The following is a 52,403-nucleotide window of genomic DNA, read 5'->3' as shown; positions in this document are numbered from 1 at the left end:
GGGTGCGCCGCGCCGCCTCGGTGGACCCCGCCCGGATCTGCGCGCCGAGCAGCCGCACCAACAGCCCGGTCGCGGAATCGGGTCGGGCGTCGCTCCGGCCCACCCCCTCCGGCCCCCGACGACGGCGCCCCGTCCGGAAAGTCACGCCCCCATGTTCCGCTTTCTTGTCCGTCGAGTCCTCGGCGCGATGGTCATCCTGCTGATCATCAGTGCCGTCACCTTCTGGCTGTTCTACGCCGTGCCGCGTGACCCCGCCATGATGTCCTGCGGCAAGAACTGCACGCCGGACATGCTCCAGCAGATCCGGCACAACCTGGGCATCGACCACCCCATCCCGGTGCAGTACTGGTACTGGCTCAAGGGCATCTTCGTCGGGCGCGAGTACACCGGCTTCGGGCACTGCAACGCCCCCTGCCTCGGCTACTCCTTCGCCAACAACGAGCCGATCCTCGGCACCATCCTGGACCGGCTGCCGCTGACCCTCTCCCTCGCCTTCGGCTCGGCCGTCGTCTTCCTGGTCTTCGGCATCGGCGCCGGCATGATCGCCGCCGTCAAGCAGGGCAAGTGGCAGGACAAGGTGGCGAGTTCGACCTCGCTGGTCGCCTCCTCGCTGCAGATCTACTTCATCGGCTACATCGCGATGTACTTCCTCGTCTCCAAGCTCGGCTGGCTCGACAACCCCTCGTACACGCCCATCACGCAGGACCCGGCGTCGTGGGCCTCCGGACTGCTGCTGCCGTGGCTGGTGCTGGCCCTGATCTGGACGGCCAACTACACCCGTATGACGCGCTCCCAGCTGGTCGAGACGCTCAGCGAGGACTACGTGCGCACCGCCAAGGCCAAGGGCATGTCGGCCCGCAACGTCTTCTTCCGCTTCGCCTGGCGCGGCGCGATGGGTCCGATCGTCACCATCTTCGGCATCGACCTGGCCACCCTCATCGGCGGCGCGATGATCACCGAGTACACCTTCAGCCTCCAGGGCGTCGGCCGGCTCGCGGTGGACTCCGTGGCCAAGAGCGATCTGCCTATGCTGCTGGGTGTGACCCTGCTGGCGGCCGGCGCGATCGTGTTCTTCAACATCATCGTCGACGCCGTCTACGCCCTCATCGACCCGCGGATCCGGCTCGCCTGACCTCCGCCCGCAGCCCCTACCCCCCGCATCACCCCCCAGGAGCGTCCCCGTGACGAGCACCGATCAGCAGCCCTTCCTCTCCGTCCGGGATCTGAAGGTCCATTTCTCCACCGAGGACGGCATCGTCAAGGCCGTCGACGGGCTCTCGTTCGACGTCATCAAGGGCCAGACGCTCGGCATCGTGGGTGAGTCGGGTTCCGGCAAGTCCGTCACCAACCTGACGATCCTCGGGCTGCACGACCGCGCCCGTACCGCGATCGAGGGCGAGATCCTGCTCGACGGCAAGGAGCTGCTCAGCGCCTCCGAGAAGGAGCTGGAGCGGCTCCGCGGCAACAAGATGTCGATGATCTTCCAGGACGCGCTGGCCTCGCTGTCGCCGTACCACACCATCGGCACGCAGATCGGCGAGGTCTACCGCAAGCACACCGGCGCCTCCAAGAAGGAGGCCCGGGCGCGGGCGATCGAGATGCTCAAGCGGGTCGGCATCCCGCAGCCGGAGGTCCGGGTGGACGACTACCCGCACCTGTTCTCCGGCGGTATGCGCCAGCGCGCGATGATCGCGATGGCGCTGGTCTGCGACCCCGAGCTGCTGATCGCCGACGAGCCGACCACCGCGCTCGACGTGACGGTCCAGGCACAGATCATGGACCTGCTCAAGGACCTCCAGCAGGAGTTCGGCACCGCCATCGTCTTCATCACCCACGACCTCGGTGTCATCGCCGACATCGCGGACGACGTACTGGTCATGTACGGCGGCCGGTGCGTGGAGCGCGGCACCAAGCAGGAGGTGCTGCGGGCGCCGCAGCACCCGTACACGGTGGGCCTGCTCAGCTCCATGCCGAGCCTCGACGGCCCGGTGGACGTGCCGTTGCTGCCGATCCCGGGTACGCCGCCCTCGCTGCTCAACCCGCCGACCGGCTGCCGCTTCCACCCGCGGTGCCTCTTCGCCGACAAGGTCCCGAACGGACTGTGCGCCACCGAGCAGCCCGCGCTCCAGGTGGTGGACGGCCGGGGATCCGCCTGCCACCTCACCGACGGACAGCGCCGGGAGTACTTCGCCGACCTCACCGCAGTCCGGCACAACTGACGTACGAGAAACGGGACTTCACCATCATGAGCAACACCAACCCCCTCCTGGACGTCAGCGGGCTGACCAAACACTTCCCGATCAAGGGCGGCTTCCCGATCCGCCGCACGGTCGGTGCCGTGCAGGCGGTCGACGGTCTCGACTTCCAGGTCGCCGAGGGCGAGAGCCTCGGTCTGGTCGGCGAGTCCGGCTGCGGCAAGTCGACGACCGGCCGGCTGATCACCCGGCTCCTGGAGCCGACCGGCGGCAAGGTGACCTACCGCGGCCAGGACATCACCCACGCCGGCCGCAGGGAACTGGCGCCGATCCGGTCCGAGATCCAGATGATCTTCCAGGACCCGTACGCGTCGCTGAACCCGCGGCAGACGGTCGGCAAGATCGTGGCCGGCCCGATGGAGATCAACGACATCAACCCGGCCGGCGGCCGGGAGGGACGGGTCCGCGAACTCCTGGAGATCGTGGGCCTCAACCCCGAGCACTACAACCGCTTCCCGCACGAGTTCTCCGGCGGCCAGCGTCAACGTATCGGCGTGGCACGGGCGTTGGCCCTGGAGCCGAAGCTCATCGTCGCGGACGAACCGGTCTCGGCCCTCGACGTCTCCATCCAGGCGCAGGTGGTCAACCTGCTCCAGAAGGTGCAGCGGGAACTCGGCATCGCCTTCGTCTTCATCGCCCACGACCTGGCGATCGTGCGCCACTTCTCGCAGCGGGTCGCGGTCATGTACCTCGGCAAGATCGTCGAGATCGCCGACCGCGACGATCTCTACGGCAACCCGCGCCACCCGTACACCCGGGCCCTGCTCTCCGCGGTGCCCGAGGCCACGGTGGACGAGACCCCCGCCCGTGACCGCATCCGGCTCGTGGGCGATGTGCCCTCGCCGATCAACCCGCCCTCCGGCTGCCGCTTCCGCACCCGCTGCTGGAAGGCGACGGAGAAGTGCGCCACGGAGGCCCCGCCGCTGGTCGAGGCCGCGGGCAACAAGCCGGGCCACCTGACCGCGTGCCACTACCCCGAGACGGTGGAGAGCCTGCCGGCTCCCCGGCTCGCCAAGGACCCCGAGGCGGCGGCCTGACACACCCCTTTTCGTCAGCCGCCCCCTTGCGGAACGGACTTTCGCCGGCCCATTGACCCGAGCCCATGAACGTCCGCTCCAGGGGACGAAGGCCCGCGCCCTCCCAGGCGCGGGCCTTCGCCGTATGCCGGCGGGCCGGGGTCAGCCCGCCTCCCCGCGCTCCACGCAGAACTCGTTCCCCTCGGGATCCGCCAGGACGACCCAGCCGCCGCCGTCCGGCCGGGTGTGGTCGGCCACCGGGCGGGCGCCCAGGGAGAGGGCGCGCTCGACCTCCTGGGCGCGGGTGCGGCCCTGCGGCCGGAGGTCGAAGTGGATACGGTTCTTCGCCGACTTGGGCTCGGGTACGCGGACGAAGAGCAGGGTGGGTCCGCCGGCCGGGTCGGCGATGACCGCCTCCGGGTCGCCGGGCTTGTCGTCGTCGGCCAGCGGCCTGCCGAGCAACTCGCTCCAGAACAGGCCGAGATCGTAGGGGTCGCCGGTGCAGTCGAAGGTCAGGGTGCGCAGGGTGAGCGTGCTCAAGGGGCCTCTTTCGCCACGGGGTCGGGAGTCTCGCCAGCAGCCTTGCGAAGCGCGGTGGGCTTGTCGAACGGTTATGGAGTGCGGAGTGGGGAGTACGTAGTTCGGAGTACGGCAAGAACCGTGCTGGTCCGCCGGGCCGGTCCGACCCGGTGTGTCAGACTGCCGCGGTGGTAGACCGTTCGTTCGCGGATCCCTCGCTCGCCGCGCTGTACGACACCCTCAACCCGTGGGGACCGGGGGACGACTTCTGTCTGGGCCTCGTCAGGTCGGCCGGGGCGGTGCTCGACATCGGCTGCGGAACCGGGCAGTTGCTCGGGCGGGCCCGACGGGACGGGCACCGGGGCCGGCTGATGGGGCTCGACCCGGCCGCCGCGATGCTGGTGGTGGCGCGCCGGCGGGAGCCCGGCGTCGAGTGGGTGCTCGGCGATCTGCGGACCAGGGTCTGGCAGGGCGAGTTCGACCTCGCCGTGATGACCGGGCACGCCTTCCAGGTCCTGCTCGACGACGAGGAGGTGCGCGTCGCGCTCCGGGCCGTACGGGACGCGCTCGCACCCGGCGGGCGGTTCGTCTTCGAGACACGGAACCCCGCGGCACGGCCCTGGGAGAGCTGGACGCCGGACCGGGTGCGGGAGATCCCCGACGGCCACGGCGGGACCGTCCGCGTATGGCACCAGGTCGAGTCGGCGCCCGCCTCCGGGGACCGGGTGACGTTCACCGAGACCTTCGAGGGGCCGCGCTGGGAACGGCCGCGGGTCGACCGGACCACCCTGCGCTTCCTCGACGCCGACACGCTGGCCCGCTTCCTCACCGAAGCCGGATTCGTCGTCGCGGAGCAGTACGGCGACTGGGGGCGGGGGCCGCTCACCCCCGCCGCCCCGGAGATCATCACCGTGGCCCGCCCGGTCTAGGGGCGCCCTACTCCTTGTCGCCCGGCTCCTTCTCCAGCGCCAGCAGCGCGGGGTCCAGCACGATGTCCGCGTCCCGGGCCGCGATCGTCGCCTCCTCCGGGAAGTGACAGGCGGTCAGGTGGCCGTCGTGGTTGCCGGAGATCTGGACCAGCGGCGGCTCCTCGGCCGCGCACTTGTCCTGCGCCTTCCAGCAGCGGGTGCGGAAGCGGCAGCCGGAAGGCGGGGAGATCGGGGAGGGGACGTCACCGGCGAGCCGGATGCGCTGGCGGCCGACCGCGTTCTCGTCGCCGAGGTTCACCTCGGGCACCGCGGAGAGCAGGGCATGGGTGTACGGGTGCCGGGGGCGGGTGTAGATGGAGTCCCGGTCGCCCACCTCGATGATCTTGCCGAGGTACATGACGGCCACGCGGTGCGAGAAGTGCCGTACGACGGCGAGGTCGTGGGCGATGAACAGGAACGCGATGCCGAGTTCCTTCTGCACCTTCTGGAGCAGGTTGACCACCTGCGCCTGGATGGAGACGTCGAGGGCCGAGACCGGTTCGTCCGCGACGATGAGCTTCGGCTCCAGGGCCAACGCCCTTGCCACGCCGATACGTTGACGCTGGCCGCCGGAGAACTCGTGCGGGAAGCGGTTGTAGTGCTCGGGGTTGAGGCCCACGATCTCCAGGAGTTCGCGGACCCGTCCCTCCCGGCCGCCGGCCGGGTTGATGCCGTTGATCTCCATCGGCCCCGAGATGATCTTGCCGACCGTCTGGCGGGGATTGAGCGAGGAGTAGGGGTCCTGGAAGATCATCTGGATCTCGGACCGGATCGGCGCCAGTTCCCTGCGGCCGGCGTGGGTGATGTCCTTGCCGCGGTAGGAGATCGTGCCCGCCGTCGGCTCCATCAGCCGGGTGATCAGCCGGCCGGTCGTCGACTTGCCGCAGCCGGACTCGCCGACCAGGCCGAAGCTCTCGCCGACGCGCACGGTCAGGTCGATGCCGTCGACGGCCTGGACCGCGCCGACCGTCCGGCGGATCGGGAAGCCGCCCTTGACCGGGAAGTGCTTGGTGAGTCCCTCGACGACGAGCAGCGGCTCCCCGGAGGGTCCGGAGGGTTCGGCGGCCGCGTCACGCGGTGCCGGGAGGACGAGGTCCTCTGTCATGACGTCTCCTCCAAGGGAGTGTCGGGCGGACAAGCCCTAGCCGAGGCGGGGTTTGATCTCTTCCAGGAAGATGGTCTGTTTCTGCTCCGCCGTCAGGTGGCAGGCGGCTGCCCGATCGGGGGCCAGCGGGGGCCGTTCGGTGACGCAGCGGGTGCCGGCGACCCGGTCCTGGAAGGTGCAGCGGGGGTGGAAGCGGCATCCCGACGGCGGGGTGAGCAGCGACGGCGGGGCGCCCGGGATGGGGGCCAGCGGGGCGTCCAGGTCGGAGTCGAGGCGCGGCATCGAGTTCAACAGGCCCCAGGTGTAAGGGTGCTGGGGCCGGCGCAGCACGTCGTTCGTCGTGCCGCGCTCCACCGCGCCGCCCGCGTACATCACCATGATGTCGTCGGCCATGTCCGCGATCACGCCCAGGTCGTGCGTGATGAAGACGATGCCGGAGCCGAACTCCTGCTGGAGGTCCTTGAGCAGGTCGAGGATCTGCGCCTGGACGGTGACGTCGAGCGCGGTGGTCGGCTCGTCGGCGATCAGCAGGTCGGGATCGCAGACCAGCGCCATGGCGATCATCGCGCGCTGGCGCATACCGCCGGAGAACTGGTGCGGGTAGTCCTTGGCCCGCTCCTTGGGGTGGGGGATGCCGACCTTGCCCAGCATCTCCACCGCGCGGTCCCAGGCGGCCTTCTTCGAGGCACCCGTGTGCTTCATGAACGGCTCGGCGATCTGCCGGCCCACCGTGTAGTACGGGGAGAGCGCGGTCAGCGGGTCCTGGAAGATCATGGCGACCTTGTTGCCGCGCAGCTTCTCCAGCTCGGACTCGCGGGCCGTGGTCAACTCCTGCCCGTCGAGCAGGATCTCGCCCTCCACGGTGGCGAACATCGGGTTGTGCAGCCCGAGGATCGTCAGGTTGGTGACGGACTTCCCGGAGCCCGACTCCCCTACGATGCCCAGCGTCTTGCCGCGCTCGACGTCGAAGGAGAGTCCGTCGACGGCCCGGACGATGCCGTCCTCGGTCTTGAAGCTGACGTGGAGGTCCCGCACCGAGAGCAGGGCGCCCGCACCGGCCGGCGAGGGGGCCCCGGCTTCCGTGGTCAGAGTGGTCACGAGTGCTCCTAGGCCAGCCGTACGCGCGGATCGATGAAGGCGTAGCAGGCGTCGACGACGATGTTGAACAGCAGGATCATGGTGGCGGAGAAGAGCATCACGCCCAGCAGCAGCGGCAGGTCGCTGAAGAAGACGGACTGTACGGCGAGTTGGCCGAGGCCCGGCAGGCCGAACGTGTACTCGGTGATGATCGCGCCGCCGAGCAGCGACCCGAGGTCGATGCCGAAGATGGTGACGATGGGGATGAGCGATCCGCGCCAGGCGTAGCGGAAGAAGACGTACTTGCGGGACATGCCCTTGGCGCGGGCGGTCCTGACGTGTTCCTCCTGGAGCTGTTCGATCATCGCGGAGCGCGCCATACGCGTGTACTGCGCGGCGAAGATCGTGGACAGCACCACCCAGGGGATGATCAGCCCGGTGAACCAACTGACCGGGTTGGACGTGAAGTTGTTGTAGGCGGGCTTGTCGAAGAGATGGGTCTGGTAGACGAGCAGCGCCAGCGCGAGCGGGCCCAGGAAGTAGATCTGCATCGAACCGAGCACCATCGCCCCGGCCGTCGCCGTCTTGTCGATCAGCGTGCCGCGCTTCCAGGCGGCGATGAGACCCGTGCCGAGGCCGATCAGCAGGAAGAAGAACGCGCCGCCGAGGGTGAGCGAGATGGTGGTGGGCAGCCGGTCCGTCAGGGTCGACCAGACGAGGTCGTTGGTGTGGTACGAGTAGCCGAAGCACGGTGCGGGGCACGGCCCTTGGGCGAATCCGTTGCTGCCCATCACAAGGTTCTTCAGGAAGATCCCGTACTGGGTGCTGATCGGCTTGTCGAGGCCGAGCACGTGGTGGATGTTGGCGAGGGCGCCCGGGTTGCACGCCTTGCCGCACATCAACAGCCCGGGGTCACGCGGCATCCCGAAGAACAGCAGGAACGTGACGATGCTCAGCAGGAAGAGAATGACGATCGCGCCAAGAGTCCGGCGGACGAGGAAGCGCAGCATGGCAGGGGCAGCTCTCTGACGTCAGCGGGCCGGGCGGTACCCGGTGCGCCGCCGAGGGTGGGGCGGGCGCACCGGGTACCGGACCGACGACGGTTACTTGATGAACAGGCGACGCGGGTCGACGCCGCCGATCACGTCGTCGTAGACGAGGCCGCCGACCTTGGAGCCGGCGATCTGGACCTGCTTGTAGTACGCGGTCGGGACGACGTTGACGACGTCCTTCACCAGGTACTCGTCGAGCTTCTCCCAGGCGGCCGAGGCCTTGACCGGGTCGGTGATCTTGTTGATGCGGTCGATCTCGCTGTTGACGTGCGCGTCGTTGACCTGCGAGTAGTTCTGCGCACCGTCGGCGATGGCGCGTCCGTCGTACAGCGGCGGGAGCACCGTCGAGGCGGACGGCCAGTCGGCACCCCACGCGGTGTGGAAGATGTCGTAGTTGTTGTTCAGCTTGCCGACCTGGTCGTAGTACGTCTCGGCCGGGATCTCCTGGCGCTGGACGTTGAAGCCGGCCTTCTTCAGGCCGGCCGCCATGGCGGTGGAGTACTGCTGTCCTTCGGGGGTGTTGATGTAGCCGAAGGTCAGCTTCATGTTGAGCTTGCCGGCCTTCTTCAGCAGCGCCTTGGCCTTGGCCGGGTCACCTGCGGAGTTCTTCTTCTTGCCCCACGGGTCGAACGCGGCGTCGTAGCCGGAGACGGTCGGGCTGATCAGTCCGCCGGCGGCCTCCATCGCGTCGGTTCCGCCGTAGGCGCGGATGAACGGCGTGATCGGCAGGGCGTAGGCGATGGCCTCGCGGACCGTCTTGTCCTTGAGCGCGGGGTGGCTCATGTTGATGTTCATCTGTCCCACGTACGGCTGGTAGCCGGAGATCGTGCGGGACTTCAGCTTCGGGTCCTTGAGGACGCTGGACAGGTTGCCCGCGTCGACCTGGTTGTTGAAGCTGATGCCGGTCTGGTCCGCGCCGCTGTCCGCGAGGAGGGCCTTGGTGGACGCCTCGTACTGCTGGTTGAACGTGAAGTTGAACTGGTTCACGTACTGGTGGCGGATCGGGTCCGTCTTCGCGTCCCAGTTGGTGTTCTTGACCAGCACCATCGACTTGCCGGACTTGAACGACTGGATCTTGTACGGGCCGGTCGTCACCGGGCTCTTGTCGTACTTCTCCTTGGTGTCGCCCTTGGCGGAGACCACCGCGTAGCCCGCCATGGCCAGCGCGTACGGCAGGTCGGGGTGGGCCGTCTTGAAGTGGAAGACGATGGTCTTGTCGTCAGGCGTGTCGAGGATGCTGCTCGGCAGGTGCTTGCCCTTGTAGGGGCCGTCCGGCAGCAGCTTGCGGTATTCGGCACCGGGAGCGTCGGCGAGCCACTGCTGGATGTACGGCGGGCCCTGGTTGATGAACGACGCGAACTGCCGCTCGAAGGTCTGGCGGAAGTCCTTGGACGTGATCGCCGTACCGTCCGCGAACTTGATGCCGTCCTTGAGGGTGTACTTCCAGGTCTTGCCGCCGTCCGTGGTGGTACCGGAGTCGGTGGCGAGGTCACCGACGACCTCGTGGCCCTGGCCCGTGTCGGTGGTCGCCTTGTAGCCGGTCAGGCCTCTGAAGAGCAGGTTCGCGAGCGAGCCCTCGTCGGACACGTAGATCTGCGCCGGGTCGAGGTGGGCGTAGCTGTCCCGCTGGAGCACCTCCATGGTGCCGCCGTCCTTGGCGCCCGGTACGGCCGCGGCCGGTCCGGTGGAGTCCGCGACGTTGCCGAATTTGATCGACTTCTGCTGGCGTGCCGCGTTCTCCTTGTCCTGCTTGTTGTTGTCTTTCGCGTCGCTGCCGCCCTTGCTGCAACCGGTGAGCACGAGAGCTCCGGCCGCGAGCACTGACAGTGCGGCGTATGCGTGACGTCCGCCCCTACTCATCACTGAAGTTTCCACCCATCTGTGTGCCACCAGTGCATAAAGGAAGTGCTGAGGTATCCGGGCGAGGACGCCCACAACCCGTCGGTCAGCGAGCCGTCTTGGGATCGAAGGCGTCCCTGACCGAGTCCCCCAGGAGGTTGAATGCCACGATGAAGACGATCATCGAGACGCCCGGGAAGAACATGTAGGTGATGTCGTTCGACATCACGAGTTCCGTGGACGCCTTGGAGAACATCTGTCCCCAGTCCGGCGTCGGTTCGACGATGCCCACGCCCAGGTAGGACAGACCGGCCTCGGCGGTCACGAACCCGGGGAGCATGTACGTCGACTGCACGAGGATCGGGGTGACCACGTTGGGCAGGATCTCCTTGCGGATGATCCGCCAGGGCGTGGCGCCGCTGACCCGGGCCGCTTCGATGAACTCCCGTTCGCGCAGGGCGAGTGAGGTGCCGCGCAGGATCCGGGCCAGGCTCATCCAGCCCAGCACCCACTGGACCGCGATGAGAGCCACCACCCGTACGTAGGTGGGGGTTTCGTCGCGCGGGCTCACGAAGAGGGAGACCACGACCGGCATGCTCGCGATGAAGAAGAGCTGGGCGGGGAAGGCGAGCAGGAAGTCGATGACGCGGCTGATGAAGTAGTCCGGCTTGCCGCCGAGGTAGCCGGCCGCGACACCGAGCAGGATGCCGGTGAGCACGGTGGCCAGGGTGACGGCGACGGAGATCATCAGCGAGGTGCGGATGCCGTAGAGCAGTTTGGTGAACACGTCGTAGCCGTTGCCCGGTTCGAGGCCGAACCAGAAGTCGCCGCTGATCCCGCCGTTGGGCTGGAGCGGCACGCCGGCGCTGTCGAAGAGGTCGGGCCGTTCGTCCGCGTAGACCGTGAACGGGTCCTTGCCGTACAGCTTGGAGATCAGCGGCGCGCAGAGTCCGACCAGGAAGAAGAAGCCCACGACGTAGGCCGAGATCACGCCGGTGCGGTCCCGCTTGAAGCGGATCCACATCAGCTGGCCGGGGGACCGGCCCACCAGTTTCTGGACCTCGGGTTGCGTCTGCGGCCCTGGTTCGCCGTCGACGACGACCGATGTCCCGCCGTCCTCAATGTCGATAGGACTTGTCACTGTTCGCCCATTTCACAGATGTGGGTGTGCCGAACGGGCGATCAGCGCGGGGTGTGCGCGATCACCGATCGGAGCTAGGAGATTCGCCTGTGCGTCCGGGACCGAGGGAAAACCCTGCACTCGGACGCGCGTAGCCGTACGGCGGCACTGAGCCGCCGGCCGGCTTCTTCAGAGCCAACTTCCGTATGGGCGGGCGAGGTTGCGACTGGACGGCGTGTCCCATCTGGCGTTCGTGACACCACGCATGGGGCTCCTCCTCATGACTCCACGTGTTCACCAACAGGAGGGGGCTCATGTCCTTCCTTCGCCACCCCTGACGAAGGGTCGGACACCCCCTGGTGCTCGTGAGTCGGCGCTGTCCCCACAGCGAGACCCATTGACCCGAGCGCTACGCGGCTAACTATCTGCCATGAGTCAGAGACCGACCACTGTCTTTAAATCTCAATTCAGTCACAGCTGACGCGTACATCTTCCAAAATCTGGACAAACTGTTCGCCCCGAGAAGGCCACGAAACGGACGTGTTACATAGCTATCGGGCGAGGAGCTCCGCATTACGGACGCGGCGCCCCGGGAGCGGGACGAAAACCGGTTGCAAAGAGCCCGGGCACCCCCAAGATGGGGATGCCCGGGCTCAGTTGGCCGGAGTCGGCGCCTCGGGGCGTCCGGGTCAGCCGTGCTTGGCGCGGCTCGCGCTGCGACCGCGCTCCTTCTGGTCGAGGACGACCTTGCGGATGCGAACGGCCTCCGGGGTCACCTCGACACACTCGTCGTCGCGGCAGAACTCCAGGGACTGCTCCAGGGAGAGCTTGCGCGGCGGGACGATCGCCTCGAACGAGTCGGCGGCGGCCGACCGCATGTTGGTGAGCTTCTTCTCCTTGGTGATGTTCACGTCCATGTCGTCGGCGCGCGAGTTCTCGCCGACGATCATGCCCTCGTACACCTCGGTGCCGGGGTCGGTGAAGAGCACACCGCGCTCCTGGAGATTCGTCATCGCGAACGCGGTGACGGAGCCCGCGCGGTCGGCGACGAGTGAACCGTTGTTACGGGTCGTCAGGTTGCCGAACCACGGCTCGTGGCCCTCGTGGATGGAGTGGGCGATGCCCGTGCCGCGCGTACCGGTCAGGAACTCGGTCCGGAAGCCGATGAGCCCGCGGGAGGGGACGACGAACTCCAGCCGCACCCAGCCCGAGCCGTGGTTGGACATGTTGTCCATCCGGCCCTTGCGGACGCCCATGAGCTGCGTGACGGCGCCCATGTGCTCCTCGGGCACGTCGATCGTCATCCGCTCGACCGGCTCGTGCACCTTGCCGTCGATGACCTGGGTGACCACCTGGGGCTTGCCGATGGTCAGCTCGAAGCCCTCGCGGCGCATCTGCTCCACCAGGATGGCCAGCGCCAGCTCACCGCGGCCCTGCACCTCCCAGGCGTCCGGGCGCTCGGTGTCGAGCACGCGGAGCGAGACGTTGCCGACCAGTTCGCGGTCGAGGCGGTCCTTGACCTGACGGGCGGTGACCTTGCGGTCCTTGACGGCCGCCTTGTTCTCCGCGCCCTTGCCGGTGCCGCCCCGGCCGACCAGCGGCGAGGTGTTGGTACCGATGGTCATGGAGATCGCCGGCTCGTCGACCGTGATGAGCGGCAGCGCGATCGGGTTCTCCGGGTCGGCGAGGGTCTCGCCGATCATGATCTCCGGGATACCGGCGACGGCGCAGATGTCACCCGGGCCCGCCTTCTCGGCCGGCTTGCGGGTGAGCGCCTCGGTCATCAGCAGCTCGGTGATGCGCACGTTGGACATCGTGCCGTCGCGCTTGATCCAGGTGACGGTCTGCCCCTTGCGCAGCTCGCCCTGCTCGACCCGGAGCAGCGCGATACGGCCGAGGAAGTTGTCGGCGTCCAGGTTGGTGACGTGCGCCTGGAGCGGAGCGGCCTCGTCGTACTCCGGAGCCGGGACGTGCGACAGGATCGTGGTGAAGAACGGCTCCAGGCTGTCGCTGTCCTGCGGGACGGTGCCGTCCTCGGGCTTGGTCAGCGAGGCCACGCCGTCCCGCGCGCACGCGTAGACGATCGGGAACTCGATCTGCTCCTCGTCCGCGTCCAGGTCCAGGAAGAGGTCGTAGGTCTCGTTGACGACCTCGTCGATCCGGGAGTCGGGGCGGTCGGTCTTGTTGATGCAGAGGATGACCGGCAGACGCTGCTGGAGCGCCTTGCGGAGCACGAAGCGGGTCTGCGGCAGCGGGCCCTCGGAGGCGTCCACGAGGAGCACCACCGCGTCGACCATCGACAGACCGCGCTCGACCTCACCGCCGAAGTCGGCGTGGCCGGGGGTGTCGATGATGTTGATGGTGATGACGTCGCCGCCATCCTTGGGGTGGTACTTCACCGCCGTGTTCTTGGCCAGGATCGTGATGCCCTTCTCACGCTCCAGGTCGTTCGAGTCCATCATGCGGTCGTCGAGCGACTCGGCGGCATGCGCGGCGAAGGCCCCGGCCTGCTTGAGCATGGCGTCGACCAGGGTGGTCTTGCCATGGTCGACGTGGGCGACGATGGCGACGTTGCGGATGTCGTGGCGCGTGGCCATATTGCGGCGTACTCCCGGAGTGTGAGGAAGGTCTGCGCGGACTGCTGAGTTACGCGGACCCTGCCGGGCTGGACACGCCACGGCCTCACCCCATCGTACGTGCCGCGAGCCGAAGGGGCTTCCGCAGGGCCCGCCGGGCGCCCGAACAGGGCGGGAACCCCCTTACGGCGCCGCCGCCCCGCGCGAACGCGGAGCGGCGGCCGAGGTCGTCCCGCCGTGCGGGGCAGGGGGGTCGGGGTTCAGCTTCCGGACGGGCCGGCCGCGGGGTGGGCGCCCTTCTTCAGGAAGCCCATGTCCTCGTAGACGGGGGTCTGGAAACCGAAGGCGCCGGCGTTGGCGAGGTTCCTGCGCGCGGCGGTGAGCTGGGGGCGCTGGTAGAGGGGGATCGAGCCGGCCGCGGCCCAGATGCGGGCGTCGGCCTTGCGGACCAGTTCGCGGGAGTCGGCCTCGTCGAGGGTGGCGGCGGCCTGGTCGAAGAGCTGGTCGACCTGGTCGGTGCCGACGCGGGTGTAGTTCTGCTCGACGTTCAGGGAGCCGTCGGCGGCCGGGACCGGTTTGGCGAAGATGGGCCGGGCGTCGGTGGCCGGGAAGGCGGTGGCGGGCCAGGAGTAGAGGGCGAGGTCGTACTGGCCGGACGCGATGTGGTCCTTGAAGTAGCTGTCGTCCGGGACCCTGGTGATCTCCGTGCGGATGCCGACCTTCGCCAGCATCTCCGAGATCCGGTCGGCGACCGAGCGCAGCGGCTCCGAGCCGGCCCCCGAGGGGAGCACGAAACGCAGGGCGAGCGCCTTGCCGTCCTTGGCGAGCGCGGCCGTCTCGGCACCGGCGGGGGCGGCGGTCCCCTTGGGCGCGTAGGCGCCGGGCGCCCCGCCCCGCTTGGCGTGGCGACCGTCGTACTGCCTGCCGTCCGCGAGGTGCTGCGGCCCGTCGTCGTGCTTCTTCTGGTGGTCCCCCGACTCCTTGTTGTCCTCGCCGACGATGTACGTCCCCTCGTCACCACCGTCGGAGTCGTCGGATTTCTTGCGCTGCCCGCGGCCCTCGGACCCGGCCGTCTTCTCCTCTTTCTCTCCCTTCTCGCCCTTCTTCTGCTCCTTGACCGGGCCGCCCCGCACCCAGCCCGCGTCGGCGAGCAACGCCTGCGCCTCCGCGGTGTCCTGGCCGCCGAGCGCGCCGCTGTTGTCGGCGTAGGCGGCCTGCCCGGAGAGCGCGAGGTGGCTGCCGACCGGCACGGCGGGCAGCCCCAGCGGCTTCAGTACGAGCTGGGCGAGCCGGCCGCGGTCGAGGGCGCGGGCCACGGCGCGGCGGACCCGTTCGTCGGCGAGGGGTCCCTGGGAGCCGTTGAGCGCGAGCTGGGTGTACGCGGGCTCGAGGGACTTGCGGACGTCGAAGTCGCGCAGCGCGTCCTGCCGGCGCCGGTACCGGGCGAGCGCCTCGCGCCGCTTCTTGGTGAGGTGCCTGCGCTCGTTCTTGCCCTCGCCGGTGGCCGACGCGCCCTGGAGCGGTGTGCCGGTGCCCTTCGCGCGCCCGGCGAGGTCGATGCGGCCGGCGTCGGCGGGGTCGACCTCGGCGAGGTCCACCGTGCCGTCGGCGAGCGCGGCGGCCCGCTTGCCGAGGGGGACGGCGGGCAGCTCGATCCGGGAGAGCTTGGCGGGGTGGCCCCACCAGTGGGCGCTGCGGGCGAGGACGACGTCCTTGTTCCTGCGGTCGACCTTCTGCACGGTGAAGGGTCCGGCGGTGACCTTGAGCCGGCCGCGCGCGCCGTCGTTGAAGGAGTCGGGGGTGCCCATGACGTCCTTCGGGTACAGCGGCGAGAACAGGGACCGCCAGTCCGCGTAGGGCCTGCTGAAGGTGACCTTGACCTGGAGGTTGTTGGCGCCCCGCTCGATCTTCTCGATCCGGTCGTAGCCGGCGTTGCGCGCGGTCCAGTACGAGGAGTCCTTGCCGGACAGGGCGCGCCACTGGGCGGCGAAGTCGGCGGCGCCGATCTCGCGGCCGTCGCTCCACACGGCCTGCTGGTTGAGCCGGTAGAGGACGACCTGTTTGGGCTGGGTCTCGACGACCTTCGCGGACTCCAGGTAGTCGGCGTCGCGCTGCGGCCGGCCCTCCCGGTCGAGCCGGAACATGGCGGGCAGCACGGCCTGGGCGACCCGGGTGGTGGCCGCGTCGGCGTCCGCCTGGAAGGTGTTGAGGGTCTCGGGCACGTCGTCGACCGCCCAGCGCAGGGTGCCGCCGTCGGCGATCAGGTCGCGGCCGGCCGGCGCGATGTCCTGCCCGGCCAGCGGCCGGCCCGCCGAGTCCTCGGAACTGCAGGCGGCGAGGGCGGGCACCGCGAGCGCGCCCGCGGTCAGGAAGGCGACCGAGCGCATCACCGCGCGCAGTCTGACGCCGTCGTGGGACATCACTGCTACCTCCGGAAAGCCGCGGGCTTCTGATCACGTTTGGCGGTATAAGGAGCTGATCAGATCTTTTGCGGCCACTGAAAGGGAAAGCGCCCGGCCGGCGCGGGCGACACGGCGGGGGGCCGGCCAAGCCCACCCGTGCGGCGCAACGGTCGGACCCGCACCCGCGCGCACCGACGCACCCCGGCCAATCCGTGCACGCCGCTTCCCACCGGCGGTGTGACGCGCGACACTCGCAGGCGCATGAACGTCGCCATCCAGGGCCCACGGCCCGCGGAAGTGAGGTCACGTCATGTCCGTGCACGACGAACTGACGTCAGCGCAGCGCTGTCTCGACGACCTGTCCAGGTCGGTGGGCCGGCTGGAACAGCAGCTCGGCGGCGGCGGCCTGGAGATGCGCCGGGTCAAGGCCGACGCCGCCCACCTGCGCGAGAGCCTGGCGCTGCTGCGTGACGCCGCCCCGGCGACCGACCGCCCCCGGCGGCCCGATCTGGTCTCCATCCCCGACACCCCGTACGACAACACCCTGTGGACGGACTCGGACGACGAGGGTCTCGGCGCCCGCCACCGCCCCGCACCCTGAACCGACCGGAGTCCTGAGTTGGCCACTGGTACGGAACCCCAGCCCGGCCGCGGCGGCGTACACACCGGTACGCGCGCCGCGATCGACGCCCCCCACCTGCGGACCGACCGCTGGTGGCTGGCCCCGGCCGCCACCGCCGTCGGGCTGCTCGCCTTCGTCGTCTACTCGACGTGGCGGGCGTTCGCCGACACCGACTACTACGCGGCGCCCTATGTCTCGCCGTTCTACTCGCCCTGTCTGGCCGAGCGGTGCCGGAGCATGCACGCCGGCCCCAACGCGGACCTCCTCGGCAGCTGGTGGGGGATCTCCCCCGCCATCATCATCCTGGTCTTCCCGCTCGGCTTCCGGCTGACCTGCTACTACTACCGCAAGGCCTACTACCGGGGCTTCTGGGCCTCCCCGCCGGCCTGCGCGGTCGCCGAGCCGCACAAGAAGTACACCGGCGAGACCCGCTTCCCGCTGATCCTGCAGAACCTGCACCGGTACTTCTTCTACGCGGCGCTGCTGGTCGCGTGCACCCTGACGTACGACACCGCGCTGACCTTCCGCGACGGGCGCCACCACTGGGGCCACATGGGTCTGGGCACGCTGGTCTTCCTGGTCAACATCGCGCTGATCTGGGCGTACACGCTCTCCTGCCACTCCTGTCGGCACATCGTCGGCGGCAAGCTCAGACACTTCTCCCGGCACCCCGTGCGCTACCGGGCCTGGCGGTTGGTCGGCCATCTGAACGCCCGTCACATGCTGCTCGCCTGGGCGTCGTTGGTCAGCGTGGCGGTCGCCGACTTCTACGTGTACCTGGTCGCCTCCGGCGCCTTCGACGATCCGAGGTTCTTCTGATGTCCGTGGTCGACCGGCAGGAGTGGGACGTCGTGGTGGTCGGGGCCGGCGGCGCCGGACTGCGGGCCGCCATCGAGGCGCGCGAGCGGGGCGCCCGTACGGCCGTGATCTGCAAGTCGCTGTTCGGCAAGGCGCACACGGTGATGGCCGAGGGCGGCATCGCGGCGGCGATGGGCAACGTCAACTCCGGCGACAGCTGGGAGGTGCACTTCCGCGACACCCTGCGCGGCGGCAAGTTCCTCAACCAGTGGCGGATGGCCGAACTGCACGCGAAGGAAGCCCCGGACCGCGTATGGGAGTTGGAGACCTGGGGCGCCCTCTTCGACCGCACCGGGGACGGCCGGATCTCGCAGCGCAACTTCGGCGGCCACGAGTACCCGCGCCTCGCCCATGTCGGCGACCGCACCGGCCTGGAGCTGATCCGCACCCTCCAGCAGAAGATCGTCTCCCTGCAGCAGCAGGACAGGAAGGAGACCGGCGACTACGAGTCGCGCCTGAAGGTCTACCAGGAGTGCACCGTCACCCAGGTGTTGAAGGACGGGGCACGGGTGTCGGGGGTCTTCGCCTACGAGCGGGAGACCGGCCGTTTCTTCGTCCTGGAAGCACCCTCCGTGGTGATCGCGACGGGCGGGATCGGCAAGTCCTTCAAGGTGACGTCCAACTCGTGGGAGTACACCGGTGACGGGCACGCGCTGGCGCTGCTCGCCGGGGCGCCGCTGCTCAACATGGAGTTCGTGCAGTTCCATCCGACGGGGATGGTCTGGCCGCCGTCGGTGAAGGGCATCCTCGTCACCGAGTCGGTGCGCGGCGACGGCGGGGTGCTGCGCAACTCCGACGGCGAGCGGTTCATGTTCGACTACGTCCCCGACGTCTTCAAGGAGAAGTACGCCGAGTCGGAGGCGGAGGGCGACCGCTGGTACGAGGACCCCGACCACAACCGCCGCCCCCCTGAACTGCTCCCGCGCGACGAGGTCGCCCGGGCCATCAACTCCGAGGTGAAGGCGGGCCGCGGCTCGCCGCACGGCGGGGTCTTCCTCGACGTGTCGACCCGGATGCCGGCGGACGTCGTCCGGCGCCGACTCCCCTCCATGTACCACCAGTTCAAGGAGCTGGCCGACGTCGACATCACGGCGGAGGCGATGGAGGTCGGGCCGACCTGCCACTACGTGATGGGCGGCGTCGCGGTCGACTCGGAGACGGCGGCGGCGCGCGGGGTGCCGGGGCTGTTCGCGGCCGGTGAGGTGGCCGGCGGGATGCACGGCTCCAACCGGCTCGGCGGCAACTCCCTCTCCGACCTGCTGGTCTTCGGCCGGCGGGCAGGCCGGCACGCGGCGGAGTACGCGGCCGGACTCACGCAGCGCCGCCCCCCGGTGGACGACACCGAGGTGGACCTTGCGGCGGCGGAGGCGCTGCGCCCCTTCTCGGCGGAGGGGCCCGAGCCGGGCGAGCACACGGGCGGGCACCCGCCGGAGAACCCGTACACCCTCCACCAGGAACTCCAGCAGACGATGAACGACCTCGTCGGCATCATCCGCCGCGAGGGCGAGATGGCACAGGCGCTGGAGAAGCTGGCGGAGCTGCGCGGCCGGGCCCGGCGGGCCGGGGTGGAGGGGCACCGGCAGTTCAATCCCGGCTGGCACCTCGCCCTGGATCTGCGGAACATGCTGCTGGTCAGCGAGTGTGTCGCGCGGGCCGCCCTGGAGCGCACCGAGTCGCGGGGCGGCCACACCCGCGAGGACCATCCGGGCATGGACCGGGCGTGGCGCCGGCTGAACCTGCTGTGCCGGCTGGCCGGTCCGGCGGACGGCCCGGCGGGCACCGACGCGGTGCGCGGCCGGATCGCCCTGGTCCGGGAGACCACCGAACCCATCCGCCCCGACCTGCTCGCCCTCTTCGAGAAGGAGGAGCTGGTCAAGTACCTCGCCGAAGAGGAGCTGTACGAGTGAGCAGCTATCAGGCCCGCTTCAAGGTCTGGCGGGGCGACGCGAAGGGCGGCGGCCTCCAGGACTTCGAGGTCGAGGTGAACGACGGCGAGGTGGTGCTGGACATCATCCACCGCCTCCAGTCCACCCGGACGCCGGACCTCGCCGTGCGCTGGAACTGCAAGGCGGGCAAGTGCGGTTCGTGCTCGGCGGAGATCAACGGGCGCCCCCGGCTGATGTGCATGACCCGCATGTCGGTCTTCACCCGGGAGGAGACGATCACCGTCACTCCGCTGCGCGCCTTCCCCGTCGTCCGTGACCTCGTCACCGACGTCGGCTTCAACTACCGCAAGGCGAGGGAGGTTCCGGCGTTCGTGCCGCCGGAGGGGGTGGGTCCGGGCGAGTACCGCATGATGCAGGAGGACGTGGACCGGCCGCAGGAGTTCCGCAAGTGCATCGAGTGCTTCCTCTGCCAGGACACCTGTCATGTGGTGCGCGACCACGAGGAGAACAAGCCGGCGTTCGCGGGCCCGCGCTTCCTGATGCGGGTCGCCGAGCTGGACATGCACCCCCTGGACGCGGCGGCCGACACCGGCCTCGACCGCAAACGCGCCGCCCAGGAGGAACACGGCCTCGGCTACTGCAACATCACCAAGTGCTGCACGGAGGTCTGCCCCGAGCACATCAGGATCACGGACAACGCGCTGATTCCCCTGAAAGAACGGGTGGTTGACCGCAAGTACGACCCGCTGGTGTGGCTCGGCTCGAAGATCAGGAGGCGCCCTTCGTAGGCGTCCAGCCGTTCCGGTACGCCGTCCAGTCGGACTCCGTGGCGGCGAAGTCGACGTAGAGCGCGACCCCGAAACGGGCCCGGTCCGCGTCCGTGCGGGACAGGCCGAGGCGGACACCCCGGACGGCGGCGGGGACCGTCTCGGCCGAGGCGCGGTGACCGAAGCGGTCCTCGTGGAAGAAGGGCAGGCCCATCAGGAGGTCGGTCGACTCCGGTGTGACCTCCAGGGCGAGCGAGGTCTGCTGGCCGACGTAGCCGCCGTAGAGGCTCGGCAGGGGCTGCATCGTGTCGTACGACATGACGGCGATCTGGTCGACGCGGCGGGCCACCTGGCCGAAGTACGCCTGTGACCACCATTTGGGGTGGCCGGTGACGGTGCCCCAGAAGGAGTGGAAGGCGGGCAGCGGGTCGATCTGGTGGGCGGCGACCGAGAGGAGGGCATGCCGGGCGCGGGTGACCTCACGCAGCCGGTCCAGCAGGGCGAGGTAGTCGCGGTCGCCGGAGTGGAGGGGTTCCAGGTCGAAGTGGACGCCCTCGTAACCGGCGGCGAGGACCCGGCGGGCGGAGTCGACCACGGCGGTACGGGTCGCGGCGCGCTCCAGGCGCATGCCGTCGGGGCCCTCCGAAGCCAGCTCGTCGCCGAGCCACGCCTGGACCCGCACGCCGGGCAGCTCCCGGTGCACCGCCCCGATCAGCCACTGCGCCTTCGGATGGTCCGACGCGGGCAGCGTGCCGTCGTGCTCCAGCGGGCCCGAGTGGACGTACAGGTCGCGGATGCCGGTGCCCTTGAGGCGCTCGGCGAGCGCGGTCACGTCCGCGTCGGTCTTCCGGCCGTCGACCCAGGCGTGGCCGAGCCAGATCGCGTCCCGGTTCCTGGTGTGCGTGCCGTCGGCCGGGTCGCCGGCGTAGTTCACCCGGAGGGCGGTCTCGGCGGCCAGGACCGGCAGGAGCAGGCCGAGGACGAGGGCGAGCGCCGTGCGCCGGAGCCGGACCGGGCGTCTCCTCGCCGCCGCACGCCCGGGTGACCCCCCTGCCTCGGGGGCGGCGGCACCGTCCACCTCCGCGACCCCCTGTGCCGGCCCCTCTGCCTCGGGGACGGCCGTGCCGTCCGCGTCCCCGGCCTCCGGTGTCGGCCGCCCACCGGTCTCCGGTCGTGTGTCCATGCCGGTTTCTTCCCTCCCGTGTCGCCGCACCCCACGTGTCCCACCCCCGGTCGCGCTACCGCTTTCCTGCTCATACGCTCCGAAATGTGACGTCACTCATCCGGGGCCGGCCACGGCGCGCCACCTCCCGCATCACCGTGCGGGTGGCGCATGCCGTGCTGGGCGGCGCGGCCGGCGTGGTGTGGCTGGTGCTTCCCGTGACGACGATCGGCACGGACGTTCCGGTTGCGGTCGCGCGGGCCGGACCGGGAACGCCGGTGGCCGTCCCGGCGGACGACGGCGCGTCCGCCGCCGACCGCGCGGACGGTGCCACCGGTGCCGCCGGTGCCGATCTGGTGCTGCCGCTCGTCGTGGTGGGCGCGGCGGGTGTGCTCGCGGGGTACGGGTACGTACGGCGCACCCGGCGGGCCCGCACCCGCACGACGCCGGGGGTGGTGTCGGCCGCGCCGCCGGTGCCCGAACTCGCGGTGCTGGAGCGGCAGTCGGCCGCCGCGCTGGTGCAGGCCGACGACTGTGTGCGCACCAGCCGGGAGGAACTCCAATTCGCCGAGGCCGGGTTGGGGGCGTCGGCCGTCGAGCCGTTCAGCCGGGCGGTACGGGAGGCGGCGGGCGAACTGTCGGCCGCGTTCGCGATCCGCCGGCAGTACGCGCGGGGCATACCGGAGGAGGACGCGGCCCGGCGGCACGCGCTGGCGGGGATCGTGGGGCGGTGCGCGGAGACCGGGCGGCGGCTGGACGCGGAGGCGGTGCCCTTCGACCAACTGCGGGGGCTGGGTGGGGTGTCGGGGGGTGCGGAGGCGGTGGAGCCGGACCGGCCGTGGGGGCTGGGGCGGGCCCTGGAGGTCGCGGAGGCGCGCTTCCGGGAGCTGGCCGGGCGGGTGGGGCCGGCCGAGGCGGTCCTGACGGACCTGGGCGCGCGGTGCCCGCCCCGCGCGACCGCCTCGGTCACCGGTTACGTCGAACAGGCCACCGACCGGCTCGTGTTCACGACGGCACATCTCAACTCAGCTCGCCAGGCCGCCGACTTGGGCGAGTCGGTGCGGGCGGCCCGGGATCTGCGTGCCGCCGAGGGCGCCGTCGCCCAGGCCGACGTGTTCCTCACCTCCGTCGACCGGCTGGCCGCCGCGGTGACGGCGGCCACGGGACTGCTGCCGGCCGCGCTGACCGGCGCCGAGGCCGAACTGGCGCACGTACGGCGGGCATTGGACCGCGTGACGCCGGGTGACCCGGCCGCGCCCGCCGCCGACGCCACCGGGGCCCCGCCCCTGCGGCTGCCGGCCCGCGAACTCCACACCCGCCTCGCCCACGCGGACACGGTGCTGGCCGCCGTACGGGAAGAGCGGACCGGCGGGCCGTACGACCCTCTCGACGCCCTGCGCCGGGTCGTCGGGGCGGTCGCGCCGCTGGGGGTGGCCGGGGCCGGGGTGCTCGGCGCCGCCGCGCGGCTGGTCGCCGACGCCGTCACCGAGGCGGCCGACGGTTTCGTCACGACCCACCGGGGCGCGGTGGGCGCCGAGGCCCGCACCCGACTCGCGGCGGCACGGCACCTGCTCGCCAGCGATCCCCTCACGGCCGACGCCCTGGCCCGGGACGCCCGTGCCCAGGCCGAACGGGACGCGCGCACCCACGGCAACCCGCACGCCGACAGCGCCGGACTGCCGCCCGGAACCGGTGGGGCGGTCCTCGGCGGCATCCTGCTGGCCGACGACCCGGACGCGGGCCCCCCGGCGAGCTACGGCGGCCCCCGCACCCGGACCCGGCGGGGGCTGCCGCCGCGGTAGCGCCCGCGCGGTGGCCGCCGGTCGCGGTCAGAAGAGGCTCAGCAGCGCCTCGGCCGGGTCCGCCAGGGTGTTCTCCCCGTCGGGCAGCGGGAGTTCGAACCACACCGTCTTGCCGCGCGGGGTGCGCCGGGAGCCCCAGGCCGCCGAGAGGAGGCCGACCAGTTGCAGGCCCCGGCCGCCCTCGTCGGTGTCCCGGGCCCGGCGGCGGCGCGGCTGGACCAGTCCGGCGTCCCAGACCTCGCAGACCAGGGTGCGGTCCAGGAGCAGCCGGAGTCTGATGTCGCCCTCGCCGTAGCGCAGCGCGTTGGTGACGAGTTCGCTGACGAGCAACTCGGCGGTGTCGACGAGGGGTTCGAGGTCCCAGGTCAGCAGCTGTCCGCGCGCGTGCTCACGGGCGCGGCCCACGCTGCGCGGTTCGCGCGGCAGCGTCCAGTCGCCCACGGAGTCGGCGGGCAGCCCCTGGACACGTGCCATCAGCAGCGCGATGTCGTCCTCGCCGTGGTGGGTGTCGAGGGTGCTGAGGACGTGGTCGCAGACGTCCTCCAGGTCGCGATGGCTGTCGGTGCGCGGTCCGCTCGCGGCAGGGTGGCCGGGCGAGGGCCGGAAGGGGTCCGTCAACGCCCCCACCAGGGCCTGGAGGCCCTCGTCCAGGGGGTGGTCGCGTGATTCGACCAGTCCGTCCGTGTAGAGCGCCAGCAGGGCGCCTTCGGGCAGTTCGACCTCCACCTCCTCGAAGGGCTCGCCGCCGACGCCGAGCGGCATGCCCGGCGGCACGTCGAGCATGAGGGCCGGCTCGCCCGGCTCCACCAGGACCGGGGGCAGGTGGCCGGCGTTGGCGAAGGTGCAGCGCCTGGTCACCGAGTCGTAGACGGCGTAGACGCAGGTCGCCAGGTACACCTCGGAGAGGTCGGCCTCGCGGGGGCGGCGGGCGGCCCGGGTGGCCTGCTGGACGCCGCCGGGGGTGCCGAGGCCGCGCGCGATCTCGTCCAACGCCGAGAGGACTTCGGCCGGTTCGACGTCGAGGAGGGCCAGCGTGCGGACCGCGGTGCGCAGTTCACCCATCGCCACGGCCGCGCGCAGTCCGCGTCCCATCACGTCGCCGACGACCAACGCCGTGCGGTGGCCGGGCAGTTCGATGACGTCGAACCAGTCGCCGCCGACCTCGGTCGCCGCGTTGCCGGGCAGGTAGCGGCAGGCGATGTCCAGCCCGGACGCCTCCGGGTCGCCGGGCGGCAGCAGCGACCGTTGCAGGATGAGCGCCCGTTCGTGTTCCCGCCGGTAGAGCCGCGCGTTGTCGATACAGACCGCGGCCCGCGCCGCGAGCTCCACCGCGAGACTCCGGTCCCGGTCCTCGAACGGCTCGCTGCCCTTGGTCCGCGCGAACTGCGCCAGTCCTACGACGGTGTCGTGGGCGACCATCGGAACGGCCAGCGTGGACTGGACGAGGCCGCCCTCCTCGCCGGGGATGTGCTGCGGGCGGGCGGTGCGCAGGGCGTCCGCGCAGGGCGAGTTGAAGGGGTAGTGGTGGACCGCGCCGAGCTCGACCGGGTCACCGGAACCGCTGAAGGGGCCGTCGGAGACGGCGCTGGCGAAGGCCACCCGGCGCAGTTGCGCGCTGCCGTCGGCGAGCCCCGGCGGCCTCTCGTCGCCGGCCAGGAGGCCCTGGTAGAGGTCGACGGTGGCGAGGTCGCAGAAGCCGGGGACGACGACGTCGAGGAGTTCGCGGGCGGTGGTCTCCAAATCCAGGGAGTTGCCGATGCGGGCGCCGGCCTCGTTGAGGAGGGCCAGGTTGCGCCGGGCGGCGGCCGCCTCGCGGGCGGCGGCGCGGCGGGAGGTGATGTCGGTTCCGAGCCAGGCGACGCCGATGGGGCGGCCGGTGCCGCTGTGCACGCGGTAGAGGTTGATGGACCAGTGTCGGCGCTCCTTCGCGCCGGGTACGAACCCGGTGACGTGCATGTCCGTGATCGAGTCGCCGGTCTCCAGGACGCGGCGCAGGGTCGCGCAGACCCGGTCGGCCTCGGAGCGCGGCAGGTAGTCGTGGACGCCCTTGCCGCGGTGGTCGTCGGGGGTGCCGCCGAAGACGGAGGCGAACCGCTGGTTGGCGCGCCGTACCCGCAGATCCATGTCGATCAGCAGGAAGCCGAACGGAGATTGGCCGAAAATGGACTGCGACGCGGCGAGATCGGTCTCGATGCTGCGCAGGGTACGGACGTCGACGACGATACAGACGGCCGCCGACTCCCCCTCCTCGGTCCGCGTGGGCATCACGTAGACCTCGGCGAGCCCCTCCTCGGCCTGCCCCCGGCCCGAGCCGCCGGGCATCCGGAAGGGCACGACCCCGGTCCACTCGCGCCCGTCGAGGATCTCGGCCATCTTCCGCTGGCCCTGCTCGCGCTGGTCGGAATCGATGAACGCCTCGATGGGATCCATGCCGACGGCACGGTCGGCGGAGATGCCGAACAGCTGCTCCGCGCGCAGGCTCCACTGGTCGACGAGCCCGTCGGGGCCGATGGAGAAGGAGGCGACCTTGATGTAGTCGTAGATCGAGCCGGGTGGGCTGCTCTGCCAGATGCCGTCGCCCGAGGGCACGTCGGGGCGACCCGCGGCCTCAGCCCTCGCGCCGCCCGACGGGTCCTCGGACTCCGTGGCCTTCGCTGGTATCTCGCTCACGCGAACCGTCCCCTCCAGCTCACCGCGTCCGGCACCGGTCACCGGGGGCGGCTGCCCGCAGTATCCAGCACTACGGCGCCCCACAACACGGTGTTCACGATCACAGGACGATCCCGATGCTTTTTGGACCGTCCCGCCACAACACTTCCACTCTTCTAACCAGGGGACACGCGGTCGAACCACACTCGCCGACAACCGCCAACGACCGCCCTGTCCGGATGGACACCGCCACCCCCTCCGTACAGCCCTCCGGCGGTCAGGGCACGGCGAGTTCGAACCACACCGTCTTGCCCGTCCCGCCGGGCCGGGTACCCCAGCGGCGCGAGGAGTCGGCGACCAGCCGCAGGCCCCGGCCGCTCTCGTCCTCCGGGTGCGCGACGCGTGCGCGGGGCGGGTCGGGGAGCGGGTCGGAGACCTCCACCAGCAGGACCCGCTCCGGGACCGCCGTCCGCACCAGCCGGACCCCGATGGGGCCCGTGGCGTGCCGCAGCGCGTTGGTGACCAACTCGCTGACGAGCAGCGCCGCGATGTCGGCGACGCTGTCGAGGCCCCAGCCGCGCAGCTGGCCGCGGACGGCCGAGCGCGCGGTGCGCACGGCTCCGGGGTCCGCGGGGAAGGTCCACTCGGCGCGGTCGCCCTCGGCGTCGATCAACCCGATCACATCCCAGGCAGCGAGCCCACCCATGTCCGCTTTCATGGGATTAATGGGCACATACCCGATATCCGGGGCGCGCTACCGCCTCCGCGGTGGCACGGTGGCACGGACGGCGTACGAGGTTCTCAGCGCGCTCCGGCGTCCAGGCGGGCGAGCGTCTCCCGCACCGCGGGCACGTCCTGGTCCAGCCACTCCACGTCCCAGATCTCACCGGGGGCGAGCCAGCGCAGCGCGTCGTGGTCCTGGAGCGGCCGGGGGGCGGCGGAGCCGGTCAGGAGGCGGGCGGTCCACACCCGCAGGACGTACGGCGGCTTCAAAGGCCATTCGCCGGGGACGCGCGCCAGCGTCTCGGCGTCCACGCCGAGTTCCTCGCGCAGTTCGCGTACCAGGGCGGCCTCGGGGCGCTCGCCCGGTTCGACCTTGCCGCCGGGCAGTTCCCAGCGTCCGGCGAGTTCGGGGGGTGCGCTGCGGCGGGCCGCGAGCACGCGGTCGCCGTCGAGCAGGGCGGCTCCCACCACCACGATGCGTTCCGTCATGCGCCGGAGCCTACGGGAGTGCGGCGGCGCGTTCCGGGGCGTCGAAACCGCCGCGGGGCGCGGTCAGTTGCGGCCGGCGTCCTCGTTCTGCCCGATCCGCTCGACCCAGTAGAGCTGCTTGTGGCCGCGGGCGTCGAGGCTGTCCGCGATCTTCTGGGCCTCGGCGTGCGTCGCGTACCGGCCCACGCGGTAGCGGTTGCCGTTGTCGTCCTGCCGTATCACGAGCCAGGGCAGCGTGACGGTGCTGTCGTTCATGGCGCCCCTCCGCTTCCCGCGCGCCGCCGTACCCCACCCCATAAGGAAACCGCAATCCGCATATGCCGGAGCCTACGCCTAACCTTTACGCAGCGAATACGGGTTTTCACCAAGAGGTACGCAACCGGCCAGGGCGCGGGGGCGCACACCGGTGAACGCGCCGCTGCTGCGCGTCGGTGCTCCGGAAGAGGGGTGGACTCGGGGTGCCTGAGTTCACCTGCGAGAACGACCGGAATCCAACCGTGCGCCGAGGGGCGGCAGTTGACCGGAAGGGCGGGTTCGGGCGGTGGGGCGCGAAGCGAGTGTGCGCTACCTCACTCCGCGCCCGCGTCGGCGCTACTTCACCGGCAGGTGGTACGCGACCCGGTAGCGGTCCGCCGGGACCACCACGTCCGCCGTCTCCACCGGCCGGCCCGAGGCGAAGTACGTGCGCTGGATGACCAGGACCACATGGCCCGGGACCCCGCCCAGGCTCTGCAGCTCCTCGGCGAGGCCGGGGCGGGCGCCGACCTCCTCCGTCACGTTGTCCACGATCACGTCGATCGCGCGCATCCGCTCGACCACGCCCATGCCGCCCAGCGGGCCCTCCTCGGGGAGCATCACCGGCGTCCGCCCGGTGACCGCGAGGGGCTCCCACGAGGTGGAGAGCATCATCACCTCGCCGGCGTCCCGGAACACGTACCGGGTGCACATCACCCGCTCCCCGGGCTGGAGTCCGAGCCGCTCGGCGATCGCGCCGCTCGCCTCGGCCTGCTCGCTGCTCGACTCCCAGGTGCCGCGCGTCTCGCCGTCCGCCTGCTCCTGCCGGAACGGGGTGGCCCCGCCGACCGGCCGGAAACCGGAGCGGGCGACCCGGCGCGGCACCGGCCGCTCGCGCACGTACGTCCCCGAACCGGAGCGGCCCTCGACCAGCCCCTCGGCCATCAGCACCTTGCGTGCCTCCAGCGCGACGGTGTCCGAGACGCCGTACTGCTGGCGGATCCTGGCCTGGGAGGGGAGCCGGGTGTGCGGGGGCAGCCGGCCGTCGACAATCTTCTTGCGGAGATCACCCGCGACGCGCAGATACGCCGGCTGCTCACCGAAAGTCACTGGCCACTCCCATCAGGTTGTACAGACAGCTACAGCCTGGCAACCGTGGGTTGTACCGTGCAAGCGAAGGCCAAGGAATCACTCGATGTGATGACTTCTGCCTGACCGGGGCTTTACCCGGGCACTTTCTCCCCGCTCAGCGGGCCATCACACCTCCAGGCCGGTGTCGCCCCCGCTGTCGCCCCCGCCACCGCCCGTCCCACCGCCGCCCGTCCCACCACCGTTCTCGTCGTCAGAGGGAGGGGTGGTGGCCAGACCGAGAGCCCTGCGGGCGGTGACCGACTGTGCGGGGTCGATCAGCTCGGCGCCCTTGTCGTAGTGCTCGTAGAAGGAGTCGGCGTCGGTGGCGCCGGCGGCCTTCGCCCACTCCTCGCGGGCGGCGCGCAGGTGGGTGACCAGACGCGCGACCGGCTTCTCCGCGGCGGCGGCCCACGCGTGGTCGTCGAGCATCCCGGACTGCTTCGTCAGGGCCGTCGAGACGCGGTCCGCCCACGCCCGGTGACCCGGCAGGTCGTCCTCGACGTACCCCGCCTCGGGTGCCGAGTCCAGCGCCGTGTTGAGGACATGAGCCGCCTTCAGGTAGGCGAGCTGGTCCGGATCGAGGGTCGAGGCGTCCTCGCGCAGGGAGCCGGTGAGGTTCGCGGACTCGTCGGTGTTGCCGAAGACGCAGGTGATCTCGCGGTCGCCGAGGTTCCAGCTCTCGCCGGTCGGCGTGACGAAGTAGACGTCCACGTCGTCGGGGACGGCCCAGGCGTCCATGGCGTAGGAGTCCTGGAGGGCGTAGCACCTGTCGTTCGCGGTCCGGGTGACCTCGCGGTCGCCGGGGTACGCGGCATCGCTCATCCGCACGACGGCGAAGACCTCTCCGTCGTGTCCACCGGCGCAGGGCACGACGTCGTAGTCGTGCAGGTCGCCCTCCAGCGAGCCGCTGGGGGCGTCGAAGCACTGGCCCTGTTCGAGCGAGACGCTCGCGGTGGAGCCGGTGCCGACCCGGACACCGTCCCAGAAGTCGGGACCGGCGTCGGTGGCGACGCCGAGCACCAGCACGAGAAGCCCGAACGCCGACAGCACCATGCCGGTGGCGGCCATGCTCCGGCCGCGTTCGCCGCTCTTCTTGATCTGGCTGAGCGCGATCAGGCCGAGCACCAGCCCCACGCCCGGGAGGCAGCACAGGATGCCGAGCACGAGGGAGGCGATGGCCACGCCGTTGACCGGCGCGGGCCGGTTGTACGGCGTGTAGCCCTGGCCCCACCCCTGGTAGGGCTGTTGGGGGTACGGGCCGTAGGCGCCCTGCTGGTACGGGTCCTGCGGCTGGTGGGGCCCGGGGGGCGGGGGTATGGACACGGGTACCGGGCTCCTGGTTCGGGGCGGGGCGCTCAACTGACGTGCGACTGCGGCATGGTAAGCGGGGCGCGGGTACGGGAGGGGGCCGGGGGCCGACGCCGTACCGGAGCGGCCGACCGCCCCGGGCGGCTCCGTCCGTGCGAACCTCCCGCGCGCTTCCCACCCCCGCCCCCCGGGGCCCCGCATCGTCGGACGGTGACCAAGCCGTCCCGTGCGCTGCTCCCCCCGCTCCTCGCCGCCGCCCTGCTCGTCCTCCCGGCCCCGGTCTCCGCCGCGCCCCGGCGGCTCGACGCCTGCTCCGCGCCCGGCTGGGCCCCGTCCGCCGGCCGGATCGACCCGGCCGACCCCTACCACCCCTATGTCGGCAACGGCTACCTCGGCACCCGCGTCCCGCCCGCCGGCGCGGGCTACGCGGAGTCCGGCGGGAAGACCGGCTGGCCCCTCTACACCCCGCGCTACGACGGCACGTTCGTCTCCGGCCTCTACGCCCGGGGCCCCGCGGACACCGCCGGCCGCGAGGCCCTCGCCGCCCTTCCCACCTGGACGGGCCTGGACGTCACGGCCGGTTCCGAAACCTATGGCCGGAGCACCCGGAGCGGCCGGATCACGCACTACCGCCAGACCCTCAACCTCCGCTGCGGATACGTCCGTACGACGCTGACCTGGACCACGACGGACGGCCGCCGCACCGAGCTCGCCTACGACGTCCTCACCGCCCGGGACGCCCCGCACACCGGCGCCGTACGGCTGCGGGTCACCCCGCACTGGGACGGCGACCTCACCCTCACCGACCGCATCGACGGGCGCGGGGCCCGCCGCGTCGCGCGGACGGGCGGCGGACCGGCCGGGGACCACACGATCGGCGTGGACTTCCGCACGGACGGTACGGGGGTGCACGGTTCGGTGGTGTCCGCCTTCCGGGCGCCACCGGGCAGCCGGCTCCAACAGACGCGCGCCGCAACGGGGTTGAGTGCGCGGCAGTCCGCCAGGCTGCGGGTCAGAGCCGGGCACGGCTACGAGGCCGTCAAGTACGTCGGTGTCGACACCGGCCTCACCTCCCGCGCTCCGCGCGCTGCCGCACTGGACGCCGCCCGGCGGGCCGCGCGGCGGGGCTGGGCGGCCCTGCTCGCCTCCCACAGCGCCGCCTGGCGGGCGCTCTGGTCCGCGGACATCGAGCTCCCCGGGCGGCCCGACCTCCAGCTCTGGACGCGCTCGGCACAGTACGGGCTGCTCTCCGCGCTGCGTTCCGGCGCCCGCGACAGCATCGCCCCCGCCGGCCTGAGCAGTGACGACTACGCGGGCATGGTCTTCTGGGACGCCGAGACGTGGATGTTCCCCTCGCTGCTCGTCACCCGTCCCGAACTCGCCCGCCCCGTCCTGGAGTACCGCTACCGCACCCGCGCCGCCGCCGCCGAGAACGCGGTGCAGACGTCGGTGAAAGGGCTGTTCTACCCATGGACCGGTGCGAGCCGCGGCCGGCTGTGGAGCGAGTGCCAGAGCTGGCAGCCGCCGCACTGCCTCACCCAGAACCACCTCCAGGGCGACATCGCGCTCGCCGCCTGGCAGTACTACCTCGCGACCGGCGACCGCGCCTGGCTCCGCACCCGCGGCCTGCCCCTGCTCAACGGGCTTGCGCGGTACTGGACTTCGCGGGCCACGGCCAACCCGGACGGCTCGTACTCGGTCAAGGAGGTCGCGGGCCCGGACGAGTACAGCAACGGCGTCACCGACGGCGTGTACACCAACGCCGTCGCCGCGACCGCGCTGCGCGCCGCGGACGCCGCCGCCCTGGTACTGGGCCGCCCGGTCCCGGCCGACCGGCTCCGCGTCGCCGGGCGGCTGCGCATCCCCTACGACCCGAAGCACAAGGTCTTCCTTCAGTACGCCGGTTACGGCGGTTCGCCGATCAAGCAGGCCGACGCCGTACTGCTGATCTACCCGCTGGAGTGGCCGATGCCGGCCGGCGCCGGGGCCGCCACCCTCGACTACTACACCCGGCGCACCGACCCGGACGGACCGGCCATGACCGACTCGGTGCACGCGATCGACGCGGCGGCGACCGGCGAGCCCGGCTGTGCGACGTACACCTTCCTGCGGCGCGCCTACGAGCCGTTCGCGCGCGGCCCGTTCGCCCTCTTCTCCGAGTCCCGCGGCGCCAAGGCGGGCGCCGCCGACCCCCTCGCGGGCTCCCCCGCGCAGGACTTCCTCACCGGCAAGGGCGGCTTTCTCCAAATCTTCACCCACGGTCTGACCGGCCTGCGGCTGCGCCCCGACGCCGTCCGCCTGGATCCGTCGCTGCCGCCCCAACTCCCGCACGGGGTACGCCTGTCGGGGCTGCGCTGGCGCGGTCGTACGTACGACATCGCGATCGGCGCGCGGACGACGACGGTGCGGCTGCGCTCCGGGGCGCCCTTCGTCCTCGACACTCCCGAGGGGCGCCGCACGCTCTCCGGGACGGTCACGCTGCCGACCCGTCGGCCGGATCTCCTGCCCACCGCCGACCTGGCGCGCTGCCGCCCGGCGACGGCCACGTCGTCGGAGCCCGGCCGCCTGCCGGAGGCGGCCGTGGACGGCAGCTCCTCGACCACCTGGTCGCCGCGGGCGTCCCGGGCCGCGCTCACCGTCGACCTGGGGCGCGCGGTGCCTGTCGGGACGGTCCGGGCCGCCTGGACGACGGCGCCGGCGTCGTTCGCGGCCGAGGTGTCGGCCGACCGGCGCCACTGGCGCACCCCGGACCGGGGCGGGGCGCGGTACGTCCGGCTCACGGTGCGGGGCCCGGCCGTGCTCGCCGAACTCGTCGTACGGCGGCCGTGACGGTGGCCGCCTCCCGTTCGGCGCGGCGCGGCGCGGCGACCCCAAGTCGCCGCGCCGCAAGGGGTGTTCCGGCCCCTTCGCTTCCCCCTTCTCGGGTCAGCTCGCCGTGCAGGAGACCGTGGGCCAGGTCCAGTTGCCGTTGGGCTGGATGGTCACCCCCCAACTGTTGCCGCTGCCATTGGGTTTGGCGGTCAGCACCTGACTGCTCGGATACGACGCGGCGATGTTCCAGGTCGAGAGAACCTTCGCCGGCGACGGAACATTCATCGTCACCGTCCAGTTGCTCGACCCCGACACCGACACATTCAGGTTGTAACGGTCACTCCACTGCTGACCGGCCGAGACCGTCGCGGTGCAACCACCGCTGCCACCGCCACCCCCGCCGCCGCCGCTGTCGGGGGCGACGGCACGGCCGGTCTGCGGGGAGATCATTCCGGCGCACAGGTTGCGGGCTGCCAGGCCCTGGGCGATACGCGGGATCGCCGCGACCGTGTTGGCCGGCCAGTCGTGCATCAGGATGACCTGGCCGTTGGTGAGCCGGCCGGCCGCCTGGACGATCGCGTCGGTGCTCGCGCCGTTCCAGTCCTGCGAGTCGACGTCCCAAATGATCTCCGTCAGGCCGTACTTGGCCTCGACGGCCTTCACCGTCGCGTTGGTCTCCCCGTACGGCGGCCGGAAGAGCTTGGGGGTGCCGCCGCCCCCGGCCGCGATGGCCTGCTGGGTCCGGGAGATCTCCGAGTCGATCGTCGCCTGGCTCTGCTGGGTCAGGTGCGGATGGGTGTAGGAGTGGTTGCCGACCCACATCCCGGCGTCGACCTGCGCCTTCACCTGGGCCGGGTACGAGGCCGCGTACTGGCCCTCGTTGAACATCGTGGCCCGCAGGTTGTTCTGCTTCAGTGCGTTGAGCAGGGTGGGCGTGTTGGCGGACGGGCCGTCGTCGAAGGTGAGCCCGACGTACCCGCCGCAGGTGGCGGCCTGCGCCGGGGCCGCCGCGTCGACGGCGAGGGTCCCCGCGGCGACCAGGGCGACGGCGGCCAGCCTGGCGACCAGGGCACGGAACGAGATGCGTGGTCCGGGTTTCATGCGAAGTGGTCCTCCAGCTCCGGGAGTTCGGGGGTCAGGTGGCCGTGCAGGAGACCGTGGGCCAGGTCCAGTTGCCGTTGGGCTGGATGGTCACCCCCCAACTGTTGCCGCTGCCATTGGGTTTGGCGGTCAGCACCTGACTGCTCGGATACGACGCGGCGATGTTCCAGGTCGAGAGAACCTTCGCCGGCGACGGAACATTCATCGTCACCGTCCAGTTGCTCGACCCCGACACCGACACATTCAGGTTGTAACGGTCACTCCACTGCTGACCGGCCGAGACCGTCGCGGTGCAACCACCGCTGCCACCGCCACCCCCGCCGCCGCCGCCCGAACCGGCGTCGCCCAGCGTGATGTTGGAGTTCCCGCTGCTCTGGTAACCCTCGGTGGCGAGGATCATGTAGTAGCTGAAGTTGCCCAGGGGCATGCCGGCGCGGGCCCAGGCGTCGAAGTGGTTGCCGGTGGTGATGGTGCCGCCGGTCCGCTTCGTCTGGCGGACGCTCCAGTACTGGTCGAAGGTCTTCGTGCCCTCCACCGAGGGGGCGTTGTACCGCGTGGTCTTGTAGATGTCGTACGTGCCGCCGTCACTGGTGACCGTGCCCATGAACGTGCCCGTGGGCCGGAAGGTGCCCCAGTTGTCGACGATGTAGTACTCGACGAGCGGGTTCGACGTCCATCCGTACAGCGACAGATAGCCGTTGCCGTTCGGGTTGAAGGTGCCGGAGTACGTGACGCTCCGGCGACCGCCGGTGCTCCAGCCCTTGCCGGCCACGAAGTTGCCGGTGTTGCTCCATGAGGTGCTGTAGTTGCCACCGGAGCCGAGGTTCATCGAGACCGACCCCGGGGAGTCGGTCCAGAACGAGTAGTAGTAGCCGTTGTTGGTGCCCGTCTGGTTCGTGGTGACGACCGAGTCGGCGACGGCGGTGCCGGGCAGCGTCAGCGCGGCCAGCACGGCCAGCAGCAGCCCGCAGGCGCCACTGACGAAAAGCCGGAAGCGACCGCGTCTGCGGTCGGTACGCGCGGGTGTGACATTCATGGTGCTCCTCCTCGTCCAGGTGAGCCCTGCCAACGGCGCCAGTGTTGGTCTGCCCCTGTCAACTGTCAATAGTTTCGGTAATGGGGACGAAATATTCGCTACCTATTCCTGTCAACGGAGCACATCAAATCCCCAGCTCATGGCCCTAATTGAACGATTCATCGTGCGCTGCTTCGGAGCACGATGAGGCATCCAAGATCCAGAGACCGAATACTTTCGCCCGAATGTTTCGACATTCTCACCGACCATCCGATGGGGCCCAGAACAGGAAAACAACAAGGCAAACGGCCCAGCACCGGGTTCATGGCCGAAACACGGCCAGGGGCCCGCCTCCGGAGAGGTGGGCCCCATCTGACCTGCCTGTTTGCCGCGTCAGCGACGTGGCGTCTGTTTCATCCGCTCACACGTTGAAGCGGAATGCCGCACAAGGAGCTGCCACCTGTGAATATGCGGATCTGACGTAGGCCATCCCAGCACAGCCCCAGCGCGGGAGCGCCATCCCAGCACCAGAGGGCCAGATGCCCCTTGGCACCCCTCCCCGTCGGCCAGGCGCAGAGTGCGAGCCTCACTGTCATACCCCTCGCTGGTGAGATGGTCGGCGAGTGTCGCCAAGAGGGTGACGGCGGAGCGCACCTGCGCCTCGACGTTTTCACCAGCCCCTGTAAGTACGTGGTCCTGCCCACGCAGTGCCGACAGCGCGAGTCTCGTGTCTTCGCGTACGTTCACCGGCGGCCCCGATCGGCCGAGGTGGCGCAGCAGGCGCTGCATCACACGATCGACCTCCTCAATGAGAACGGCGAAGAGGGCCGCCACCATGGCTTGTGCGGTGAGGTGTTCGGTGTAGGCGGAGTACGTCTCGTGCAGGTCTGCATGGATGGCGGAGAAGCGTTCGCTGAACTCGCCCCGGGAGACCCGGTGTTCACCGTTCTCGAATAGGGCGAAGACTTGGCGCAGAAACGGGAAGCCGACGTTGCACTCCCTGGCAAGGTCCTCCAGCTTCCACTGGGAGAAACGCTTCGTCGCGGCCAGAACATCGGACTCACGCACCGACCCAAGCATCAATCCGACCCGAGAGCGGCAACCCAGCACGAACGGCCCTGCGGTCAGTAGTGATAGCGGGCTGCGAGGATCACGATCTCTTTGTCCGTGACCAGGTAGACGAGGCGGTGTTCGTCGTCGATCCGCCTCGACCACGCCCCTGGCAAGTGGTAGTTGAGCGGCTCGGGCTTGCCGATCCCCGTGAAGGGGTCACGCTGGACGTCCTCGATGAGCTTGTTGATCCGAGCAAGCATCTTGCGGTCGTCCTTGAGCCAGGACGTGTAGTCCTCCCAGCCCTGATCTTCAAAGACAAGCCTCACGCGGCACCCGCAGCAGGATCCGCCGCATCCGGATCGATCAGCCCGCGCTCCGACACGTTGATGTTGCCCAGGGCATTCTCGTACGCCTTGAGCAGTCGCCGTGCGTTCACAGGCGAGCGCAGCAGGTACGAGCCTTCGCGCAGTGCCGCGTAATCCTCGGCAGAGACGAGCACGGCGTTGCCATGCTTGGACACGATCTCGATGGCCTCGTGATCGTCGTTGACCTTCTTGATCAGCGGGAAGAGGGCCTTACGGGCTTCGCTCGCTGTTATCGACATGGATTGACTCCCTCTATACAGTGGTACCGAATAACGTACCACTGATGGCAGCCCGAAGCGGGGCTGGATAAGTGACAACCCATCAGAAATCCCAGCACCATCCCAGCACAGGAAAGAACCAGGGGCTCGACTCCGACGAGTCGAGCCCCTCTGACCTGCGCATTCAACAAAGGCAACGCGGTGGATTTGTGCCTAAACGTTGAAGCGGAACTCCACCACGTCCCCGTCCTGCATGACGTAGTCCTTGCCCTCCATTCGGGCCTTGCCCTTGGCGCGGGCCTCGGCGACCGAACCCGTTTCGACCAGGTCGTCGAAGGAGATGACCTCCGCCTTGATGAAGCCCTTCTGGAAGTCGGTGTGGATGACTCCGGCGGCCTCGGGGGCGGTGGCGCCCTTCTTGATGGTCCAGGCGCGGGATTCCTTGGGGCCGGCCGTCAGGTAGGTCTGGAGGCCGAGGGTGGCGAAGCCGACGCGGGCGAGGGTGGCGAGGCCGGGTTCCTCGGCGCCGACCGACTCCAGGAGCTCCATGGCGTCCTCCTCGTCGAGCTCGGCGAGGTCCGCCTCCAGCTTGGCGTTGAGGAAGATCGCCTCGGCGGGGGCGACCAGGGCGCGCTGGGCGGTCTTGAACTCCTCGTCCACCAGCTCGTCCTCGTCGACGTTGAAGACGTAGAGGAAGGGCTTCGTCGTCAACAGGTGCAGGTCGTGGAGGAGTTCCTCCTTGCCCGAGCCCTGGACGATGCCCTGGGAGAAGAGCGTGTCGCCCCTTTCGAGGATCTCCTTGGCCGCCTCGACGGCCGCCACCTTCGGCACGACGTCCTTCTTGATGCGCGACTCCTTCTGGAGGCGCGGCAGGACCTTCTCGATGGTCTGGAGGTCGGCGAGGAGCAGCTCGGTGTTGATCGTCTCGATGTCGTCCTTGGGCGAGACCTTGCCGTCGACATGGACGACGTTCTCGTCCTTGAAGGCGCGGATGACCTGGCAGATCGCGTCGGACTCACGGATGTTGGCGAGGAACTTGTTGCCCAGGCCCTCGCCCTCGGAGGCGCCCTTCACGATGCCCGCGATGTCGACGAAGTCGACGGTGGCCGGAATGGTCTTCTGGGAGGAGAAGATTTCGGTCAGCTTCGTCAGGCGCTCGTCGGGGACGCCGACCACGCCGACGTTCGGCTCGATCGTGGCGAAGGGGTAGTTGGCCGCCAGCACGTCGTTCTTGGTCAGGGCGTTGAACAGGGTCGACTTGCCGACATTCGGCAGGCCGACGATTCCGATCGTGAGCGACACGTTGCGACTTCCCGTACGTGAGAGGACGTGAGAGGACTGGGGGCCGGACGGCCGATCCACCAGTCTACGGCGTGTCCGGCACCGCCCAGGCGATGCGTACAACGCTTGGCCAAGGTCCGTTCCACGGCGTGTCTGAGGACCCATTCCACACATAAACCGACCTAAGTTGGTCCAGTGGAGCAACCCAGGACCCGACCCCACCAGCCCGGAACCCGCCGCGGCGGCTCGCCCCTCCCCCCGCAGGCGGGGCGCGGCCCGGCCGGCCGTCCGGCGCGCCCCGCCCGCCCTGGGCCGCGGGCGCGCGCCACCGCCCAGCCCCGCCCGGCGGCCGTACGGCGCCCCGTTCCGTCCCCGGCCCCCGGTGCGGGGAAGCTGCCGAATCTCCGGCTGACCGGGCTCGGCGGCGGGGTGTTCTGCGCCGCCGTGATGTTCGTGCTCGGCTGTCTGGACCGGCTGTTGTTCGGGTCGTCCCTGACGGCGTACGGCGTGCTGTTCCTGCCGGTGTGTGTGCTGACCGCGGTCTGGATGCGGCGCGGGGACCTGCTGACCGCGCCGGTCGTCGTGCCGATCGCCTTCGCCGTGGGCCTCATCCCGGCGGTCGACGGCGACGGGCTCGGCGCCAGACTGGTGGCCCTGGCCGGCGGGCTCGCCACCCAGGCCGGCTGGCTCTACGGCGGGACGCTGGTGGCGGGGCTCATCGCGACCGTACGCAGGGCCCGGCTGATGAACCGCCGCCCCCAGGTCTGATCCGGACCTGCCGCCGCCGGCGCTGACCCGGCCCCGGCCGTCCGCTCGGCGGATTCCGGGGCCGGGGGTCGTCCCTACGCGTCCTTCGCCGCGTCCTGCGCCGCGTGCATCGCCGCTCCCACTATCCCCGCGTTGTTCTGGAGCTGCGCGGGGACGATCTCGGCCTTGATGCCCTCGATGTAGTGCAGGAACTTGTCGGCCTTGCGGCTCACGCCACCGCCGATGATGAAGAGTTCGGGCGAGAAGAGCATCTCGACGTGGGCGAGGTACTTCTGCACTCGGTGGGCCCAGTGCTCCCAGGTCAGGTCGCCGTCCTCCTTCGCCTTGCTGGAGGCGCGGGTCTCCGCGTCGTGCCCGTGCAGTTCGAGGTGGCCCAGTTCGGTGTTGGGCACGAGGGTGCCGTCGATGAACAGGGCGCTGCCGATGCCGGTGCCGAAGGTCAGCAGGAAGACCGTGCCCCGGCGGTCGCGGCCGGCGCCGAAGCTCATCTCGGCGACGCCCGCCGCGTCGGCGTCGTTGACCACCGTCACGGAGTTTCCGCCCAGCCGGTCGCTGAAGAGCGCGCGGGCGTCCAGGTCTATCCAGCTCTTGTCCACGTTGGCCGCCGTGCGGATCGTGGCACCGCCGGTGACCACGCCCGGGAAGGTGAGGCCCACCGGTCCCGTCCAGCCGAAGTGCTCCACGACCTCCTTGACCCCGTCCGCCACCCCGTCGGGTGTGGCGGGGTGCGGGGTCAGCACCTTGCACCGCTCTTGCGCCAAGTCGCCCTTGTCCAAATCGACAGGGGCGCCCTTGATCCCGGAACCACCGATGTCCACACCAAAGATCTGCATGGCTCCACGCTACGACGAACGACTGACGGTCACTGCCCGGAGGGGGCCACCGCCGTCGTCCCGGTGCGCTGGGCGACCAGGGCCGCCGCCTCGTCGCGCAGGTCGCGCCGGAGCTCCTTGGGCAGCGAGAAGGTGATCGACTCCTCGGCCGCCTTGACGATCTCGACGTCCTCGAAGCCGCGCGCGGCCAGCCACTCCAGGACCTGCTCGACCAGGACCTCAGGCACGGAGGCGCCGGAGGTGACACCGACCGTGCTCACCCCCGCCAGCCAGGCCTCGTCGATCTCGTCGGCGAAGTCCACGAGGTGGGCGTCGCGCGCCCCGGCGAGCTTGGCGACCTCGACCAGCCGTACGGAGTTGGAGGAGTTGCGCGAGCCGACCACGATGACGAGGTCCGCCTCCTCGCCCATCCGCTTGACGGCGAGCTGGCGGTTCTGGGTGGCGTAGCAGATGTCGTCGCTGGGCGGGGAGATGAGCTGCGGGAACTTCTCCTTGAGGGCGTCGACCGTCTCCATGGTCTCGTCGACCGAGAGGGTGGTCTGGGAGAGCCAGACCACTCGGGAGGGGTCCCGTACCTCGACCTTGGCGACGTCGGCGGGGCCGTCGACGAGGGTGATGTGGTCGGGGGCCTCTCCGGAGGTGCCGATGACCTCCTCGTGGCCCTCGTGCCCGATGAGGAGGATGTCGAAGTCGTCGTTGGCGAAGCGGACGGCTTCCTTGTGGACCTTGGTCACCAGGGGGCAGGTGGCGTCGATGGTGGCGAGCCGGCCGCGCCTGGCCTCGTCGTGGACCACGGGTGCCACGCCGTGCGCGGAGAACATCACGATGTTCCCCTCGGGGACCTCCTCGGTCCGCTCGACGAAGACGGCGCCCTTCTTCTCCAGGGTCTGCACGACGTACTTGTTGTGCACGATCTCGTGCCGGACGTAGATCGGAGCCCCGTACTGCTCCAGGGCTTTCTCGACGGCGATCACGGCGCGGTCCACGCCCGCGCAGTAGCCCCGGGGGGCGGCGAGCAGGACACGGCGGCCAGGCGAAGCGGTCATGCGTCCCATCGTAAGGCCGCGCTCGACGGGTCGGAGATCACGCGCGGCGTCGGGCAGACCGGCGCGCCCCGGGAGGCCGGCGTACCCCGGGAGGCCGCATGCCTCGGAGGCGGTGGTGTGCGGGGCGATCACTGTCACGCTGATCCGCGAGCGGTGGTCGGTGACCGGATGGGTGGGGTGGCCGCGGCTCGGCGGCGTTGTCAGAACCGGCCGTTACGCTCGGGCCCATGGCTCTCAACACGACTCCGGACGCGCCGCTCCCCGTGGGCGAGGTCTCGCGGCTCATCGGCGGGTGGGTCGACCGGCTCGGCGCCGTGTGGGTCGAGGGGCAGATCACCCAGCTGTCGCGGCGGCCGGGCGCCGGTGTCGTGTTCCTGACGCTGCGCGACCCGTCGTACGACGTCTCGGTGAGCGTGACCTGCTACCGGCAGGTGTTCGACGCGGTCGCGGACGTGGTGGGCGAGGGGGCCCGGGTGGTCGTCCTGGCGAAGCCGGAGTGGTACGCGCCGCGCGGGCAGCTGTCGCTGCGGGCCGCGGAGATAAGGCCGGTCGGGGTGGGTGAACTGCTCGCGCGGCTGGAGCAGTTGAAGAAGACGCTGGCCGCCGAGGGGCTGTTCGCGCCGGAGCGGAAGAAGCCGCTGCCGTTCCTGCCGCAGCTGATCGGGCTGGTCTGCGGGCGCGCCTCGGCCGCCGAGCGGGACGTCCTGGAGAACGCGCGGCACCGCTGGCCCGCCGTCCGCTTCGAGGTGCGCAACGTCCCCGTGCAGGGTGTGCACGCCGTGCCGCAGGTGGTCCAGGCGGTCAGGGAACTGGACGCGCTCGACACCGTGGACGTGATCGTGGTGGCGCGCGGGGGCGGCAGCGTGGAGGACCTGCTGCCGTTCTCGGACGAGCAGTTGATCCGCGCGGTCGCGGCCTGCCGTACGCCGGTGGTGTCGGCGATCGGGCACGAGCCGGACACTCCCCTCCTCGACTACGTGGCCGACCTGCGCGCCTCCACCCCCACCGACGCGGCGAAGAAGGTCGTACCGGACGTGGGCGAGGAGCACGAGCGCGTACGGCTGCTGCGGGACCGGGCGCGGCGCTGCGCGGTGGCCCATGTCGACCGGGAGGAGCGCGGGCTGGCGCACGCCCTGGCGCGGCCGTCGATACAGGATCCGCACCGGATGATCGACGAGCGTGCCGACCAGGTGGCCGCGCTGCTCGACCGGGGCCGGCGCACCCTCGGTCACCTCCTGGACCGCGCGGACTCGGAGCTGACGCACACGCACGCGCGCGTGGTGGCCCTCTCCCCCGCCGCGACCCTGAAGCGCGGGTACGCGGTGCTCCAGCGCGCCGACGGCCACGCGGTGCGGGACCCGGGCGAGGTGGCGGCCGACGAGGCGCTGCGCGCGCGGGTCGCCGAGGGTGAGTTCACGGTACGAGTCGATGCATAGGGTGGGCGCATGACCAGCAGGGTTGACAAAGGTGCCGGGGCGCTCGGGTACGAGCAGGCACGGGACGAGCTGATCGACGTCGTACGGCGGCTGGAGGCGGGCGGTACGACGCTGGAGGAGTCCCTGGCGCTCTGGGAGCGCGGCGAGGAGCTGGCCAAGGTGTGCCGGCGCTGGCTGGACGGGGCGCGGGCGCGGCTGGACGCGGCGCTGGCGGAGGAGGCGGACTCGGCGGACGGGGCGGAGGAGGGCGAGTAAGTGTCCGTGCGCGGATGTCCGCGCACGGTGTGTGAGGCGGGTCACTGGACCCTCATTGTGATTGAACGTTGAAACTTCCATGGCGTACGGTCACCCTGTCAGCCAATCCGGACCGCGGTCCGTTACTTGGTTCCAGGCCACCTAGGAAGTTCACGCATGTCTCTCGTTCTTGACTCAGCCGCCCAGGACCTGCTGTTCCGCGAGGCCCGCACCGCGAACAACTTCACCGACGAGCCCGTGACCGACGAGCAGGTCCAGGCGATCTACGACCTGGTCAAGTACGGTCCGACCTCGATGAACCAGTCCCCCCTGCGCATCACCCTGGTCCGCTCCCCCGAGGCCCGCGAGCGCCTGGTACGGCACCTGTCCGAGGGCAACCGGGCCAAGACCGCCGCCGCCCCGCTGGTCGCGATCCTCTCCGCGGACAACGAGTTCCACGAGGAGCTGCCGGCCCTGTTCCCGCACTTCCCGCAGGCCAAGGACGCCTTCTTCGCCGACCGCTCGGTCCGCGAGGGCAACGCCGCGCTGAACGCCGCCCTCCAGGCCGCCTACTTCATCATCGGCGTCCGCGCCGCGGGCCTCGCCGCCGGGCCGATGACGGGTCTCGACTTCGCGGGCGTGCAGAAGGAGTTCCTGGACGACGACCACACCCCGCTGATGGTCGTGAACATCGGCAAGCCGGGCGAGGACGCCTGGTTCCCGCGCTCCCCGCGCCTGGCGTACGAGCAGGTCGTCACCACCGTCTGACCCGGACGGACCGGAACCGACCGGACGGCCCGGAGCTGACCAGGACCGACAGGGGCAGACCGGCGAGAACGGTGGACCGGCGGACCGGTGAGAGCGAGAACGCGAGGAAGGCCCCCGGCGCGGCGCACCGGGGGCCTTCCTCACGTCATCGAGTCCTCGCGCGGTCGCGCGACCGTGCCGTCACGCCGTCTTCAGTGCCTTCGCCATCTCGGTCAGCTGGGTGAACGAGCCGGTGCCGGCCACCACCGTCGTCGACTTCTTGTCGGCGAGCACGAGGGCGTCGTAGCGGCCGCCCTCGTACCGCGTCCACGTCCGGCCGCCGATGTGCTGGGTGACCTTCGTCTCCCTGGCGCCCTGGCTGGCTGCGTCGATGAAGACCGCGGGCCGCTGAGTCGACTGCTCGATCTGCACGTACTGACCGTCGGGGGCGCTGAAGCCCAGGTGCCAGGCGTCGGACGTCGAGCCGTCGTAGCGGACCGAGGTCGCCTTCCAGGTCCCGGGCAGCCCTTGCGGCGCCGCCACCGGGTACGACGCCGCGCGGCGGGCCGTGAGCAGCTCCACCTGGTAGTCGACCCGCTTGAGGTCGGGAGCGGAGTCGTCGTGCGGGATGAAGAAGTAGACGACCACTGCCGCGATGCCGATCAGGCCCAGGGAGAGGATCATGTCCCGGACCGTCTTCTGCTTACCGTTCGAACCTGCCACGTCCCTATCGTCGCAGGTGCCCCGGTCCGCTCATCCGTGGGCCCCCCTGCTCATTTTGTCTGCCTGGCGATAGAGTCGGACCACACCCTCATCCGGCCGTCGTCGTATCAGAAAGGTGCGCTCCGATGACCGAGCATCATCATCTGCCGTCCGAACTCGAAGTCCCCTCCGAGGCCCCCGACCGCAACCTCGCCCTGGAACTCGTCCGGGTGACCGAAGCCGCCGCCATGGCCGCGGGCCGCTGGGTCGGGCGCGGCGACAAGAACGGCGCCGACGGCGCGGCCGTCCGCGCCATGCGCACCCTCGTCTCCACCGTCTCGATGAACGGCGTCGTCGTCATCGGCGAGGGCGAGAAGGACGAGGCGCCGATGCTCTTCAACGGAGAGCGCGTCGGCGACGGGACCGGCCCCGAGTGCGACATCGCCGTGGACCCGATCGACGGGACCACCCTCACCGCCAAGGGCATGACCAACGCGATCGCCGTGCTGGCCGCGGCCGACCGCGGCTCGATGTTCGACCCGTCCGCCGTCTTCTACATGGACAAGCTGGTCACGGGGCCCGAGGCCGCCGACTTCGTCGACATCGACGCGCCCGTCGCGGTGAACATCCGCCGGGTCGCCAAGGCCAAGCGCTCCATGCCCGAGGACGTCACCGTCGTCGTCCTCGACCGGCCCCGGCACGACGGCCTCATCCAGGAGATCCGGGAGACCGGCGCCCGCATCAAGATCATCTCCGACGGTGACGTCGCCGGCGCGATCCTGGCGCTGCGCGAGGGCACTGGTGTCGATCTGCTGCTCGGGATCGGCGGTACGCCCGAGGGCATCATCTCGGCGTGTGCCGTGAAGTGTCTGGGCGGCACGATCCAGGGCAAGTTGTGGCCCAAGGACGACGAGGAGCGGCAGCGGGCGATCGACGCGGGGCACGACCTCGACCGCGTCCTGACGACCGACGACCTCGTCTCCGGCGAGAACGTGTTCTTCGTGGCTACCGGGATCACCGACGGCGAGCTGATGCGCGGGGTCCGGTACCGGTCCGAGACCGCCACCACCGACTCGATCGTGATGCGGTCCAAGTCGGGGACGGTGCGGCGGATCGACTCGGAGCACCGGCTGAGCAAGCTGCGGGCGTACAGCGCGATCGACTTCGACAAGGCCAAGTAGCGCCGCTGGACGGTTGGTTGACGGTGGTCGTGGTTCCCGCGAGCCGTCTGTCACCCGCAGGGAAAAGGGCGCCCCCGGTGCGGTGGGGGCGCCCTTTCCTGTTGCCGGAGGAGGCGGTCAACCCGCCGCGGCTATCCGGCCCGGGGGCCGCGCCGTCTTCTTGAGTTCCATGTCGCGGCGTCGGCGCCGGGCGAGGACCACCCGCCGCTCGGCGGCGGTGAGGCCGCCCCAGACGCCGTAGGGCTCGGGCTGGAGCAGCGCGTGCTCGCGACACTCGACCATCACCGGACAGCGGGCGCAGACCCGCTTGGCGGCCTCCTCGCGGGAGAGGCGGGCGGCGGTGGGTTCCTTCGAGGGTGCGAAGAACAGACCGGCCTCGTCACGCCGGCACACCGCCTCGGTGTGCCATGGAGCGTCTTGGTCTCTGTCGCGCTCTGGTAGCCGCTGGGCCGGAACAGCAGCTACCTGCAGAGACGAATGCGGCGGTTGCAGCACGGTCTACTCCTGACGACGGCTTCGCGAGCGAGAGACGATGCAGCAAGGCCTACCCGCTGTACGCGTGCCTATGCACTGAGTTCCGAACCGCTGGATTTCGGGGGCTTGTGCGCGATGTCATGACCCGGTCGGAGTGGACCAACTGGCGTGCATCACGGCCGAATTCACAACCGTCAACGGTCCAGATGCCTGCGCAAACCCTTGTCGACCTTGCGCTGGACCCGGTCGAGGATGTCCGCGACGAGCTTGCCGCGCTTGGGCCGCGCCTCGATGTTGCCCAGGACGGCCCAGCCCTCGACGTAGACCACGGGGGCGTCCGGCTCGGGCGCGTCGAGCGTGTGCACCTCGAAGTTGCCGAGGACGCCGCCGCCGGTGCCGCGCAGCGACACGTTCTCCGGGACGCGTATCTCGACGTTGCCGAAGACCGAGACCGCCTTGATGACGACCTGCTGGTACTCGAAGATCGCCTCGCTGAGGTCGATGTCGACGCTGCCGAACACGGCGTAGACGTGCATACGGCGGCCCGCGCGCCAACGGCCCCTGCGCAGCGCGGTGCTGAACACCGCGACCACGTTCTCGTCGGCCTCGGCCGGGATGGCGCCCGCCGTCGGCCGATTGGGGGCGGGGCCGTACGAGGAGGTCGCGCGCCGCTCGTGGGCGGCGGGCAAGTCCTGTATGAACACGTCCAGTTCACCGACCGTCTTGGCGCTGAGCACCCCCTCGACCCGCTCGGCGTGCTCGTCTGCGGTCAGCCGGCCCTCGGCCAGGGCGTCGCGCAGGAGGTCGGCGACGCGGTCACGGTCGGCGTCCGAGGCGCGCAGCCCGGCCGGGTGCGTCTCGGCGCGGCCGGCGCCCGGTTCGGTCTGCTTCTGAAGGTCCACGACAGCAGAGTACCCAAACGCGATAGATCGCGACTAGGGGTGGGGACGACCCGGGCATGGCGAACTGAGCCACACCTCACAGCTTGGCTGTCGGAGGCAGGTCCTAGGCTGGTGGCGCCTGCCAACGGAGGCCGGCGCGCTGTCTGTCGAAAGAGGAATGGGCGACATGCCTGAGTTCGCGTACACCGATCTGCTCCCCATGGGAGAGGACACCACCCCCTACCGGCTGGTGACCTCAGAGGGTGTGTCCACCTTCGAGGCCGACGGGCGGACGTTCCTCAAGGTGGAGCCGGAGGCGCTGCGCAGGCTGGCGGCCGAGGCCATCCACGACATCCAGCACTATCTGCGGCCCGCCCACCTGTCACAGCTGCGCCGGATCATCGACGACCCCGAGGCGTCGGCCAACGACAAGTTCGTCGCGCTGGACCTGCTGAAGAACGCGAACATCGCGGCGGCCGGCGTGCTGCCGATGTGCCAGGACACCGGTACGGCGATCGTCATGGGCAAGCGCGGGCAGAACGTGCTGACCGAGGGCGGCGACGAGGCGGCGCTGAGCCGCGGTGTCTACGACGCGTACCTCAACCTCAATCTGCGGTACTCGCAGATGGCGCCCCTCACCATGTGGGACGAGAAGAACACCGGGTCGAACCTGCCGGCCCAGATCGAGCTGTACGCGACCGACGGCGGCGCCTACAAGTTCCTGTTCATGGCGAAGGGCGGCGGCTCGGCCAACAAGTCCTTCCTGTACCAGGAGACGAAGGCCGTCCTGAACGAGTCCTCGATGATGAGGTTCCTGGAGGAGAAGATCCGTTCGCTCGGTACGGCCGCCTGCCCGCCGTACCACCTGGCGATCGTCGTCGGCGGCACGAGCGCGGAGTACGCGCTGAAGACCGCGAAGTACGCCTCCGCGCACTACCTGGACGAGATCCCGGCCGAGGGTTCCGAGCTCGGACACGGCTTCCGGGACAAGGAGTTGGAGCAGAAGGTCTTCGAGCTGACCCAACGGATCGGCATCGGGGCGCAGTTCGGCGGCAAGTACTTCTGCCACGACGTGCGCGTGGTGCGGCTGCCCCGGCACGGCGCGTCCTGCCCGGTCGCCATCGCGGTCTCCTGCTCGGCCGACCGCCAGGCGGTCGCGAAGATCACCGCCGAGGGCGTCTTCCTGGAGCAGCTGGAGACGGACCCGGCGCGGTTCCTGCCGGAGACCACCGACGAGCACCTCGACGACTCCTCCGACGTGGTCCGTATCGACCTCAACCAGCCGATGGACGACATCCTCGCCGAGCTGACCAAGTACCCGGTCAAGACCCGGCTCTCGCTCACCGGTCCGCTGGTCGTGGCCCGCGACATCGCGCACGCCAAGATCAAGGAGCGGCTCGACGCGGGCGAGGAGATGCCGCAGTACCTGAAGGACCATCCGGTGTACTACGCCGGTCCCGCGAAGACCCCTCAGGGGTACGCGTCCGGTTCCTTCGGCCCGACGACGGCCGGCCGGATGGACTCCTACGTGGAGCAGTTCCAGGCGGCGGGCGGGTCCAAGGTGATGCTCGCCAAGGGCAACCGCAGCAAGCAGGTCACGGACGCGTGCGGCACGCACGGCGGGTTCTACCTCGGCTCGATCGGCGGCCCGGCCGCGCGGCTCGCCCAGGACTGCATCAAGAAGGTCGAGGTCGTCGAGTACGAGGAGCTCGGCATGGAGGCCGTCTGGCGGATCGAGGTGGAGGACTTCCCGGCCTTCGTCGTCGTCGACGACAAGGGCAACGACTTCTTCCAGAACCCGGCTCCGGAGCCGACCTTCACCCACATCCCGGTACGGGGTCCCGGACTGGTCTGACGCCCCCCGTGCGGGGTCCAGGACCGCTGCGACGCCACCCGTGCGGGATCCCCGGACCGGTGTGACGCCACCCGTGCGGGATCCCCGGACCGGTGTGACCTCGCGGGACACTCCGCCTCGGGGCCCCGTCCCGGGAACACGCGCCCCGTCGGCGATGCTGTCCCACTGGAGGTGATCGGCGATGGCCGACGAGCAGACAGCAGGGGCGTTCCGGGTCGAGCACGACTCGATGGGCGAGGTGCGTGTTCCCGCCGGGGCGAAGTGGCGGGCGCAGACGCAGCGGGCGGTGGAGAACTTCCCCGTCTCCGGGCAGCGCATCGAACGGGCCCACATCGAGGCGCTCGCCCGGATCAAGGGCGCCGCGGCCAAGGTCAACGCCGCGCTCGGCGTACTGGACGCGGACATCGCGGAGGCGATCCAGGAGGCCGCGCGGGAGGTCGCGGAGGGGCGCTGGGACGAGCACTTCCCGGTCGACGTGTTCCAGACCGGGTCCGGCACCTCGTCCAACATGAACACCAACGAGGTGATCGCCACCCTCGCGAGCGAGCGGCTCGGGCGGGACGTGCACCCCAACGACCATGTCAACGCGTCGCAGTCGTCCAACGACGTCTTCCCCTCGTCCATCCACATCGCGGCGACCGGGGCCGTGATCCACGACCTGATCCCCGCCCTGGAGCACCTGGCGGGTGCCCTGTCGCGCAAGTCCGTGGAGTTCGCCGACGTCGTCAAGTCCGGCCGTACGCACCTGATGGACGCGACGCCGGTGACGCTGGGCCAGGAGTTCGGCGGCTACGCGGCCCAGATGCGGCACGGCGCCGAGCGGCTCGAAGCCTCGCTGCCCCGGCTCGCCGAACTGCCCCTGGGCGGCACGGCCGTCGGCACCGGGATCAACACCCCGCCCGGTTTCTCCGCCGCCGTGATCGCGGAGGTCGCCCTGGTCACCGGGCTGCCCCTGACCGAGGCCCGGGACCACTTCGAGGCACAGGGCGCGCGGGACGGGATCGTCGAGACCAGCGGACAGCTGCGGACCATCGCCGTAGGACTGACGAAGATCGCCAACGATCTGCGGTGGATGGCCTCGGGGCCGCGGACCGGGCTCGCCGAGATCTCGCTGCCCGATCTCCAGCCCGGGTCCTCGATCATGCCCGGCAAGGTCAACCCGGTCATCCCCGAGGCCGCGCTCATGGTCGCCGCGCAGGTCGTCGGCAACGACGCCACCGTCGCCACCGCCGGGGCCGCGGGCAACTTCGAGCTCAACGTGATGCTGCCCGTGATCGCCAAGAACGTCCTGGAGTCGGTCCGGCTGCTCGCCAACGTCTCCCGGCTGCTCGCCGACCGCACGGTGGAGGGGATCGTCGCCCACCGCGAACGCGCCCGCGAGTACGCCGAGTCCTCGCCCTCGGTGGTCACCCCCCTGAACAAGTACATCGGCTACGAGGAGGCGGCCAAGGTCGCCAAGAAGGCGCTGGCGGAACGGAAGACGATCCGCCAGGTCGTGCTGGAGAACGGCTATGTGGACCGCGGCGACCTGACTCTCGGCCAGCTCGACGAGGCGCTCGATGTCCTGCGGATGACGCGGCCGTAACCACTCGTCGACCAGTCGTCGCGAGCACGTGAACCGTGACGCGCACCGCAGCGTCGTATGCCCGGGGCACCTAATATCTGTCCATGGCAGACGGTGGAGCGGTGAGAGCGGTGGAAGCGGACGCGTCGACGGCCTTCTGGGCGCCCGGGGACCACGTCCTGTGGCGCTACCGGGAGAACGCCGGCGACCGCTTCCACATCGCGCGTCCCGTCACCGTCGTCCGCGACGACGACGAGTTGCTCGCCGTGTGGATGGCGCCGGGCACCGAGTGTGTGAAACCGGTGCTGACGGACGGTACGCCGGTGCACGTGGAGCCGCTGGAGACCCGGTACACCAAGCCGCGTACGGTGGCCCGCGACCGCTGGTTCGGCAGCGGGGTACTGAAGCTGGCGCGGCCGGGCGAGCCCTGGTCGGTGTGGCTGTTCTGGGAGACGGACTGGGAGTTCAAGAACTGGTACGTCAACCTGGAGGAACCGCTGGTCCGTTGGGCCGGCGGGGTCGACTCCGAGGACTGGTTCCTGGACATCTCCGTTCATCCCGACCGGAGTTGGGAGTGGCGGGACGAGGACGAGTTCGCGCAGGCCCAGCGGGACGGGCTGATGGACCCGCGGCTCGCCCGCCGGGTGCGGGAGGCCGGCCGGTCGGCGGTGGAGGTGATCGACGCCTGGGGAGCGCCGTTCGCGGACGGCTGGCAGCACTGGCGCCCGGACCCCTCCTGGGATGTACCGTCACTGCCGGAGGACTGGGACCGCACCCCGGCTCGCCTGTCCGCATGAGACCCTTGATGCGTCCCCGGTCCGCAACCGTAGGATCGTCCTCCGCAAGGGCACACGCAGCAACTCCCGGTGCGCGGGCCGGGTCTGACCAGACGTCACCGAGGGGCGGCAGGACGTGAGCGAGGGGTACGAGGGCAACACCGGTGCGGACGGCAGAAAGTCCGCCGACGGCACAGGAACAGCCTCTGACCACGCGGGAATTCCGTTCCTGGGGCAGGTATTCCGGGTATCGGCATTTCGGCGGGACGAACCGCACGCGCGGCGTGCGGTCCCGGACGGACGGATTCGACACGCGTGACGGAGCAGCCCACCTCGTACGAGCGCCCCACCGGCGACGGCCCCGCGGAGCCCCGCGGGGCGCTCCTGCGTACCTCGACGCCCCAGCGGCCGTCCGGTGCCGGCGCCTTACCCGCACAGGCGCGCGGCGGCGAGCCGCCCGCCGCACCGGGAACGAGCACGCCTTGCGCCCAGGGGAAGGACCCGGCAGGTACCTCCGTGACGCCTGACACCTCGGGCGGCCCCGAGCACGCGCAGACCTCGGCCGCCGAACCCGACACCCACCGTCCGCGCCCCGCGCCCGAGACGATCCCGCTCCAGCCGCCGGCCGGCCAGGATCGGTCCGTCGGCGGCTCCGACGACAAGGAGCGGCGGTCCGGCCAGGGCCTGCCGCCGGGCCGGCCCATGCCGATGCGGCGGGACGGCGACCGGCTGCGCTTCGTGGGCGCCGCCACCCGGCGGATCGCCCGCGGCATCGACCTCGACGAGATCGTCATGGGGCTGTGCCGGGCGACCGTGCCGACCTTCTCGGACGCGATCCTGGTCTACCTGCGCGATCCGCTGCCGGTGGGCGACGAGCGGCCCACCGGTCCCGTCGTACTGCGGCTGCGCCGTACCGACCGGATCCCCGAGGAGCGGGACACGGAGAACGGCTTCCTGCCCGCGCTCCAGCCCGAGCAGCCGGCCGAGCTGTCGACGATCACCGCCGAACTCTGCGAGGTGCGGCCCGGCGGCGCGCTCAACGAGGTGCTGCGGGGCGTCCGGCCGGTCTTCGCCGACACCCCCGCCGCCCGCGCCGCGCTGCCCGAACTGCTCGGCGAGGGCGGTGAGTCGATCGTTCCCGGCGGCCAGCGCGCGATCCTCGCGCCGCTGCGCGGCCGGCGCCGGGTGATCGGCGCCGCGCTCTTCCTGCGCCGCCCCGAGCGGATGGCGTTCGAGGCCGACGACCTGCTGGTCGCCGCCCAGCTCGCCACCCACAGCGCGCTCGGCATCGACAAGGCGGTCCTCTACGGCCGTGAGGCGTACATCGCCGACGAGTTGCAGCGCACGATGCTGCCCGAGACGCTGCCCCGCCCGACGGGCGTCCGGCTGGCCTCCCGCTACCTCCCGGCCGCCGAGACGGCACGCGTCGGCGGTGACTGGTACGACGCGATCCCGCTGCCCGGCAGCCGGGTCGCGCTCGTGGTCGGTGACGTCATGGGCCACTCGATGACCTCGGCCGCGATCATGGGCCAGCTGCGCACGACCGCGCAGACCCTCGCCGGGCTCGACCTGCCCCCGCAGGAGGTCCTGCACCACCTCGACGAACAGGCCCAGCGGCTGGGCACCGACCGGATGGCGACCTGCCTCTACGCGGTCTACGACCCGGTCTCGCACCGCATCACCATCGCCAACGCCGGCCATCCGCCGCCCGTACTGCTGCACCTGGGCGGCCGGGCGGAGGTGCTGCGGGTGCCGCCGGGCGCCCCGATCGGCGTCGGCGGGGTCGACTTCGAGGCCGTGGAGCTGGACGCCCCGGCCGGCGCGACGCTGCTGCTCTACACGGACGGGCTCGTCGAGTCACGGCTGCGGGACGTGTGGACCGGTATAGAGCAGCTGCGCGAGAAGCTCGCCGCCACCGCGCAGCTCACCGGGCCCGACCATCCGCCGCCCCTTGAGGCGCTCTGCGACGAGGTGCTCGACATGCTCGGCCCGGGCGACCGGGACGACGACATCGCGCTGCTCGCGGCCCGCTTCGACGGGATCGCGCCGAGCGACGTGGCGTACTGGTATCTCGAACCGGAGGACGCGGCTCCCGGCCGGGCCCGCCGGCTGGCGAGGCGGGCGCTGTCCCGGTGGGGCATGGAGGACATGAGCGACTCGGTGGAGCTACTGGTCAGCGAGGTCGTCACCAACGCCGTGCGCTACGCCTCCAAGCCGGTCACGCTCCGGCTGCTGCGCACCGACGTCCTGCGCTGCGAGGTCGGCGACGACGTGCCGCAGCTGCCGAGGCTGCGGCAGGCACGGGCCACGGACGAGGGCGGACGCGGGCTGTACCTGGTCAACCGACTGGCCAGGCGGTGGGGTGCCACCCGGCTGAGCACCGGCAAGGTGGTCTGGTTCGAACTGAACCGGAACTGAACCTGCCGCACGGCGGAGAGGGGGGGCGGCGTCCAGCCGCGCCCCCCCCCGACGGCGGTCAACACAGGCCACGAGCTGACCGCA

General features: G+C 70.7%; 45 protein-coding genes. 19 read left to right on the top strand and 26 right to left on the bottom strand.

Translation table 11 applies throughout. From position 1 onward, the window contains the following. Positions 1-151 precede the first annotated feature (151 nt). The 3 genes from ABZT12_RS07845 to ABZT12_RS07835 are packed head-to-tail and all read left to right on the top strand — an operon-like array spanning position 152 to position 3,292. Positions 152-1,132, top strand: coding sequence for an ABC transporter permease (locus ABZT12_RS07845; protein ID WP_356378998.1), 981 nt, complete (start codon positions 152-154; stop codon positions 1,130-1,132). A gap of 49 nt (positions 1,133-1,181) precedes the next feature. Next, a complete protein-coding gene (locus ABZT12_RS07840) occupies positions 1,182-2,219 on the top strand; it encodes an ABC transporter ATP-binding protein (protein ID WP_356378995.1) in 1,038 nt (345 codons plus the stop codon). 26 nt (positions 2,220-2,245) lie between these two features. Beyond that, complete coding sequence (locus ABZT12_RS07835; protein WP_356378992.1) at positions 2,246-3,292, top strand: dipeptide ABC transporter ATP-binding protein; 1,047 nt, start codon at positions 2,246-2,248, stop codon at positions 3,290-3,292. A 141-nt stretch (positions 3,293-3,433) separates the two neighbouring features. Here ABZT12_RS07835 and ABZT12_RS07830 read toward each other — a convergent pair whose 3' ends face one another. Next, positions 3,434-3,811 (bottom strand): VOC family protein, encoded by a 378-nt coding sequence (locus tag ABZT12_RS07830; RefSeq protein WP_356378990.1) that lies wholly within the window; start codon positions 3,809-3,811, stop codon positions 3,434-3,436. Between the two features lie 167 nt (positions 3,812-3,978). Here ABZT12_RS07830 and ABZT12_RS07825 point away from each other — a divergent pair, with 167 nt between their 5' ends. Further along, positions 3,979-4,719: a methyltransferase domain-containing protein gene (locus ABZT12_RS07825; protein WP_356378982.1), complete on the top strand. Its 741-nt coding sequence runs from the start codon at positions 3,979-3,981 to the stop codon at positions 4,717-4,719. 7 nt (positions 4,720-4,726) lie between these two features. On the opposite strand, the gene ABZT12_RS07820 is transcribed toward ABZT12_RS07825, so the two are convergent. From ABZT12_RS07820 to ABZT12_RS07790, 7 genes are all read right to left on the bottom strand, one after another. After that, on the bottom strand, positions 4,727-5,863 hold the full coding sequence (locus tag ABZT12_RS07820; protein ID WP_356378979.1) for a dipeptide ABC transporter ATP-binding protein: 1,137 nt from the start codon (positions 5,861-5,863) through the stop codon (positions 4,727-4,729). Positions 5,864-5,899: 36 nt separating this feature from the next. Continuing rightward, a complete protein-coding gene (locus ABZT12_RS07815) occupies positions 5,900-6,961 on the bottom strand; it encodes an ABC transporter ATP-binding protein (protein WP_356378976.1) in 1,062 nt (353 codons plus the stop codon). 8 nt (positions 6,962-6,969) lie between these two features. Beyond that, on the bottom strand, positions 6,970-7,950 hold the full coding sequence (locus ABZT12_RS07810) for an ABC transporter permease (protein WP_356378973.1): 981 nt from the start codon (positions 7,948-7,950) through the stop codon (positions 6,970-6,972). Positions 7,951-8,043: 93 nt separating this feature from the next. Then, positions 8,044-9,852: an ABC transporter substrate-binding protein gene (locus ABZT12_RS07805; RefSeq protein WP_356378970.1), complete on the bottom strand. Its 1,809-nt coding sequence runs from the start codon at positions 9,850-9,852 to the stop codon at positions 8,044-8,046. 85 nt (positions 9,853-9,937) lie between these two features. Then, the gene (locus tag ABZT12_RS07800; protein WP_356378967.1) at positions 9,938-10,972 is read right to left on the bottom strand and encodes an ABC transporter permease; all 1,035 of its coding nucleotides are present in this window, start codon (positions 10,970-10,972) and stop codon (positions 9,938-9,940) included. Between the two features lie 668 nt (positions 10,973-11,640). Further along, positions 11,641-13,548, bottom strand: coding sequence for a translational GTPase TypA (typA, locus tag ABZT12_RS07795; RefSeq protein ID WP_356378964.1), 1,908 nt, complete (start codon positions 13,546-13,548; stop codon positions 11,641-11,643). Between the two features lie 239 nt (positions 13,549-13,787). Beyond that, positions 13,788-15,947, bottom strand: coding sequence for an ABC transporter family substrate-binding protein (locus ABZT12_RS07790; protein WP_356378961.1), 2,160 nt, complete (start codon positions 15,945-15,947; stop codon positions 13,788-13,790). 292 nt (positions 15,948-16,239) lie between these two features. On the opposite strand from ABZT12_RS07790, the gene ABZT12_RS07785 reads away from it, so the two are divergent. From ABZT12_RS07785 to ABZT12_RS07770, 4 genes are read left to right on the top strand one after another with little or no spacing between them, the layout of a single operon-like run. Next, complete coding sequence (locus ABZT12_RS07785; protein WP_356378958.1) at positions 16,240-16,530, top strand: hypothetical protein; 291 nt, start codon at positions 16,240-16,242, stop codon at positions 16,528-16,530. Positions 16,531-16,548: 18 nt separating this feature from the next. Then, positions 16,549-17,370: a hypothetical protein gene (locus ABZT12_RS07780; RefSeq protein ID WP_356378955.1), complete on the top strand. Its 822-nt coding sequence runs from the start codon at positions 16,549-16,551 to the stop codon at positions 17,368-17,370. Next, positions 17,370-19,316, top strand: coding sequence for a fumarate reductase/succinate dehydrogenase flavoprotein subunit (locus ABZT12_RS07775; RefSeq protein WP_356378952.1), 1,947 nt, complete (start codon positions 17,370-17,372; stop codon positions 19,314-19,316). The genes ABZT12_RS07780 and ABZT12_RS07775 overlap by 1 nt, the downstream gene beginning before the upstream one ends. After that, positions 19,313-20,083 carry a succinate dehydrogenase/fumarate reductase iron-sulfur subunit gene (locus ABZT12_RS07770; protein WP_356378950.1) on the top strand — a complete coding sequence of 257 codons (771 nt, stop codon included), beginning with the start codon at positions 19,313-19,315 and terminating at the stop codon, positions 20,081-20,083. The genes ABZT12_RS07775 and ABZT12_RS07770 overlap by 4 nt, the downstream gene beginning before the upstream one ends. Here ABZT12_RS07770 and ABZT12_RS07765 read toward each other — a convergent pair. Then, positions 20,064-21,245: a hypothetical protein gene (locus ABZT12_RS07765; RefSeq protein ID WP_356378947.1), complete on the bottom strand. Its 1,182-nt coding sequence runs from the start codon at positions 21,243-21,245 to the stop codon at positions 20,064-20,066. The two genes, ABZT12_RS07770 and ABZT12_RS07765, sit on opposite strands and share 20 nt — an antisense overlap. Positions 21,246-21,331: 86 nt before the next feature. On the opposite strand from ABZT12_RS07765, the gene ABZT12_RS07760 reads away from it, so the two are divergent. After that, complete coding sequence (locus ABZT12_RS07760) at positions 21,332-23,026, top strand: hypothetical protein (protein WP_356378944.1); 1,695 nt, start codon at positions 21,332-21,334, stop codon at positions 23,024-23,026. Between the two features lie 27 nt (positions 23,027-23,053). Here ABZT12_RS07760 and ABZT12_RS07755 read toward each other — a convergent pair whose 3' ends face one another. The 6 genes from ABZT12_RS07755 to ABZT12_RS07730 form a co-directional block, all read right to left on the bottom strand. Next, positions 23,054-25,696, bottom strand: coding sequence for a SpoIIE family protein phosphatase (locus ABZT12_RS07755; protein WP_356378941.1), 2,643 nt, complete (start codon positions 25,694-25,696; stop codon positions 23,054-23,056). A 256-nt stretch (positions 25,697-25,952) separates the two neighbouring features. Beyond that, the gene (locus ABZT12_RS07750) at positions 25,953-26,381 is read right to left on the bottom strand and encodes an ATP-binding protein (RefSeq protein ID WP_356378938.1); all 429 of its coding nucleotides are present in this window, start codon (positions 26,379-26,381) and stop codon (positions 25,953-25,955) included. Positions 26,382-26,476: 95 nt separating this feature from the next. Continuing rightward, positions 26,477-26,887, bottom strand: a complete 411-nt coding sequence (locus ABZT12_RS07745) for a (deoxy)nucleoside triphosphate pyrophosphohydrolase (RefSeq protein WP_356378934.1) — start codon at positions 26,885-26,887, stop codon at positions 26,477-26,479. A 63-nt stretch (positions 26,888-26,950) separates the two neighbouring features. Continuing rightward, on the bottom strand, positions 26,951-27,142 hold the full coding sequence (locus ABZT12_RS07740; protein WP_356378931.1) for an SPOR domain-containing protein: 192 nt from the start codon (positions 27,140-27,142) through the stop codon (positions 26,951-26,953). 336 nt (positions 27,143-27,478) lie between these two features. After that, complete coding sequence (locus ABZT12_RS07735) at positions 27,479-28,231, bottom strand: GntR family transcriptional regulator (protein ID WP_356378928.1); 753 nt, start codon at positions 28,229-28,231, stop codon at positions 27,479-27,481. Positions 28,232-28,378: 147 nt separating this feature from the next. After that, positions 28,379-29,575, bottom strand: a complete 1,197-nt coding sequence (locus ABZT12_RS07730) for a DUF4190 domain-containing protein (protein WP_356378925.1) — start codon at positions 29,573-29,575, stop codon at positions 28,379-28,381. A gap of 195 nt (positions 29,576-29,770) precedes the next feature. Between ABZT12_RS07730 and ABZT12_RS07725 the strand changes: the two genes are divergently transcribed. Beyond that, on the top strand, positions 29,771-32,389 hold the full coding sequence (locus ABZT12_RS07725; protein ID WP_356378922.1) for a glycosyl hydrolase family 65 protein: 2,619 nt from the start codon (positions 29,771-29,773) through the stop codon (positions 32,387-32,389). Between the two features lie 96 nt (positions 32,390-32,485). Here the strand turns inward: ABZT12_RS07725 and ABZT12_RS07720 are convergent, their stop codons facing one another. The 6 genes from ABZT12_RS07720 to ychF form a co-directional block, all read right to left on the bottom strand. After that, positions 32,486-33,472, bottom strand: a complete 987-nt coding sequence (locus tag ABZT12_RS07720; protein WP_356378919.1) for a polysaccharide deacetylase family protein — start codon at positions 33,470-33,472, stop codon at positions 32,486-32,488. A 34-nt stretch (positions 33,473-33,506) separates the two neighbouring features. Continuing rightward, positions 33,507-34,508, bottom strand: coding sequence for a glycoside hydrolase family 11 protein (locus ABZT12_RS07715; RefSeq protein WP_356378916.1), 1,002 nt, complete (start codon positions 34,506-34,508; stop codon positions 33,507-33,509). A 372-nt stretch (positions 34,509-34,880) separates the two neighbouring features. Continuing rightward, positions 34,881-35,555, bottom strand: coding sequence for a hypothetical protein (locus ABZT12_RS07710; RefSeq protein WP_356378913.1), 675 nt, complete (start codon positions 35,553-35,555; stop codon positions 34,881-34,883). A gap of 56 nt (positions 35,556-35,611) precedes the next feature. Next, positions 35,612-35,866, bottom strand: a complete 255-nt coding sequence (locus tag ABZT12_RS07705; RefSeq protein ID WP_356378910.1) for a Txe/YoeB family addiction module toxin — start codon at positions 35,864-35,866, stop codon at positions 35,612-35,614. Next, positions 35,863-36,144, bottom strand: coding sequence for a type II toxin-antitoxin system prevent-host-death family antitoxin (locus ABZT12_RS07700; protein ID WP_356378907.1), 282 nt, complete (start codon positions 36,142-36,144; stop codon positions 35,863-35,865). Before ABZT12_RS07700 ends, ABZT12_RS07705 begins: the two co-directional genes overlap by 4 nt. A gap of 192 nt (positions 36,145-36,336) precedes the next feature. Further along, positions 36,337-37,425 carry a redox-regulated ATPase YchF gene (gene ychF / locus ABZT12_RS07695; RefSeq protein ID WP_356378905.1) on the bottom strand — a complete coding sequence of 363 codons (1,089 nt, stop codon included), beginning with the start codon at positions 37,423-37,425 and terminating at the stop codon, positions 36,337-36,339. Positions 37,426-37,599: 174 nt separating this feature from the next. Between ychF and ABZT12_RS07690 the strand changes: the two genes are divergently transcribed. Further along, a complete protein-coding gene (locus ABZT12_RS07690) occupies positions 37,600-38,172 on the top strand; it encodes a DUF6542 domain-containing protein (RefSeq protein WP_356378901.1) in 573 nt (190 codons plus the stop codon). A 74-nt stretch (positions 38,173-38,246) separates the two neighbouring features. Here the strand turns inward: ABZT12_RS07690 and ppgK are convergent, their stop codons facing one another. Together ppgK and ABZT12_RS07680 are read right to left on the bottom strand one after the other, a co-directional pair. After that, on the bottom strand, positions 38,247-39,005 hold the full coding sequence (gene ppgK / locus ABZT12_RS07685; RefSeq protein ID WP_356378898.1) for a polyphosphate--glucose phosphotransferase: 759 nt from the start codon (positions 39,003-39,005) through the stop codon (positions 38,247-38,249). Between the two features lie 29 nt (positions 39,006-39,034). Continuing rightward, positions 39,035-40,060, bottom strand: a complete 1,026-nt coding sequence (locus tag ABZT12_RS07680; protein WP_356379057.1) for a 4-hydroxy-3-methylbut-2-enyl diphosphate reductase — start codon at positions 40,058-40,060, stop codon at positions 39,035-39,037. A 218-nt stretch (positions 40,061-40,278) separates the two neighbouring features. On the opposite strand from ABZT12_RS07680, the gene xseA reads away from it, so the two are divergent. From xseA to ABZT12_RS07665, 3 genes are all read left to right on the top strand, one after another. Next, positions 40,279-41,487: an exodeoxyribonuclease VII large subunit gene (xseA, locus tag ABZT12_RS07675; RefSeq protein WP_356378895.1), complete on the top strand. Its 1,209-nt coding sequence runs from the start codon at positions 40,279-40,281 to the stop codon at positions 41,485-41,487. Between the two features lie 9 nt (positions 41,488-41,496). Then, complete coding sequence (locus tag ABZT12_RS07670; RefSeq protein ID WP_356378892.1) at positions 41,497-41,742, top strand: exodeoxyribonuclease VII small subunit; 246 nt, start codon at positions 41,497-41,499, stop codon at positions 41,740-41,742. A 156-nt stretch (positions 41,743-41,898) separates the two neighbouring features. Next, complete coding sequence (locus ABZT12_RS07665) at positions 41,899-42,489, top strand: malonic semialdehyde reductase (RefSeq protein ID WP_356378889.1); 591 nt, start codon at positions 41,899-41,901, stop codon at positions 42,487-42,489. Between the two features lie 180 nt (positions 42,490-42,669). On the opposite strand, the gene ABZT12_RS07660 is transcribed toward ABZT12_RS07665, so the two are convergent. Continuing rightward, positions 42,670-43,191, bottom strand: a complete 522-nt coding sequence (locus ABZT12_RS07660) for a DUF4245 domain-containing protein (RefSeq protein WP_356378886.1) — start codon at positions 43,189-43,191, stop codon at positions 42,670-42,672. A 125-nt stretch (positions 43,192-43,316) separates the two neighbouring features. On the opposite strand from ABZT12_RS07660, the gene glpX reads away from it, so the two are divergent. Continuing rightward, positions 43,317-44,351 (top strand): class II fructose-bisphosphatase, encoded by a 1,035-nt coding sequence (glpX, locus tag ABZT12_RS07655; RefSeq protein ID WP_356378883.1) that lies wholly within the window; start codon positions 43,317-43,319, stop codon positions 44,349-44,351. 117 nt (positions 44,352-44,468) lie between these two features. Here glpX and ABZT12_RS07650 read toward each other — a convergent pair whose 3' ends face one another. Both ABZT12_RS07650 and ABZT12_RS07645 read right to left on the bottom strand, forming a co-directional pair. Continuing rightward, complete coding sequence (locus ABZT12_RS07650; protein WP_356378880.1) at positions 44,469-44,846, bottom strand: WhiB family transcriptional regulator; 378 nt, start codon at positions 44,844-44,846, stop codon at positions 44,469-44,471. Positions 44,847-45,019: 173 nt separating this feature from the next. After that, positions 45,020-45,727 carry a DUF1707 domain-containing protein gene (locus ABZT12_RS07645; protein WP_356378877.1) on the bottom strand — a complete coding sequence of 236 codons (708 nt, stop codon included), beginning with the start codon at positions 45,725-45,727 and terminating at the stop codon, positions 45,020-45,022. 166 nt (positions 45,728-45,893) lie between these two features. On the opposite strand from ABZT12_RS07645, the gene ABZT12_RS07640 reads away from it, so the two are divergent. The 4 genes from ABZT12_RS07640 (at position 45,894) to ABZT12_RS07625 (ending at position 52,319) form a co-directional block, all read left to right on the top strand. Next, positions 45,894-47,561 (top strand): fumarate hydratase, encoded by a 1,668-nt coding sequence (locus tag ABZT12_RS07640; RefSeq protein ID WP_356378874.1) that lies wholly within the window; start codon positions 45,894-45,896, stop codon positions 47,559-47,561. Positions 47,562-47,742: 181 nt separating this feature from the next. Then, positions 47,743-49,146: a class II fumarate hydratase gene (locus ABZT12_RS07635; RefSeq protein WP_356378871.1), complete on the top strand. Its 1,404-nt coding sequence runs from the start codon at positions 47,743-47,745 to the stop codon at positions 49,144-49,146. A gap of 83 nt (positions 49,147-49,229) precedes the next feature. Further along, positions 49,230-49,922, top strand: coding sequence for a DUF402 domain-containing protein (locus ABZT12_RS07630; protein WP_356378868.1), 693 nt, complete (start codon positions 49,230-49,232; stop codon positions 49,920-49,922). 294 nt (positions 49,923-50,216) lie between these two features. Then, positions 50,217-52,319 (top strand): SpoIIE family protein phosphatase, encoded by a 2,103-nt coding sequence (locus ABZT12_RS07625; protein ID WP_356378866.1) that lies wholly within the window; start codon positions 50,217-50,219, stop codon positions 52,317-52,319. The last annotated feature ends 84 nt before the right edge of the window (positions 52,320-52,403 follow it).

It is taken from the genome of Streptomyces sp. NPDC005423 (assembly GCF_040606415.1).
Classification (GTDB): Bacteria; Actinomycetota; Actinomycetes; order Streptomycetales; family Streptomycetaceae; genus Streptomyces.
This window is presented reverse-complemented; position numbering and strand designations above follow the sequence as displayed.

What these genes read in the sequence shown, in the direction of transcription:
- ABZT12_RS07845 (WP_356378998.1), top strand. Translation starts at nt 152, where the DNA reads ATGTTCCGCTTTCTTGTCCGTCGAGTCCTCGGCGCGATGGTCATCCTG.
- ABZT12_RS07835 (WP_356378992.1), top strand. Translation starts at nt 2,246, where the DNA reads ATGAGCAACACCAACCCCCTCCTGGACGTCAGCGGGCTGACCAAACAC.
- ABZT12_RS07820 (WP_356378979.1), bottom strand. Translation starts at nt 5,863, where the DNA reads ATGACAGAGGACCTCGTCCTCCCGGCACCGCGTGACGCGGCCGCCGAA.
- ABZT12_RS07810 (WP_356378973.1), bottom strand. Translation starts at nt 7,950, where the DNA reads ATGCTGCGCTTCCTCGTCCGCCGGACTCTTGGCGCGATCGTCATTCTC.
- ABZT12_RS07805 (WP_356378970.1), bottom strand. Translation starts at nt 9,852, where the DNA reads ATGAGTAGGGGCGGACGTCACGCATACGCCGCACTGTCAGTGCTCGCG.
- typA (WP_356378964.1), bottom strand. Translation starts at nt 13,548, where the DNA reads ATGGCCACGCGCCACGACATCCGCAACGTCGCCATCGTCGCCCACGTC.
- ABZT12_RS07790 (WP_356378961.1), bottom strand. Translation starts at nt 15,947, where the DNA reads ATGTCCCACGACGGCGTCAGACTGCGCGCGGTGATGCGCTCGGTCGCC.
- ABZT12_RS07785 (WP_356378958.1), top strand. Translation starts at nt 16,240, where the DNA reads ATGTCCGTGCACGACGAACTGACGTCAGCGCAGCGCTGTCTCGACGAC.
- ABZT12_RS07775 (WP_356378952.1), top strand. Translation starts at nt 17,370, where the DNA reads ATGTCCGTGGTCGACCGGCAGGAGTGGGACGTCGTGGTGGTCGGGGCC.
- ABZT12_RS07765 (WP_356378947.1), bottom strand. Translation starts at nt 21,245, where the DNA reads ATGGACACACGACCGGAGACCGGTGGGCGGCCGACACCGGAGGCCGGG.
- ABZT12_RS07750 (WP_356378938.1), bottom strand. Translation starts at nt 26,381, where the DNA reads ATGGGTGGGCTCGCTGCCTGGGATGTGATCGGGTTGATCGACGCCGAG.
- ABZT12_RS07745 (WP_356378934.1), bottom strand. Translation starts at nt 26,887, where the DNA reads ATGACGGAACGCATCGTGGTGGTGGGAGCCGCCCTGCTCGACGGCGAC.
- ABZT12_RS07740 (WP_356378931.1), bottom strand. Translation starts at nt 27,142, where the DNA reads ATGAACGACAGCACCGTCACGCTGCCCTGGCTCGTGATACGGCAGGAC.
- ABZT12_RS07720 (WP_356378919.1), bottom strand. Translation starts at nt 33,472, where the DNA reads ATGAAACCCGGACCACGCATCTCGTTCCGTGCCCTGGTCGCCAGGCTG.
- ABZT12_RS07715 (WP_356378916.1), bottom strand. Translation starts at nt 34,508, where the DNA reads ATGAATGTCACACCCGCGCGTACCGACCGCAGACGCGGTCGCTTCCGG.
- ABZT12_RS07700 (WP_356378907.1), bottom strand. Translation starts at nt 36,144, where the DNA reads ATGTCGATAACAGCGAGCGAAGCCCGTAAGGCCCTCTTCCCGCTGATC.
- ppgK (WP_356378898.1), bottom strand. Translation starts at nt 39,005, where the DNA reads ATGCAGATCTTTGGTGTGGACATCGGTGGTTCCGGGATCAAGGGCGCC.
- ABZT12_RS07680 (WP_356379057.1), bottom strand. Translation starts at nt 40,060, where the DNA reads ATGGGACGCATGACCGCTTCGCCTGGCCGCCGTGTCCTGCTCGCCGCC.
- xseA (WP_356378895.1), top strand. Translation starts at nt 40,279, where the DNA reads ATGGCTCTCAACACGACTCCGGACGCGCCGCTCCCCGTGGGCGAGGTC.
- ABZT12_RS07670 (WP_356378892.1), top strand. Translation starts at nt 41,497, where the DNA reads ATGACCAGCAGGGTTGACAAAGGTGCCGGGGCGCTCGGGTACGAGCAG.
- ABZT12_RS07665 (WP_356378889.1), top strand. Translation starts at nt 41,899, where the DNA reads ATGTCTCTCGTTCTTGACTCAGCCGCCCAGGACCTGCTGTTCCGCGAG.
- glpX (WP_356378883.1), top strand. Translation starts at nt 43,317, where the DNA reads ATGACCGAGCATCATCATCTGCCGTCCGAACTCGAAGTCCCCTCCGAG.
- ABZT12_RS07640 (WP_356378874.1), top strand. Translation starts at nt 45,894, where the DNA reads ATGCCTGAGTTCGCGTACACCGATCTGCTCCCCATGGGAGAGGACACC.
- ABZT12_RS07635 (WP_356378871.1), top strand. Translation starts at nt 47,743, where the DNA reads ATGGCCGACGAGCAGACAGCAGGGGCGTTCCGGGTCGAGCACGACTCG.
- ABZT12_RS07630 (WP_356378868.1), top strand. Translation starts at nt 49,230, where the DNA reads ATGGCAGACGGTGGAGCGGTGAGAGCGGTGGAAGCGGACGCGTCGACG.